At 64.3% G+C, this 57,080-nt stretch carries 49 protein-coding genes, 2 tRNA genes and 2 pseudogenes (1 of these 53 running past the window's edge); 30 read left to right on the forward strand and 23 right to left on the reverse strand.

Going from position 1 to position 57,080, the window contains the following annotated elements; genetic code table 11:
- Window positions 1-63 precede the first annotated feature (63 nt).
- Window positions 64-654, reverse strand: coding sequence for a small ribosomal subunit Rsm22 family protein (locus tag VSX60_RS06670; protein WP_327623372.1), 591 nt, complete (start codon window positions 652-654; stop codon window positions 64-66).
- 180 nt (window positions 655-834) lie between these two features.
- Between VSX60_RS06670 and VSX60_RS06675 the strand changes: the two genes are divergently transcribed.
- The gene (locus tag VSX60_RS06675) at window positions 835-2,280 is read left to right on the forward strand and encodes a homospermidine synthase (RefSeq protein ID WP_327623373.1); all 1,446 of its coding nucleotides are present in this window, start codon (window positions 835-837) and stop codon (window positions 2,278-2,280) included.
- A gap of 113 nt (window positions 2,281-2,393) precedes the next feature.
- On the forward strand, window positions 2,394-2,840 hold the full coding sequence (locus VSX60_RS06680; protein ID WP_327623374.1) for a nuclear transport factor 2 family protein: 447 nt from the start codon (window positions 2,394-2,396) through the stop codon (window positions 2,838-2,840).
- Window positions 2,841-2,862: 22 nt separating this feature from the next.
- On the opposite strand, the gene VSX60_RS06685 is transcribed toward VSX60_RS06680, so the two are convergent.
- The gene (locus VSX60_RS06685) at window positions 2,863-3,630 is read right to left on the reverse strand and encodes an STAS/SEC14 domain-containing protein (RefSeq protein WP_327623375.1); all 768 of its coding nucleotides are present in this window, start codon (window positions 3,628-3,630) and stop codon (window positions 2,863-2,865) included.
- A gap of 237 nt (window positions 3,631-3,867) precedes the next feature.
- Between VSX60_RS06685 and VSX60_RS06690 the strand changes: the two genes are divergently transcribed.
- The 4 genes from VSX60_RS06690 to VSX60_RS06705 all read left to right on the forward strand — a co-directional run bounded on the left by VSX60_RS06690 (window position 3,868) and on the right by VSX60_RS06705 (window position 7,084).
- Window positions 3,868-4,230, forward strand: coding sequence for a hypothetical protein (locus VSX60_RS06690; protein WP_327623376.1), 363 nt, complete (start codon window positions 3,868-3,870; stop codon window positions 4,228-4,230).
- A 204-nt stretch (window positions 4,231-4,434) separates the two neighbouring features.
- Complete coding sequence (hemH, locus tag VSX60_RS06695) at window positions 4,435-5,496, forward strand: ferrochelatase (RefSeq protein ID WP_327623377.1); 1,062 nt, start codon at window positions 4,435-4,437, stop codon at window positions 5,494-5,496.
- A 122-nt stretch (window positions 5,497-5,618) separates the two neighbouring features.
- Complete coding sequence (locus VSX60_RS06700; RefSeq protein WP_327623378.1) at window positions 5,619-6,623, forward strand: SPFH domain-containing protein; 1,005 nt, start codon at window positions 5,619-5,621, stop codon at window positions 6,621-6,623.
- Complete coding sequence (locus VSX60_RS06705; RefSeq protein ID WP_327623379.1) at window positions 6,620-7,084, forward strand: NfeD family protein; 465 nt, start codon at window positions 6,620-6,622, stop codon at window positions 7,082-7,084. The genes VSX60_RS06700 and VSX60_RS06705 overlap by 4 nt, the downstream gene beginning before the upstream one ends.
- A 24-nt stretch (window positions 7,085-7,108) precedes the next feature.
- On the opposite strand, the gene VSX60_RS06710 is transcribed toward VSX60_RS06705, so the two are convergent.
- Entirely contained in the window at window positions 7,109-8,104 is a 996-nt protein-coding gene (locus VSX60_RS06710) for a KpsF/GutQ family sugar-phosphate isomerase (RefSeq protein ID WP_327623460.1), read from the reverse strand.
- 469 nt (window positions 8,105-8,573) lie between these two features.
- On the opposite strand from VSX60_RS06710, the gene VSX60_RS06715 reads away from it, so the two are divergent.
- Entirely contained in the window at window positions 8,574-10,052 is a 1,479-nt protein-coding gene (locus VSX60_RS06715) for an outer membrane beta-barrel protein (RefSeq protein ID WP_327623380.1), read from the forward strand.
- A gap of 22 nt (window positions 10,053-10,074) precedes the next feature.
- Here the strand turns inward: VSX60_RS06715 and galU are convergent, their stop codons facing one another.
- Window positions 10,075-10,980, reverse strand: a complete 906-nt coding sequence (galU, locus tag VSX60_RS06720) for a UTP--glucose-1-phosphate uridylyltransferase GalU (protein WP_327623381.1) — start codon at window positions 10,978-10,980, stop codon at window positions 10,075-10,077.
- Window positions 10,981-11,215: 235 nt separating this feature from the next.
- Here galU and VSX60_RS06725 point away from each other — a divergent pair, with 235 nt between their 5' ends.
- Together VSX60_RS06725 and VSX60_RS06730 are read left to right on the forward strand one after the other, a co-directional pair.
- Window positions 11,216-12,436: a lytic murein transglycosylase gene (locus tag VSX60_RS06725; RefSeq protein WP_327623461.1), complete on the forward strand. Its 1,221-nt coding sequence runs from the start codon at window positions 11,216-11,218 to the stop codon at window positions 12,434-12,436.
- Between the two features lie 25 nt (window positions 12,437-12,461).
- A complete protein-coding gene (locus tag VSX60_RS06730) occupies window positions 12,462-13,901 on the forward strand; it encodes an SGNH/GDSL hydrolase family protein (protein WP_327623382.1) in 1,440 nt (479 codons plus the stop codon).
- A 74-nt stretch (window positions 13,902-13,975) separates the two neighbouring features.
- On the opposite strand, the gene VSX60_RS06735 is transcribed toward VSX60_RS06730, so the two are convergent.
- Window positions 13,976-15,430: a glutamate synthase subunit beta gene (locus tag VSX60_RS06735; RefSeq protein WP_327623383.1), complete on the reverse strand. Its 1,455-nt coding sequence runs from the start codon at window positions 15,428-15,430 to the stop codon at window positions 13,976-13,978.
- Between the two features lie 259 nt (window positions 15,431-15,689).
- Window positions 15,690-20,312 (reverse strand): annotated as a pseudogene (gltB, locus tag VSX60_RS06740) (glutamate synthase large subunit); the annotation flags it as partial.
- Between the two features lie 534 nt (window positions 20,313-20,846).
- Here gltB and VSX60_RS06745 point away from each other — a divergent pair.
- On the forward strand, window positions 20,847-22,211 hold the full coding sequence (locus tag VSX60_RS06745; RefSeq protein ID WP_327623384.1) for a sensor histidine kinase: 1,365 nt from the start codon (window positions 20,847-20,849) through the stop codon (window positions 22,209-22,211).
- Here VSX60_RS06745 and VSX60_RS06750 read toward each other — a convergent pair.
- Window positions 22,206-23,294 carry a lysylphosphatidylglycerol synthase transmembrane domain-containing protein gene (locus tag VSX60_RS06750; RefSeq protein WP_327623385.1) on the reverse strand — a complete coding sequence of 363 codons (1,089 nt, stop codon included), beginning with the start codon at window positions 23,292-23,294 and terminating at the stop codon, window positions 22,206-22,208. The genes VSX60_RS06745 and VSX60_RS06750 overlap by 6 nt on opposite strands.
- A 200-nt stretch (window positions 23,295-23,494) precedes the next feature.
- Here VSX60_RS06750 and VSX60_RS06755 point away from each other — a divergent pair, with 200 nt between their 5' ends.
- Window positions 23,495-24,544, forward strand: a complete 1,050-nt coding sequence (locus VSX60_RS06755; RefSeq protein ID WP_327623386.1) for a threonine aldolase family protein — start codon at window positions 23,495-23,497, stop codon at window positions 24,542-24,544.
- A gap of 368 nt (window positions 24,545-24,912) precedes the next feature.
- Window positions 24,913-25,137, forward strand: a complete 225-nt coding sequence (locus VSX60_RS06760; protein ID WP_327623387.1) for a ribosome modulation factor — start codon at window positions 24,913-24,915, stop codon at window positions 25,135-25,137.
- 60 nt (window positions 25,138-25,197) lie between these two features.
- On the opposite strand, the gene VSX60_RS06765 is transcribed toward VSX60_RS06760, so the two are convergent.
- Window positions 25,198-25,665 carry an Hsp20 family protein gene (locus VSX60_RS06765; protein ID WP_327623388.1) on the reverse strand — a complete coding sequence of 156 codons (468 nt, stop codon included), beginning with the start codon at window positions 25,663-25,665 and terminating at the stop codon, window positions 25,198-25,200.
- 589 nt (window positions 25,666-26,254) lie between these two features.
- Here VSX60_RS06765 and VSX60_RS06770 point away from each other — a divergent pair.
- Window positions 26,255-27,226 carry an alpha/beta hydrolase gene (locus VSX60_RS06770; protein WP_327623389.1) on the forward strand — a complete coding sequence of 324 codons (972 nt, stop codon included), beginning with the start codon at window positions 26,255-26,257 and terminating at the stop codon, window positions 27,224-27,226.
- Between the two features lie 19 nt (window positions 27,227-27,245).
- Here VSX60_RS06770 and hisN read toward each other — a convergent pair whose 3' ends face one another.
- Together hisN and VSX60_RS06780 are read right to left on the reverse strand one after the other, a co-directional pair.
- On the reverse strand, window positions 27,246-28,019 hold the full coding sequence (gene hisN, locus VSX60_RS06775) for a histidinol-phosphatase (protein WP_327623390.1): 774 nt from the start codon (window positions 28,017-28,019) through the stop codon (window positions 27,246-27,248).
- Window positions 28,020-28,290: 271 nt separating this feature from the next.
- A complete protein-coding gene (locus VSX60_RS06780) occupies window positions 28,291-29,190 on the reverse strand; it encodes an N-formylglutamate amidohydrolase (RefSeq protein WP_327623391.1) in 900 nt (299 codons plus the stop codon).
- A gap of 157 nt (window positions 29,191-29,347) precedes the next feature.
- On the opposite strand from VSX60_RS06780, the gene cpdR reads away from it, so the two are divergent.
- The 4 genes from cpdR to VSX60_RS06800 all read left to right on the forward strand — a co-directional run bounded on the left by cpdR (window position 29,348) and on the right by VSX60_RS06800 (window position 32,924).
- Window positions 29,348-29,713: a cell cycle two-component system response regulator CpdR gene (gene cpdR / locus VSX60_RS06785; RefSeq protein WP_327623392.1), complete on the forward strand. Its 366-nt coding sequence runs from the start codon at window positions 29,348-29,350 to the stop codon at window positions 29,711-29,713.
- A 107-nt stretch (window positions 29,714-29,820) separates the two neighbouring features.
- Window positions 29,821-29,895 (forward strand) — tRNA-Val (locus VSX60_RS06790).
- A 184-nt stretch (window positions 29,896-30,079) separates the two neighbouring features.
- Window positions 30,080-31,711, forward strand: coding sequence for a peptide chain release factor 3 (locus VSX60_RS06795; RefSeq protein ID WP_327623462.1), 1,632 nt, complete (start codon window positions 30,080-30,082; stop codon window positions 31,709-31,711).
- Between the two features lie 205 nt (window positions 31,712-31,916).
- A complete protein-coding gene (locus VSX60_RS06800; RefSeq protein ID WP_442873063.1) occupies window positions 31,917-32,924 on the forward strand; it encodes a methyltransferase in 1,008 nt (335 codons plus the stop codon).
- A gap of 274 nt (window positions 32,925-33,198) precedes the next feature.
- Here the strand turns inward: VSX60_RS06800 and VSX60_RS06805 are convergent, their stop codons facing one another.
- On the reverse strand, window positions 33,199-33,609 hold the full coding sequence (locus VSX60_RS06805; protein ID WP_327623393.1) for a tellurite resistance TerB family protein: 411 nt from the start codon (window positions 33,607-33,609) through the stop codon (window positions 33,199-33,201).
- 193 nt (window positions 33,610-33,802) lie between these two features.
- On the opposite strand from VSX60_RS06805, the gene VSX60_RS06810 reads away from it, so the two are divergent.
- The gene (locus VSX60_RS06810; RefSeq protein ID WP_442873064.1) at window positions 33,803-35,467 is read left to right on the forward strand and encodes a lysine--tRNA ligase; all 1,665 of its coding nucleotides are present in this window, start codon (window positions 33,803-33,805) and stop codon (window positions 35,465-35,467) included.
- Between the two features lie 48 nt (window positions 35,468-35,515).
- Here the strand turns inward: VSX60_RS06810 and mntR are convergent, their stop codons facing one another.
- Complete coding sequence (gene mntR, locus VSX60_RS06815) at window positions 35,516-35,986, reverse strand: manganese-binding transcriptional regulator MntR (RefSeq protein WP_442873062.1); 471 nt, start codon at window positions 35,984-35,986, stop codon at window positions 35,516-35,518.
- A gap of 175 nt (window positions 35,987-36,161) precedes the next feature.
- On the opposite strand from mntR, the gene VSX60_RS06820 reads away from it, so the two are divergent.
- The 3 genes from VSX60_RS06820 to VSX60_RS06830 all read left to right on the forward strand — a co-directional run bounded on the left by VSX60_RS06820 (window position 36,162) and on the right by VSX60_RS06830 (window position 38,809).
- Window positions 36,162-37,313, forward strand: a complete 1,152-nt coding sequence (locus VSX60_RS06820; protein ID WP_327623395.1) for a multicopper oxidase domain-containing protein — start codon at window positions 36,162-36,164, stop codon at window positions 37,311-37,313.
- 5 nt (window positions 37,314-37,318) lie between these two features.
- Window positions 37,319-38,473 (forward strand): ZIP family metal transporter, encoded by a 1,155-nt coding sequence (locus VSX60_RS06825; RefSeq protein WP_327623396.1) that lies wholly within the window; start codon window positions 37,319-37,321, stop codon window positions 38,471-38,473.
- 102 nt (window positions 38,474-38,575) lie between these two features.
- A complete protein-coding gene (locus VSX60_RS06830) occupies window positions 38,576-38,809 on the forward strand; it encodes an MJ0042-type zinc finger domain-containing protein (RefSeq protein ID WP_327623397.1) in 234 nt (77 codons plus the stop codon).
- Between the two features lie 24 nt (window positions 38,810-38,833).
- Here the strand turns inward: VSX60_RS06830 and VSX60_RS06835 are convergent.
- From VSX60_RS06835 to VSX60_RS06865, 7 genes and pseudogenes are all read right to left on the reverse strand, one after another.
- Window positions 38,834-38,908, reverse strand: a tRNA-Gly gene (locus VSX60_RS06835).
- A 139-nt stretch (window positions 38,909-39,047) separates the two neighbouring features.
- A complete protein-coding gene (locus VSX60_RS06840) occupies window positions 39,048-39,692 on the reverse strand; it encodes a 2-dehydro-3-deoxy-phosphogluconate aldolase (protein WP_327623398.1) in 645 nt (214 codons plus the stop codon).
- Window positions 39,693-39,863: 171 nt separating this feature from the next.
- Window positions 39,864-41,042: a cell wall hydrolase gene (locus VSX60_RS06845; RefSeq protein WP_327623399.1), complete on the reverse strand. Its 1,179-nt coding sequence runs from the start codon at window positions 41,040-41,042 to the stop codon at window positions 39,864-39,866.
- A gap of 120 nt (window positions 41,043-41,162) precedes the next feature.
- Window positions 41,163-42,590, reverse strand: a complete 1,428-nt coding sequence (gene der, locus VSX60_RS06850) for a ribosome biogenesis GTPase Der (protein ID WP_327623465.1) — start codon at window positions 42,588-42,590, stop codon at window positions 41,163-41,165.
- 60 nt (window positions 42,591-42,650) lie between these two features.
- Window positions 42,651-43,580 (reverse strand): tetratricopeptide repeat protein, encoded by a 930-nt coding sequence (locus VSX60_RS06855; protein ID WP_327623400.1) that lies wholly within the window; start codon window positions 43,578-43,580, stop codon window positions 42,651-42,653.
- A 117-nt stretch (window positions 43,581-43,697) separates the two neighbouring features.
- Complete coding sequence (locus VSX60_RS06860) at window positions 43,698-44,033, reverse strand: NnrU family protein (RefSeq protein ID WP_327623401.1); 336 nt, start codon at window positions 44,031-44,033, stop codon at window positions 43,698-43,700.
- 115 nt (window positions 44,034-44,148) lie between these two features.
- A pseudogene (locus VSX60_RS06865) lies at window positions 44,149-44,280 on the reverse strand (NnrU family protein); the annotation flags it as partial.
- A gap of 235 nt (window positions 44,281-44,515) precedes the next feature.
- Between VSX60_RS06865 and VSX60_RS06870 the strand changes: the two are divergent.
- A complete protein-coding gene (locus tag VSX60_RS06870) occupies window positions 44,516-44,932 on the forward strand; it encodes an MAPEG family protein (RefSeq protein WP_327623402.1) in 417 nt (138 codons plus the stop codon).
- Window positions 44,933-44,977: 45 nt separating this feature from the next.
- Here the strand turns inward: VSX60_RS06870 and VSX60_RS06875 are convergent, their stop codons facing one another.
- Window positions 44,978-45,979: a glycine betaine ABC transporter substrate-binding protein gene (locus VSX60_RS06875; RefSeq protein WP_327623403.1), complete on the reverse strand. Its 1,002-nt coding sequence runs from the start codon at window positions 45,977-45,979 to the stop codon at window positions 44,978-44,980.
- A gap of 233 nt (window positions 45,980-46,212) precedes the next feature.
- Here VSX60_RS06875 and VSX60_RS06880 point away from each other — a divergent pair, with 233 nt between their 5' ends.
- The 8 genes from VSX60_RS06880 to VSX60_RS06915 all read left to right on the forward strand — a co-directional run bounded on the left by VSX60_RS06880 (window position 46,213) and on the right by VSX60_RS06915 (window position 53,925).
- The gene (locus tag VSX60_RS06880) at window positions 46,213-46,563 is read left to right on the forward strand and encodes an I78 family peptidase inhibitor (protein ID WP_327623404.1); all 351 of its coding nucleotides are present in this window, start codon (window positions 46,213-46,215) and stop codon (window positions 46,561-46,563) included.
- A 152-nt stretch (window positions 46,564-46,715) separates the two neighbouring features.
- Window positions 46,716-47,534, forward strand: coding sequence for a FadR/GntR family transcriptional regulator (locus VSX60_RS06885; protein ID WP_327623405.1), 819 nt, complete (start codon window positions 46,716-46,718; stop codon window positions 47,532-47,534).
- 117 nt (window positions 47,535-47,651) lie between these two features.
- Window positions 47,652-48,956 (forward strand): ABC transporter substrate-binding protein, encoded by a 1,305-nt coding sequence (locus VSX60_RS06890; protein ID WP_327623406.1) that lies wholly within the window; start codon window positions 47,652-47,654, stop codon window positions 48,954-48,956.
- Window positions 48,957-49,034: 78 nt separating this feature from the next.
- Window positions 49,035-49,931 (forward strand): branched-chain amino acid ABC transporter permease, encoded by an 897-nt coding sequence (locus VSX60_RS06895; protein ID WP_327623407.1) that lies wholly within the window; start codon window positions 49,035-49,037, stop codon window positions 49,929-49,931.
- Window positions 49,928-50,923, forward strand: coding sequence for a branched-chain amino acid ABC transporter permease (locus VSX60_RS06900; RefSeq protein WP_327623408.1), 996 nt, complete (start codon window positions 49,928-49,930; stop codon window positions 50,921-50,923). Before VSX60_RS06895 ends, VSX60_RS06900 begins: the two co-directional genes overlap by 4 nt.
- Window positions 50,920-51,672 (forward strand): ABC transporter ATP-binding protein, encoded by a 753-nt coding sequence (locus VSX60_RS06905; RefSeq protein ID WP_327623409.1) that lies wholly within the window; start codon window positions 50,920-50,922, stop codon window positions 51,670-51,672. The genes VSX60_RS06900 and VSX60_RS06905 overlap by 4 nt, the downstream gene beginning before the upstream one ends.
- A 4-nt stretch (window positions 51,673-51,676) precedes the next feature.
- On the forward strand, window positions 51,677-52,327 hold the full coding sequence (locus VSX60_RS06910) for an ABC transporter ATP-binding protein (RefSeq protein WP_327623410.1): 651 nt from the start codon (window positions 51,677-51,679) through the stop codon (window positions 52,325-52,327).
- A complete protein-coding gene (locus VSX60_RS06915) occupies window positions 52,324-53,925 on the forward strand; it encodes a class I adenylate-forming enzyme family protein (protein WP_327623411.1) in 1,602 nt (533 codons plus the stop codon). The genes VSX60_RS06910 and VSX60_RS06915 overlap by 4 nt, the downstream gene beginning before the upstream one ends.
- A 15-nt stretch (window positions 53,926-53,940) precedes the next feature.
- Here the strand turns inward: VSX60_RS06915 and VSX60_RS06920 are convergent, their stop codons facing one another.
- From VSX60_RS06920 to mobB, 3 genes are all read right to left on the reverse strand, one after another.
- Window positions 53,941-55,515 (reverse strand): bifunctional aminoglycoside phosphotransferase/ATP-binding protein, encoded by a 1,575-nt coding sequence (locus VSX60_RS06920; protein WP_327623412.1) that lies wholly within the window; start codon window positions 55,513-55,515, stop codon window positions 53,941-53,943.
- A gap of 49 nt (window positions 55,516-55,564) precedes the next feature.
- On the reverse strand, window positions 55,565-56,416 hold the full coding sequence (locus tag VSX60_RS06925; RefSeq protein ID WP_327623413.1) for a universal stress protein: 852 nt from the start codon (window positions 56,414-56,416) through the stop codon (window positions 55,565-55,567).
- A gap of 247 nt (window positions 56,417-56,663) precedes the next feature.
- Window positions 56,664-57,080 carry the 3' portion of a molybdopterin-guanine dinucleotide biosynthesis protein B gene (mobB, locus tag VSX60_RS06930; RefSeq protein ID WP_327623414.1) on the reverse strand. The gene runs 90 nt beyond the window's last position, so the window shows 417 of its 507 coding nt (coding positions 91-507); the start codon falls outside the window, past its right edge; its stop codon occupies window positions 56,664-56,666.

Here is a 57,080-nt window from a genome sequence, read left to right on the forward strand (position 1 = left end):
CAAATCTGATGAAACAGCCTTTCCCATGAAGCACCTCCTGCTCACAGAGAATCAAACCGAACATCAAATGGGAACCCGTCGATTCAAATTATTCGCCGGATGCTCTAGGACATCGCGCGTGAACCGCCACAGCCGCGAGACGAGCGGCCCCCGAGCCTCGGGCGCCAATTCGTCCAGGACATAGGCGAGCGTCACCAGATCAGCCGGCGCGCACTCCGCCAGATTCGCTGTCGCATCGCCGCGCACCCAGCGCGTCGCCACCGCCAATCCCTCTTCCGCGAGCGCCTGGCCAACGGCGAGCGCAGGCGCGCTCGCCTCCACCAGCGTCGCCTCGCGCAAGCTTTCGAAGGCATCGCTGGCGGCCCAAAGCGCCGTGCCCGGCCCGGCACCGATATCGAGAAGCGTGTCTGGCGCGAAATCCGGACGCCGCAGCGTGATCTGCTCCAGGCTGGCCCGGATTGCGGCGAAGGTCGCCGGCATGCGGGCCGCCAGATAGGCGAGCACCGCCGGCTCGCCATCGAGGTGCTGACGCCCGTCGCGGATCTCGGCGCGGTAGCGTCCCGACAGCCGTTCGCCCGCGCTCCGCAGATCATCGAGCGCATGGCGGTCGAGCCGTGCGTCGAGCGCCTGTCTCAACGCGGCGGGAAGTTGCATCGTACGGCCTGCAATTGTGATCTCGATGGTCTCGCGGCCGTGTCGACAACGGCCGTTTCGCCCCTTCGATCATCCCGCTCGATCATCGCGCTCTCTCACCCCGCTCTTCCATTCGTCGTCGAACTGCTCTAGCGGCTTCGCGCAACGTTCCGGCGCAACAATCATCGAAAGGGATGCCGCATGGCCAAGAAGAACCACCCGGTCCACGCCAAGATCACCGGCCCGGTCGTGATGATCGGTTTCGGCTCGATCGGCAAGGGCACCCTGCCGCTGATCGAACGCCATTTCGACTACGACAAACAGCGAATGACGGTCATCGATCCGAACGACGCCGACAAGCATCTCCTCGACGAACGCGGCATCCGCTTCGTCAACGAGGCCGTAACCCGGAAAAACTATCGGGATCTGTTGACGCCGCTGCTCACCGAAGGCGACGGCCAGGGCTTCTGCGTCAATCTGTCGGTCGATACCGGGTCGCTCGACCTGATCAAGCTCTGCCGCGAACTCGGCGTGCTCTACATCGACACCGTGGTCGAGCCGTGGCTCGGCTTTTACTTCGACGAGTCTCTCTCCAACGCCGATCGCACCAACTACGCCCTGCGCGAGACCGTCCGTAAGGAAAAGCGCAAGAATCCGGGCGGGACAACCGCCGTTTCCTGCTGCGGGGCCAATCCGGGCATGGTCTCCTGGTTCGTCAAACAGGCCCTGGTCGACGTCGCCCGCGAGGTCGGCCTCGATTTCGAGGAGCCGACGCAGGATGACCGCGACGGCTGGGCCAAGCTGATGAAGAAGGCCGGCGTCAAGGGTATCCACATCGCCGAGCGCGACACCCAGCTCGCCAAGGCGCCGAAGCCGATGAACGTGTTCTGGAACACCTGGTCGGTCGAGGGTTTCCTGTCGGAAGGCATGCAGCCCGCGGAACTGGGCTGGGGCACCCATGAGAAGTGGATGCCGAAGAACGCCAACAAGCACAAGAAGGGCCACCAGTCGGCGATCTATCTGGAGCAGCCGGGCGCCAATACGCGCGTGCGGACGTGGTGCCCGACGCCGGGCGCGCAATACGGTTTCCTCGTCACCCACAACGAGTCCGTTTCGATCGCGGACTTCTTCACCCATCGCAACCGCGACGACGAAGTGACCTACCGGCCGACCTGCCACTACGCCTATCACCCCTGCAACGACGCGGTATTGTCGCTGCATGAGCTGTTCGGCGCGGCTGGCAAGATTCAGCCGGAGCATCATGTCCTCGACGAAAGCGAGTTGACCGACGGCATCGACGAACTCGGCGTCTTGCTCTACGGTCACGATAAGAACGCCTATTGGTATGGCTCGCAGCTCTCGCTGGAGGAAACCCGCAAGCTCGCGCCCTACCAGAATGCCACCGGCCTGCAGGTGACCTCGGCTGTCCTGGCGGGCATGGTCTGGGCGCTGGAAAATCCCGAAGCCGGCATCGTCGAGACCGACGAAATGGACTACAAGCGCTGCCTTGAGGTGCAGTCTCCCTATCTCGGTCCGGTCAAGGGATATTACACCGACTGGACGCCGTTGACGGATCGTCCGGGCCTCTTCCCCGAGGACCTTGACGAAAAAGACCCTTGGCAGTTCCGGAACATCCTCGTTCGCTGAGCATTTAACGTCCGGTTGCGCTAATGCGTATCGACCGGCGATGCGGCGTCGGGACGTATGACGCCTACAATTTGAGGGATCGGGCTTGGATCCGGTCCCTCCCGGAGCAAAGCATGGCTGATACCGACGCGAAGCGCGCGGTCGTCGAAGAGGTGATGGAAGCGGTGATGGCGGGAGCGGGCGGGACGATCGCCCGGCATTTCGCTCCCGGCGCCAAAGTGTCCCAGCGTAGCAACGCGGAACAGTCTGACATGCCCTGGTTCGGGCGGATGGAGGGCGAATTCGAGCTTCAGGGCGAGGAACAGGCGCGGGCGTTCTTCGACGAGATGTTCAAGCGCACCACCTATCTCTCCTACGAGTTGCGCGGTCTGGTGTGCGAGATGGACGAAGCGGCCAGCCGATGCGACTGGTCACGCCGGGATGATAAGACCGGGACGCTGATCACCGGGACGACCATGTATTGGTTCACCTTCACCAGCGACAACCGCATACGGTCGATCGAGACGATCGGTTCGATTCATTCCGTCATCCCGTCCCGCAAGGCCGAACCCGTCAGCTAAAGCGACGGCAAAGCACGTTACGCTACAAGATTGGCTCGGCCTCGACCCAGGCCCAGGCTTCCGCCTCCCGCTCCGCCGGAAACGTTCGCATGTCGACATCGAACAGCGGATTCATCGTCGAAATCATCTTGGACATCCATCCGGGCGCGCCGACGATGGCGTAGCGCTCCACCTTCCGCATGGCCCCGAGCTTCATGGGGATCAGACCGCTCTGCATGAGGATGGCCGGATCGAAGCCGCCCAGATGCTTGATGCGACCGAGCAGGCGGACTTTGTCGTGACGGTCGAACAAGGCGTTGATCTCAGCGAGTACGGTCGGGAACTCCGACTCCGAGATCACGCCGTCGACCTCGAAAGCGAGAACGTCGTCCCGCGATGTCGGCAGGAACCGCACCGCCGGGGTATCGGCTTGTGGCAGCGCGGGAAGCTCGGCGGCCCATTTCAGCGCTTCTTCAACCTGCTCCGGAGCAAAGCTCTTCATTTCGAAGTTCGGGAACAACGGGCTGAAGAAGCCGGTCACCGCTCGGGGCCATTCCTTGTCCGAGATCACGGCGCCGCGCCTGAATTGACGGATATGGGACAAAAATTCGAGATCGGCTTTCATTCCCTCGAGCAGAGCGTCGGCATCCATGTCCGAAAGGCCGGTGACGTCGACGCACAGGCTGATGTCGCCATGCCAGCCCAGCATCGTCTCGAGCAGTTCCTTGTAACGCTTGATATCCTCTCCGATGACCTTGCCACTCAGCCGAAATGCCAAAACATGGCTCGGGGCGGCCAGTTGCGCGAACATCGTAATCTCCTTTGCTGCGTGCGTGCGAACAGGGATGATGTCACCGGCGACGCTCCGGCCCTTTGATCGAAAGCAATTCATTTGAACAAAATGCGATAGACTTTTAATCGACGCGTGGACTAGGCTTTCACGACTAGGCTTTCACGACTGGTTTCGTGGTTTGCCCCCGTTGGGGTTCGGTTCGGCGCTTGATTCTCGGCCTGGAGGGTGCCGCGCCTAAATTTTGGGGTTCTTCTGATGCGTCGTCTCGCTGTTTCGCTCCTGCTCGCGACTTTTGCTCTCAGCGCCTGCCAGACCGAGCAGCGGGCCCAAGTGTTGCCGGCTCAGCCGCAGGGCATCGAGGGGCGCTGGGCTTCGATCGGCGGCCCGGTCGCCTATACGGCAACCTTCCAAAATGGCCGTTTCACCTCGGTCGAGCGGGCGACCAACGGTCTCCTGGCCTCCGGCAACTATACCGATCTCGGTCCCGGCCAAGTGAATCTGCTCTACACATCGACCACGCGCAACCAGCAGGTTTCGGCCAACTGCAATCAGGTCGACGCGAATCGCCTTTCCTGCGCGACGTCCAGCGGCAACCGCTTCGATCTCGCCCGCGCCTGAGGAATTTGTCGCAGGGGCAAACGGCCTCGACCCGCTTCACCCTCCGGCAAAATTTCCTATATCCCGGTCTCCACCGAGGGCCGTCCGCAGGCCGCAACCATACCGGGGCCGTTTACCGGGTGACACGGTCGCGGCTACGTGCGGTTGGCCAGGCGATGAGCCAAGCAAGATTTTGCTCCCGCGAGACTGTGCAAGGACGCGACGATGACTGCCCTGACCAAGACGATCGCCGAGCGGGCGATCGGCCCCCTCCCGGCGGGCCACCCGCAGGTCAAACAGCCGAAGGTCGGCGTTCTCCTGGTCAATCTCGGCACGCCCGACGGCACCGATTTCAAGCCGATGCGGCGTTATCTGAAGGAGTTCCTCTCCGACAAGCGGGTCATCGAGTGGCCGCGCGCCGCTTGGTATCCGATCCTCTACGGCATCGTGCTCAACACGCGGCCGAAGAAATCCGGCGCCGCCTATGCCCAGATCTGGAACAAGGAACGCAACGAATCGCCGCTGCGGACCTTCACGCGGGCCCAGGGCGAGAAGCTGGCGGTGCGCATGGCCGGCGACGCCTCGGTCGTCGTCGACTGGGCCATGCGCTACGGCCAGCCCTCGATCGCCGAGCGCACCGACGCCCTTCTGGACCAGGGCTGCGAGCGCATCCTGGTCTATCCGCTCTATCCGCAATACGCCGCCTCGACGACGGCAACGGTGAACGACAAATTCTTCCAGCACATGATGGGTAAGCGCTGGATGCCGGCCGTGCGCACGGTGCCAGCCTATCACGACGAGCCAGTCTATATCGACGCGCTCGCCCGCTCGATCGAAACCCATCTCGCCGGTCTCGATTTCGAGCCGGAACGCGTGATCACCTCCTATCACGGCATTCCGCAGAGCTATTTCCGCAAGGGCGATCCCTATCACTGCCACTGCCAGAAGACCTCGCGGCTACTGGAGGAGCGGCTCGGCTGGCAGCCCGGCCGGCTGATGACCACCTTCCAGTCCCGCTTCGGGCCGGAGGAATGGCTGCAGCCCTATACCGACAAGACCGTCGAGGCATTGGCCAAGGAGGGGATCAAGCGCATCGCGGTGCTCAATCCGGGCTTTGTCTCCGACTGCCTTGAGACCTTGGAGGAGATCGCCGGCGAGGCTGGCGAGATCTTCCACGAGGCCGGCGGCGAGAAGTTCAGCCACATCCCCTGCCTCAACGATTCCGAACCGGGCATGGACGTCATCGAGGCGATGGTGCGGCGGGAACTGAGGGGCTGGCTCGACTGAGCCCGATTGGCCGCATGGGCGGAAGATCGCTTGCGTCGCGCACCGCCTGACGCGATAGTCGCACACCGGTCGGTGATACGGGTCCGCGCCGAGCGACACCGTCCCGAGCGGATGGAGGTGACATGCTCTCGGGCTCTGGAATTTTCGTCCTCGTTCTTCTGTTCTTCGCGATCGTCGTCCTGTTTTCGACGGTCAAGACGGTGCCGCAGGGCTATAACTACACGGTCGAGAAATTCGGCCGTTACACCCGCACCCTGACGCCGGGCCTCAACATCATCCTGCCGTTCATCGAGCGCGTCGGGCGCAAGCTCAACATGATGGAGCAGGTGCTGGACGTGCCGACCCAGGAGGTTATCACCCGCGACAACGCCTCGGTCGCGGCGGACGGCGTCGCCTTCTATCAGGTGCTCGACGCGGCGGCCGCCGCCTACGAGGTCTCCGGGCTGGAAAACGCCATTCTCAATCTCGTCATGACCAATCTGCGCTCGGTCATGGGCTCGATGGATCTCGACGACCTTCTGTCGAACCGCGACGCGATTTCGGAAAAGATCCTGCGGGTTGTCGATCAGGCAGCCAGCAGTTGGGGGATCAAGATCACCCGCATCGAGATCAAGGACATCAACCCGCCGAAGAACCTCGTCGATTCCATGGCCCGGCAGATGATGGCCGAACGTGAGAAGCGCGCCGAAATCCTGGAAGCCGAAGGTTCGCGCAATGCCGCGATCCTGAGGGCCGAGGGCGAGAAACAGTCGCAGATTCTGCAGGCCGAAGGCAAGCGCGAGGCGGCATGGCGCGAAGCCGAGGCGCGTGAGCGGCTGGCCGAGGCCGAGGCGACCGCCACCCGCGTCGTCTCCGAGGCGATCGCCGCCGGCGACATCCAGGCGATCAACTATTTCGTCGCGCAGAAATACACCGAAGCCCTCGCCAAGATCGCCTCGGCGCCCAATCAGCGTGTCGTGCTGATGCCGCTGGAAGCCTCGTCTCTGATCGGCTCGATCGCCGGCATCGCGGAGGTCGCCCGCGCCACCTTCGGCGAGTCCGGCCAGGCCGCTTCGCGAACTACCCCGCGCGTACCCGCAAGCGGTAACCGGGCTCCAGATTCGCCGATGGGACGGAGCGAAGCGTGAGCGTCATCATCGAGGCACTGTCGGACTATGGCTGGTGGATTCTCGGCCTCGTTCTGCTCGCGCTCGAAGTCGTCCTGCCGGGTGTTTATCTGCTTTTCTTCGGCATCGCGGCGCTGATCGTCGGCATGAACACCCTGTTTCTCGGCACCGGCGGCTGGTTCGGCTGGGAACAGCAGGTTCTCGCCTTCGTCGTGCTGTCGGCCATCAGCGTCTATCTCGGGCGGCGCTGGTACGGCTCGAAAAGCGAGGCCGGCGGATCCGGTTTGCTCAACCGCCGAACCCGCCGTCTGATCGGCCGCGAGGCGGTATTGACCCAGGCGATCGTCAACGGTCGCGGCCGCGTCGCCATCGAGGATAGCTGGTGGAGCGTCGAGGGCCCGGATCTGCCCGAGGCCAGCCGCGTGCGCATTATCGGCGCGACGGGATCGGTTCTGACGGTGGAGCCTGTCCAGCCACTCTGACGGGCCGTTTGCCGTGCCCCGCAGTCAGGCGACGCCGATCCGCAACAAATCGTGCAGATGCACGATCCCGACCGGTCGCTTTTGGCGCACCACCATCAAAGCCGTGATGTTGAGGCTGTTGACGATGTCCAGCGCCTTGACGGTCAGGGTTTCCGGCTCGATCGTCTTGGGGTCGCGGGTCATCACCGCGTCGACCGTCTGCCTGAGAAGGTCGTCGCCCAGATGCCGGCGCAGATCTCCGTCGGTGACGATGCCGGTGAGGCACCCATCTGGATCGACCACGGCCACGCAACCGAAACCCATGCGCGACATCACGATGATCGCTTCCGACATCGGCGTGCCGGACGGAACCAGCGGCATCGCCTCGCCGACATGCATGATGTCGCCGACATGCATCAGGCTCGCACCCAGCTGACCACCGGGATGGAAGACCCGGAAGTCGCCCGGCGTGAAGCCGCGACGCTCAAGCAGCGCGACGGCAAGGGCGTCGCCGAGCGCCACTTGCAGCGTCGTCGAGGTAGTCGGAGCCAGGCCGTGCGGACAGGCTTCGGCGACCCGCGGCAATGTCAGCGCCTCGTCGGCCTCGCGTCCGAGCGTCGAATCGGAGCGGGACGTGACCGCGACGAGCGGAATACGGAAGCGCCGTGAATAGGCAACGATCCCCTTCAGCTCGGCGGTCTCCCCGGACCACGACATGGCGAGGATGGCATCGTCCCGACCGATCATGCCGAGATCGCCGTGATTGGCCTCGGCCGGATGGACGAAGAACGCCGGGGTACCGGTCGAGGCGAAGGTTGCCGCGATCTTGGCGCCGATATGCCCGCTCTTACCAACGCCGGTGACGATCAGCCGGCCCTTGATGCCTTGAATGATATCGAGAACGCGCTCGAACGGCGCCGCCATGCCGGTCTTCAACAGACCCGCCAGCGTCATCAGCCCCTCGGCTTCGGTCTCGATCGTGCGCACGGCGGACTGCGCGCCGAGGCGCGCGCCGACGTTGTCAGGCTCGGGTTTGGGAATCACGTTCGTCGCATGCTCCTGTCGGGCTCCGCCATCACGGCTCCATCACCGTCGATCGCAGACCGTTGGGGCCAGATGATGACATGTGCGGGCATTCCAAGTCCACGACGGGATGCGCCCCCCCCCCCCGGTAACGACTTCTTAACCATGAAAATTTACCAATCGGCAAGCTCGGGTTTTGCCGCGCGTGCTCGCAGAAGGTGCAGACGACGCCGCGATGGTTTGGACATTCCACCGATTCCGATTGACGCTGGCCACCGCCGCTCTTGGCCTTGCCTCGTCTTTCCCATCCGGGCTAGGCCCGGTGGCGGCTTTCGGGCAGACGCTTTCCATGCCGGAACTTCGGACCGATGGGGAACTGCTCGGATCGCGGGGTCTCGATGGCTTGCGAACCAATACCCGCACCCTCGGCAGCGCGTCCCAAGAATTGAATGCCCCGGCTCCAACATTGCGTCCGCGAGACCGTCCGTTGCTCGACGAGGCCTTGGAGCCTCCGGCCAGCGAGCCCCCGAGGTCGATCCGGGAGTTCAACCTGTTCGACGGACCTGCGACCAAGGCGGACGCACTCGACACTACGATCCTTCGCGCGCGCCCGGCCGAACCGGTCAAGCCCGTGGATTCGCGATCCGTCCGCGTTGACGACGCTGCGAAAGATCAAGCCGCGCAAGACGAACTGCGCCGGCAGAACCGCCGTCCGTCGACCCGCCTTCAACCAAGCAACCCGCCGCTCGCCGCGGGCGTCGCCGGCGAAGCTCTGGCCGCTGATTCCAGCCTGCGGACCAACCGGCCGGCCGAGGCCATCGGCCGCATTATCCGCCGCCACGAGGCCGATCCCTTTGCGCCCGTCGGCATCCGCGCCGGCAGCCTGATACTCTATCCCGAGCTGATCCAGACCCTTGGCGCCTCGACCAATCTCGACAAGATCGCAGGCGGAGAAGGCGGCGTTTTCAGCGAGACGACCATCTCGGCGCGGCTCCTGTCCGACTGGTCGCATGACGAGGCGGAGCTGAACTCGCGTCTCACCTTCCGCCGAAATTTCTCCGGCGAGACCCGCGACGACCCGGAGGCGGCGGTCGATGGTCGATTGCGGTTCGACCTCGACCGCGTCACGACCGCAACGCTGAGGGGCGCGGTGGCGTATCGCCGCGAGGATGTTAGCGAAATCGACACCACCCTGCGCAATTCCGACCGCCCCGAGGTCCTCAACGCCTCGGCCTCGGCGCAACTTCAGCGCGATTTCGGCCGGCTGCGCGTCACCGGCACCGGAACCGCCGCCCGCGAGGCCTATTTTGGCCTGCCCTCGGGTTCCCCCGACCAGAGCTACACGACGCTCACGGCGGGGTTGAGAACAGGCTACGAACTGTCGCCGGCGCTCACGCCCTTCATCGAGGGCAGCGTCGGTTGGCGTTTGTTCGACGATTCGAACAACGGGGGGCCGAACGATGTCGAGCGGGATTCGCTGCTTCCCTCGCTGCGCGCGGGTCTGGCGCTGAACCTCACCGAGAAGCTGACTGGTGAGATCGCCGCAGGTTACGCCTGGAACCTGCCGGACGATCCGGCCGTCGAGGCGACCGGCACGCCAACCCTCGACGCCAATCTCGTCTGGTCGCCGCGACGCGGGACGGACATCACGATCGCCGCCCGCACCGCTTTCGATCCTGACACCACAGGCCAGTCCACCACGACATCCTACGAAGGGTCCATCGGCCTGCGGCGCGTGCTGACGGCGCGGGCCGACCTCACTGCGGCCCTGAGCGCCGAATACAGCGATTCGACGCTTCCCCAGGCCGACGAGACCACCCTGACCGGCGAGACCGGCATCACCTACTGGCTCAACCGAACCCTCGCCTTCACCGGCCTCTACAACCATCAGGAAGTCTATGCGCAATCGCCTGGCGGCGACTACAGCGCCGATACGATTCGTCTCGGTGTGAAGCTGCAGCGCTAAGAGGCCAGACGAGCGACATCCACTATTTTGCCGCGACGGCCTCGCCGTTCGGCTCCACCGTATGAATCAGCCGTTCGATATTATCGATCACCTTTTCCCGGATATCCGGGCGCCACAGGGCGAAGGCGACGTTGGCCTCGACAAAACCTTCCTTCGACCCGCAGTCGAAGGTCCGGCCGGCAAACGGATACGCCGAGAATTCCTGGCGGCCCGCCAGTTTCAGCATTGCGTCGGTGAGCTGGATTTCGTTGCCGGCGCCTTTTTCCTGGGTCTTCAGGATGTCGAAGATTTCCGGCTGCAGAATGTAGCGGCCCGAAATGTAGTAATTCGACGGCGCGTCGGCGGGCTGGGGTTTTTCCACCATGCCGTCGACACGGAAACCGGCCCCGACCGCCTCGCCCTCGCCGACGATGCCGTATTTCTGCGTCTCGTTCGGATCGCATTGTTCGACCGAGATCACATTGCCGCCAGCGGTTTCGTAAAGCTCGACCATCGCGGCCAGACAGCCCTTTTCCGCCTGCATGATCATGTCCGGCAAAAGCAGTGCGAACGGCTCGTTGCCGACGAGCTCGCGGGCGCACCAGACTGCGTGCCCGAGGCCGAGCGGGGCCTGCTGGCGGGTGAAACTCGCCGTGCCTGGCTTCGGCTGCAAATCGTCAAGCAGCGCCAGCTCCACCGACTTGCCGCGTTCGGCCAGGGTGTTGGAAAGCTCGACCTGGATGTCGAAATAGTCCTCGATGACCCCCTTGTTGCGGCCGGTGACGAAGATCAGGTGCTCGATCCCGGCCTCCCACGCCTCATCGACGACGTACTGGATGACCGGCCGATCGACGACCGTCAGCATTTCCTTCGGAATGGATTTCGTCGCCGGCAGGAAGCGCGTGCCAAGACCAGCGACAGGAAAGACGGCTTTTCTGACTTTTTTCATGATGGCTTGGTCCTCGGATTCGTGGCGACATGTCGCGAATAGGCCGCTGGGTGGACGCCGTTATTTGAGCATCCCGCCGCCTTTTCGCCGTGAAATAGCGAAACAACTCGGCAAAACCAGTCGACCGCGGGTTCGCGACCCTGCGGAGTGGTGAACGAACTCTTAACGACCTCGCCGTAGTCTTCCAACCTCGCTCAGCCGAATGAAATGACCAAGGAGAAGACACATGCAACGAATGACCGGACCCCGCTTGAGATGGCTCGGATCGGCCCTCGTCGCGGTGGTCGTCTCGATCTTTCTCGCGGCCCCGGCCTTCGCCGATGCCGGTTTCCAGCGGTGGATCCAGAATTTCGAGAGCGTTGCCGCGAAGAATGGCGTCAGCCGCAACGTCTATCGCGCCGCGTTCGCGGGCGTCACGTCGCCCGATCCGGATGTTCTTGAGAAAGCGCGCTACCAGCCTGAGTTCAAGGACACGGTGTGGGACTACGTCGACAACCGCGTCAACGACGAGCAGGTTGCCAAGGGCCATGCGATGCGCGCCAAATATGACAGCTGGCTCGATCGCATCGAAAAGCGTTTCGGCGTCGATCGCGACATCCTTTTGGCGATCTGGTCGATGGAGACAAATTACGGTCAGATTCTCACCCGCGACGACGTAATGAAGAGCTTGCCGCGCTCGCTTGCCACGCTTGCCTATCTCGACAAGCGCCGCGGCAAATTCGCGCGTCAGCAGCTCATCGCGGCGTTGAAGATCGCCCAGGCCGGCCAAGTCGCTCCGGACAAGCTGATCAGCTCATGGGCTGGTGCCATGGGCCACACCCAGTTCATCCCAACCAGTTACCTCGCCTACGCCGCTGACATCGACGGCGACGGTCGCGCGAACATCTGGGAATCGGTCCCCGACGCGCTCGCCACGGCTGCCAATCTCTTGCGCAAGAATGGCTGGCAGCCTGGCAAGACCTGGGGTTACGAAGTGGTCGTTCCGGACCGCTATCAGGGCAAGCTCGAGCGCGACAACCGCAGCCTGGGTGAATGGCAAAGCCTTGGATTTCTGCGGCCGAACGGGAAGGGTTTCCCCAATCCCTCGGACAATGCCAATCTGGTTCGTCTGGCCGGCGACAACGGACCGGCGTTTTTGATGACGAAGAACTTCTTCGTCCTGAAAAGCTACAACAACGCCGACAAATATGCGCTCGCCGTGGGCATGCTCGGCGACCGGATCGGCGGATATGGTGGGCTCTATCGCGACTGGCCGCGTGGTTACACGCCGCTTTCCAGCCAGGAGCGCTACGAACTCCAAAAGCATCTTGCCTCCAGAGGCCTTTATGACGGCAAGATCGATGGTAAGATCGGTTCCGGATCGAAATCGGCGATCATGTCGTTACAAGGTAGGGCCGGCATGGCGCAGGATGGCAATGCGTCCAAGGCACTGTTGGAGTTCCTCCGACGCAACTGACCCCAGAGCGGGAAGTAGAGGCCCCATGATGGCACGGCAGGCGACGATGGCAGGATGGCGGCGGGCGCGCTTGGCCTTCGTCGCAAGCTTGGCCGGTCTCGCGGTCCTGATCACCGGGTTGGCACCCGCAAGCACCGCCTCGGCCCAAGAGCGCCCACGGACCGTCCTGGAGATGCTGTTCGGCGGTGGTACGCGCGCCGTGCCGGAACGCCGCGTCATTCGCAAGAAGGTGATCCGTAAGAAGAAACCCTCGGCGCGCAAACCGGCCACGGCCAGCAGAAAGGCCAAGGTTCAGCGGAAGGCGCGACCGAGTTCACCCAAAAAGCCGCAACGTGCGAGCCAGAAGGCGACGACGCCTGCCAGTATCTCGCAGGTCGCTGAGAGCGAGCAGACACCCAAGGACGCCAATGCCCAGAAGGTGCTGGTAGTCGGCGATTTCCTTGCCGATTCCCTCGCTGATGGCCTCAACGCGATCTATGATGACAACGAAATGGTCACGGTCGAATCCCGGATCAACGGCTCGTCCGGGCTGGTGCGTGACGACTTCTATGACTGGCCGAACAATCTGGGTCCGATCATCGACGAAGAAAAGCCGGCGGTGCTCGTCATGATGATCGGGTCCAACGACCGGCAGCCGATCGAAATGGGATCGGGAACGCTGTCGCCACGATCCGAGACTTGGACGACGGAGTACGAAAAGCGCATCGGTGAAATCGCCGAGATCGTGAAGAACCGCAATGTGCCTCTGATCTGGGCCGGAATGCCGTCGTTCAAATTTGAGCGGATGAGCGAGGACATGGTCTTTCTCAACGATCTCTACCGCAAGGGCGCGACGAAGGTTTCCGGCCAATTCGTCGATATCTGGGAAGGCTTCGTCGACGCGAATGGCAGCTTCGTCTATTCGGGTCCAGGGGTCAGCGGCCAACAGGTGCAGCTTCGCAATTCCGACGGCATCACTATGACCGACGCCGGCGACGACAAGATGGCCTTTTTCGTGGAGCGCGCCATCGCCCGCGTCTTGAAGAACTCGGCCTCTCCCTTGATCAGCCTGTCGGACGAACAGTTGCCGAACATGCAATTGCCGCCGCTCGGCAATGCCGCCAACGCGGTGAGCGCGGCGCCCATGTCCATCGATGACCCGGCGCTCGCTGGGGCCGAAACGCTTCTGGGCGGCGGAGCGACCAGCGGCTTCACGCTGGAGCCATCGCCGCGCGACCGCCTCATCGCCGGCAACGGAACCGGAGACGTGCAAGGCCGCGCCGACAATTTCGCCTGGAACGAAAAGACCCGCGCCGTGGTGCCGGAGGGGCCGCCGATTGCCTATCGCGGCTCGCTGGACCTGAACGCCGTTCGCGCCTCCGAAGGCATCAAGCCGCCGGAAGAAATGCCGTCGATCGTCGATGCGATCATCCAGGATTGGGCCGACGATAACCAGGCCGCCAAGGGCGACGCCCCGGCCAACTGACTGCGATCAACGAAGCGCGGCGCGGCGAGTGACGCGCGCGATAGATCACAGGGTATCGAGGCCATTTTTCGCCGTCACCGCGGCAGGGTTGTCTCGCCCATCAGGTCGAGATCGATCGCCCGCGCCGCCTGCCGGCCCTCCCGGATCGCCCAGACGACCAGGGACTGGCCCCGCCGCGTATCGCCAGCAGCGTAGAGCTTGTCCACCGACGTCAGATAGCGGTCGTCGTCGGCCGCGATCGAGACGTTGCCGCGCCGGTCGGTGCGGGTCGCCAGGGCATCGCCCGCGTCGCGCATGAAGCTGTCCATGAACGGACCGGCGAAGCCGATGGCGATGAAGGCGAGATCCGCCTTGATGACGAACTCGGTTCCGGGCAGCGGCTTGCGTTGCTCGTCGACTTCCGCGCACTCGACTCCGGTCAGAATGCCGTCCTCGCCGACAAATGCGAGCGTCGCGATCTGGAATTCTCGGATCGCGCCTTCCGCCTGGCTCGACGAAGTCCGCATCTTGGTTGCCCAATAGGGCCAGACTTCGAGCTTATTCTCGGTCTTCGGCGGCTGCGGGCGAATGTCGAGCTGCGTCACCTTGACCGCGCCCTGGCGGAAGGCCGTGCCGACGCAATCCGATGCCGTGTCGCCGCCGCCGACCACGACGACATGCTTGCCACCGGCCCAGATCTCCTCGCTGGGCCAGCCGACGCTGGCGATATTCTCATTGGCGACCCGGCGATTCTGCTGCACGAGATAGGGCATCGCATCGTAGATACCGGTCAGCCCCTCGTCGGGAATCCCGGCGTCGCGCGGGCGCTCGGCGCCGCCGCAGAACAACACCGCGTCGTATTCGGCGGTCAGTTCCTCGACCCGCTTGTCCTTGCCGACATTGACGCCGCAGAAGAAGGTGACCCCCTCGCCTTCCATCTGCGCGACGCGCCGGTCGATCCAGTGCTTCTCCATCTTGAAGTCCGGAATGCCGTAGCGCATCAGGCCGCCGGGACGCGATTCCCGCTCGAATACATGCACGTCATGGCCAGCGCGGCCAAGCTGCTGCGCAGCGGCAAGACCCGCCGGCCCGGAGCCGATGATCGCGACTCGCTTGCCTGTCTTGGTCTTGGCCGGTTGCGGCTTGATCAGCCCAAGCTTGTGCGCCTTGTCGGCCAGTGCCTGTTCGACCGTCTTAATCGCCACCGGCACGTCTTCGAGGTTCAGCGTACAGGCTTCCTCGCAAGGCGCCGGGCAGATACGGCCGGTGAACTCGGGAAAATTGTTGGTCGAATGCAGGTTGCGGATCGCCGTCTCCCAGTCGCCCTGGTAGACGAGATCGTTCCAGTCCGGGATCTGGTTGTGGATCGGACAGCCCGTCGGCCCGTGGCAATAGGGAATGCCGCAGTCCATGCAGCGCGCCGCCTGCTTGCCGACTTCCTCGTCCGACATCGGCAGTGTGAACTCGCGGAAATGGCGAATGCGATCGGATGCCGGCTGATACTTGTGCGTCTGCCGATCGATCTCGAGAAATCCGGTTACCTTGCCCATGCCGTCACTCCATTCTTCCAGCTCATCTCAAGCCGGGAGCACTTCCTGGAACGAAGCCCGAGGAGCGCGCTGTCGCCCCACTCCGGACCCGGTTCAATCTGAATACAGGCGCCGCCGAGCCGGAGCCACTTTGCCTGCGCTGATGCCGCATTTCCCGTGGAAAGTCGACCATCCGGGGGGCTGCCGACGGTGCCGTGCGGCTCTGGCACACGCGACAACACCGGTTCGTCGGCTGGATGGAAAGACGCTGAGAAAGTCGCTACTCCGCCGCCACGCCCATGCGCATGCGCTCCATCTCCTGCAGCGCCCGGCGGTACTCGACCGGCATCACCTTGACGAATTTCGGCCGGTGAACCTCCCAGTTCTCCAGCATTTCCGCCGCCCGGCCCGAGCCGGTGTAATGGAGATGATTGGAGATCAGCTGGAACAGCCGCTCGTCGTCATGGCCGGTCATGTCCGAGGAAACGTCGACACGGCCCTTATAGGCGAGATCGCCGCCATGGTGGTGCAGCTTCTCCAGGAGATCGTCCTCCTCGGGCACCGGCTCCAGATCGACCATCGCCATGTTGCAGCGCTCGGCGAAGTCACCGACCGCGTCGTAGACATAGGCAACGCCGCCCGACATGCCGGCCGCGAAGTTGCGGCCTGTCTCGCCCAGGATCACCACGAGGCCACCGGTCATGTATTCGCAGCCATGATCGCCGACACCCTCGACAACCGCGATCGCGCCGGAATTGCGAACCGCGAAGCGCTCGCCGGCGACGCCCCTGAAATAGCATTCGCCCGAGATCGCGCCATAGAGCACGGTATTGCCAACGATGATCGACTCCTCCGGCACGACGCGGGAGTTGGCGCGCGGCTTGACGACGATGCGGCCGCCCGAGAGCCCCTTGCCGACATAGTCGTTGCCGTCGCCGGTCAACTCGAAGGTTATACCGCGCGCGAGAAACGCGCCGAAGCTCTGTCCGGCGGTGCCGCTGAGCTTCACCGTGATCGTATCGTCGCGCAGCCCCTTCAGGCCGTAGCGCCTGGCGACTTCGCCCGACAGCATCGCCCCGGTCGAGCGATCGACATTGGTGATCGGCGTTTCGATCACCACAATCTGCCGCGCCGTCAGGGCCGGTTCGGCCTCGGCGATCAGTTTACGGTCGAGAATATCGATGATCGGGTGCTCCTGACGCTTGGTCCAGCGCAGTTCCTCGGCCGGCGCGTCCGGCTTGAAGAACACCTTGGAGAAGTCGAGCCCCTTGGCCTTCCAGTGGTCGATCATCTCCTTGCGGTCGAGCAATTGCGACTCACCGATCAGTTCGGACAGATGGCGCACGCCCATCTCCGCCATGATCATGCGAACCTCTTCCGCCACGTAGAAGAAGAAGTTGATCACATGCTCGGGCGTGCCCTTGAAGCGCTTGCGCAGGACCGGATCCTGCGTCGCGACGCCGACCGGGCAGGTGTTGAGGTGGCACTTGCGCATCATGATGCAGCCGGCAGCGATCAGCGGCGCCGTCGAGAAGCCGAACTCGTCGGCGCCGAGCAGCGCCCCGACGATGACGTCGCGACCGGTCCTGAGACCCCCGTCGACCTGCAGGCAGATGCGCGAGCGCAGGCCGTTCAACACCAGCGTCTGCTGGGTCTCGGCAAGGCCCATTTCCCAGGGGCTGCCGGCGTGCTTGATCGAGGTCAGCGGTGAGGCGCCAGTACCGCCGTCGTAGCCGGCGACGATGATATGGTCGGCGCGCGCCTTGGCGACGCCCGCCGCGACCGTGCCGACGCCGACCTCGGAAACCAGCTTCACCGAAATATCGGCCGCCGAATTGACGTTCTTCAGATCGTAGATCAGCTGCGCCAGATCCTCGATCGAATAGATGTCGTGGTGCGGGGGCGGCGAGATCAGGCCGACGCCGGGCGTCGAGTGCCGGGTCTTGGCGATGGTCGCGTCGACCTTGTGGCCGGGCAGCTGCCCGCCCTCGCCGGGCTTGGCCCCTTGCGCGACCTTGATCTGCAGCATGTCGGCGTTGACCAGATATTCCGTCGTCACGCCGAACCGGCCCGATGCGATCTGCTTGATCGCCGAGCGCTCCGGATTCGCCGAGCCATCGCGCAGCGGCGTGAACCGGTCGGATTCCTCGCCGCCCTCGCCGGTGTTCGACTTGCCGCCGATGCGGTTCATCGCCCGGGCCAGCGTGGTGTGTGCCTCGCGCGAGATCGAGCCGAAGCTCATCGCCCCGGTGCAGAAGCGCTTGACGATGTCCTTGGCCGGTTCCACCTCGTCCAGCGGCACCGGCGCACGCCCCGCCTCCTCGGCGGCCTTGATGCGGAAGAGGCCCCGGATGGTGGAGTTCTGGACAGCGGACTCGTTCACCATCTTGGCGTAGTCCTGGTACTTCTCCCAGGAATCGGTCCGCACCGCGTGCTGCAGCGTCGCCACCGCGTCCGGCGACCAGATGTGGCTCTCGCCGCGCATCCGGTAGACATACTCACCGCCGATCTCGAGCGAGCGGGCCAGCACCGGATCGTCGGAGAAGGCCCGGGCGTGACGCTCGGCGGTCTCGCGCGCCACCTCGTCGAGGCCGACGCCTTCGATGGTCGTCGCCGTACCGGTGAAATACCGCTCGACGAAGTCCGTCTGCAGGCCGACCGCATCGAAGATCTGGGCGCCGCAATAGGACTGGTAGGTCGAGATGCCCATCTTGGACATCACCTTCAAAAGCCCCTTGCCCACCGACTTGATGTAGCGAGTGACGACCTCGTTCGGATCGACCTCCGGCGGGAATTCCTGCCGCCGGTGCATTTCGAGCAGCGTGTCGAAGGCGAGATAGGGGTTGATCGCCTCGGCCCCGTAGCCGGCCAGGCACGCGAAATGATGGACCTCGCGCGGCTCACCGGATTCGATCACGAGCCCGGCCGCCGTACGCAAGCCCTTGCGGATCAGGTGGTGATGGACCGCCGCGCAGGCGAGCAGCGCCGGGATCGGAATCCGGTCCGGGCCGACCTGGCGGTCCGACAGGATGATGATGTTGTAACCGCCGACGACCGCCGCCTCGGCACGTTCGCACAGCCGATCAAGCGCCCCCGCCATGCCCGCCGCGCCGCTTTCTGCCGCATAGGTCATGTCGAGCGTCTTGGTGTCGAAGCGATCCTCGGTGTGGCCGATATTGCGGATTTTCTCGAGGTCGCCATTGGTCAGGATCGGCTGGCGAACCTCCAGCCGCTTGCGGCGCGAGGAGCCTTCCAGATCGAAGATGTTCGGCCGCGGCCCGATGAACGAGACCAGGCTCATCACCAATTCCTCGCGGATCGGGTCGATCGGCGGATTGGTGACCTGGGCGAAGTTCTGCTTGAAATAGGTGTAGAGCAGCTTCGAGCTGGACGACATCGCCGAGATCGGTGTGTCGGTGCCCATCGAGCCGATCGCTTCCTGGCCGGTGGTGGCCATCGGCGCCATCAGCGTTCGGGTCTCCTCGATCGTGTAGCCGAAGGCCTGCTCGCGATCGAGCAGCGAGACGTCGGAGCGCGACGCCCGCGGCGCCACCGGCTTCAAATCTTCCAGGATGATCTGGGTGTTCTTCAGCCAGTCACGATAGGGGTGCGCGCCAGCCATCTCGCGCTTGATCTCGTCGTCGGAGACGATCCGGCCCTTTTCCAGATCGATCAAAAGCATCCGGCCCGGCTGTAGCCGCCACTTGGTGATGATCCGCTCTTCAGGGATTTCCAGCGTTCCGGCTTCCGAGGCCATGATGACGAGATCGTCGTCGGTGACGACGTAACGCGCCGGGCGCAAGCCGTTGCGGTCGAGCGTCGCGCCGATCTGCCTTCCGTCGGTGAAGGCCACGGCCGCCGGACCGTCCCAAGGCTCCATCAGCGCCGCGTGATACTCGTAGAAGGCCTGCGTATCCTTCGCCATCTGCTTGTTGCCGGCCCAGGCTTCCGGGATCAGCATCATCATGGCGTGGGCGAGCGGATAGCCGCCCTCGGTCAGGAACTCGAGCGCGTTGTCGAAGCAGGCTGTATCCGACTGGCCCTCGTAGGAGATCGGCCAGAGCTTGGAGATATCGTTGCCGAACAGCTCCGAATCGACGGAAGCCTGACGCGCCGCCATCCAGTTGACGTTGCCGCGCAGAGTGTTGATCTCGCCATTATGGGCGACCATCCGATAGGGATGCGCGAGCTTCCAGGACGGGAACGTGTTGGTTGAGAACCGCTGGTGGACGAGGGCGAGCGCGCTGGTGAAGCGCGGGTCCGTCAGGTCGGCGTAATACGGGCCGAGCTGATAGGCCAGGAACATTCCCTTGTAGACGATCGTCCGCGAGGAGAGCGACACGACGTAAAAGCCGATGTCCTCGCCCTTGGCCTCCGAATAGACGCGGTTCGAGACGACCTTGCGCAGGATGAAGAGCCGACGCTCGAAATCGTCGGCAGTCACCGATGGGCTCCGCGCGATAAAGATTTGCCGATGCACGGGCTCCGTCGCGACGATCTCGGGCGCCTGGGAAAGCTGATCGTTCGACACCGGCACGTCGCGCCAGCCGAGCACCGTCTGGCCTTCCTCGCGCGCCACGTCCTCGAACACCGTCTCGATGTGCCGCCGCTGTTCGGCGTCCCTCGGCATGAAGACATGACCAACGCCGTATTCACCGGGCTCCGGCAGATCGACGCTCTGAGCCGCCATCTCCTCCTTGAAGAAATCATGCGGAATCTGGACGAGCATTCCCGCTCCGTCGCCCATCAGCGGGTCTGCCCCGACCGCACCGCGGTGGGTCAGATTCCGGAGGATCTGCAAGCCCTTCTCGATGATCGAGTGGGACTTTTCGTTCTTCATATGGGCGATGAAACCGACGCCGCAGGCATCGTGTTCGTTGCGCGGATCGTAGAGCCCCATCCGTCCTGGCGCCGTGCGCGGTTTGATCGCTGCGGCGACGTCGGTGGTCGAGACCGCTGTCTCGAAGGTTTCGGCGTTGGACAGATTCGTCATCGCGTCGTCTCCCGTCGTCGCGGCGCCGGCGTTCAGCCGCGCCCGTGTCTTCGTCCGGCCATTTGCGGCCGCACTTTTGGGCCCGGTTCGGCGTGGCCCTCGGGGTATGTCCCCGCGTCCGGCCGCCGCCCGAGCATTCAATTTCAGCCGGCTTGTCGCACGACCTCTGGCGTCAGGATAGAACCCGGCCGCGTCTTTCAGGCGCGAAGCGCGCGCCCGCGCGGCCCATTTGCATCATATTATGACAGCAATGCTGTCCTATCGGCGGCAATATGGCAGAACGGTCGCGGATGGGCAAGAGCCTGTCCATGTTCCGGATCAACGGTCAGCAAACCGAGGGACTTTCATCCTTTAGCCTGCTAGCGTTCAATGACTGCGGGTTAGGCCAAGGCAGGACAAGCGCAGATGCGGTAAATAGGAAAGCAGGATTTGCGGGATCTCAATATGGAAGCCATTTCCGCCATCGACATCGTCGATACGATCACCAACGGCCTGCTGGTCCTGGACACCTCCCTGACAATCGCGTCCGCCAATCGGAACTTCTATTCGACATTCCATACGACGCCCGAGCGGACTATCGGACAGCGGCTCTTCGATCTGGGAAACGGGCAGTGGGACATTCCCGAACTACGGCACCTTCTGGAGCGGCTGATCCCCGAGAACCAAGTCGTCGAAGGCTACGAGATCGCGCATGAATTTCCCGATATTGGCCTGAAGAGCATGCGGCTGAACGCCCGCAAGGTCTATCGACCCGGTAACGATGTCGAGTTCTTTCTGCTGGTCATCGAGGATGTCACCGAGCTGCGCGCGCAGCAACGGGAGGCGGAGCGGAATTTCCAGCTGGCCCAGAACATCGTCGACACGATCCGCGATCCGCTGGTGATCTTGGAGTCCGACATGACGGTCGTGACGGCAAGTCGCGCGTTCCTGCGACTGTTCGATGCCTCGGCGGATCGGGTCGTCGGGCGTTCGCTGCGACATCTGGGGCAAGGGCAATGGGATGTGACCGCTTTGACGCGGTTGCTTGATCGCGTGGTGCCGGACGACAAACCCGTCGACGGCTTCCTGCTTGAGGACGAATTTCCCGGCCTTGGCAGACGAATTTTCAAGATCGACGCACGGAAGATCTTTCGCCCCGGCAACCATGTCACGCGACTGCTGGTGATCTTCGAGGATGCGACCGACGCGACACTTCTCGACCGCCACCGCGACATGCTCGCCGGCGAGCTAGCCCATCGCATCAAGAACAACCTTCAAGTCATCTCGTCTTTCGTGGCCTTCGAGCTACGGCGAGCAGCCGAGCCCTGCCGGGAAGGCTATCGCGCGATGCAGACCCGCATCAGTGCTGTGGCCGAACTCTATGACGTGATCGCCCATTCGAGCGCCTTCGGCCCGGTATCGATGCCGGACTACCTGGGCGGTATCGCCACGAGTATTCGAACGAGCCTGCTCGCCGAGGGTTCTGAAATTCAAATCCGGATCGATGCCGAGCCGCTCTCCATCCAGTCCGATCATGCCGTGCCGCTGGGCCTGATCGTCAACGAGCTGTCGACCAATGCGATCAAACACGCCTTTCCAGCCGGGAAAGGCGAGTTGACGATGGAGTTCCGGCTGCGGGACGGCGAAGCGGTCATGACCGTTCACGATAACGGTGTCGGCATAACCCCAGCGGGTGAAAGTTCCGGGCTCGGCTCGCGCTTTGTCGAAGCGTTCGTCAAGCAGATCGGCGGCACCATGGCTGTGGGCTCCGGCTCGAACGGAACGACTGTGACCGTGCGCCTGCCAAAGTCCATCCTGGCCGATTCATAGAACCGGCCGAAGCTTATCGTTGTCGACAACGGGAGCGCATGAGACGATCTCCTCGACCTTCGACTCAGCCTCTCGCGCCTGCCGAATATCGATTCCGCTCCGCCACAGAAACCACAGGCCGATCACGACCATCAACGCGATGGTGAGAACGTGGTTGAACAGGATCATCGCCAGCGCCTGCTCGTCGGGTACCCCGAGCAGCTTCAACGCGAAGCCGGAGCCGATGACGAAACCGCCGGGGACGCGGACGAACCGGGCCAGCACCAGAGCAAAACCCGCGAAAATCATCAGGAAAAGATAGTCGAGCGGAGCCAGCACGATACCGACCGCCAGACCGGCCCAGAGGAAATGCGTTGCCGCGATGAACTTCATCACCACGCTGGCCAACACCGCCCCGATCTGGCGGTTGCGATCACGCGGCCAGACGATGCCGTCGCGAATCGCCTGCCTCAGCCCGTCAAGCCGCCCCCGCCCCCTCGCGGCCAGCCAGTCGACGCAGCGGCTGACCCGGGCGTTCTCTCGCCCCAGCGGCGAGCGCCCGATGAAAAGCAGGTACAACAGCCCGGAAAACAACAGGAGGTTCAAGCCGCCCGCGACCGCCAGCCCCGTCCTCACATCGCCGTCGACATCCGGAATTCGGACGGCCAGCGCCACGAAAGCGGCGAGCAACGCGAAGACGATTCCGTCCAGAAACCGCTCGATCGCCGATGTCATGAGCACGCTGGCCATCCGCAGCCCCTCCAGCCGCGCGATCAGCCATGAGCGCACAAGCGGGCTGATGCCGAGCGGAACGACAATCGCGACCCCGTAGCCCGCCATGATCGCCCCGAACAGCCTGACGCTCGAGATCGGCTTCAGATCGAACAGGATCTGGCGCCATTTCCAGCCGCGGGTCAGTTGCTCGAGCAGGATCGTTGCCACCAGCATGACCAGCCAGCCCATGTGGGCGGTCGCGATCGCCGACAGAAATCGGCCGACGTCGAGGCCCCGGTAAAGCCAGAACAGGGTTGCCAGCGCGACGGCGGCCCCGATTGCCGGAAGCACCCACCGGAAAAATATGCCCGGGCCATTGTCGGTCGTCATGGATTTCGCGATCGCCATTCGGTGCTGCTAGCATTCCGATGTGAACTTCGACACGACAAATTCGACTTCGCGGATATCGGACACGCGAAGGTGAGCGGATGTCATCGCCACCGGCAAGCCAGGGGAAGCGGTCGCCGCCCTCTCCAGCTTCGTCATGACCCTGCCTTGCCCTCGGCGACGCGGCGCGATACGGCACCGCCATGATTTTCGCTTCCGACAACTGGTCCGGCGCCCATCCGGCGATCAACGCGGCTCTTTCCACCCATGGCGACGGCATGGCCGCCGCCTATGGCGCCAGTGACCTCGACAAGACCGTCGAGCGCCGCTTCGACGAGATTTTCGAACGCGAGGTGGCGGTGTTTTTCGTCGGCACCGGCACGGCCGCCAACTCATTGGCATTCGCCGCCGTGAACCGGCCGGGCGGCGTCGTGCTCTGCCACCGCGAGGCCCATGTCATCGAGGACGAGTGCGGCGCGCCGGAATTCTTCACCCATGGCGCCCGCCTGGCACCGATCGACGGGGCCGACGGCAAGATCGATCCGCTCAACCTCCAGCGCGAGATTGCCCGCTTCAAGCCGGATTTCGTCCATGCGGGTCAGCCGATGGCCGTGACGATCAGCCAGCCGGGCGAAGCAGGCACACTCTATTCGGGCGACGAGATCGAGACGATCGCCCGCATCGCCCATGCCCGCGGCCTGACGCTGCACATGGACGGCGCGCGCTTTGCCAACGGCCTCGTCGCCACCGGTCTGACGCCGGCCGAGATGACCTGGAAGCGCGGCGTCGACATCCTGTCCTTCGGCGCCACCAAGAACGGCTGCTGGTGCGCCGAAGCCGTCGTCTTCTTCGATCCGGACAAGGCTCGCCAGTTTCCTTACATCCGCAAGCGCGGCGCCCAGCTATTTTCCAAGACGCGCTTCGTCGCCGCCCAGTTCATGGCCTATCTCGAGGACGATTTGTGGCTCGACCTTGCGGGCCACGCCAATCGCATGGCCGATCGCCTGCGCGCCGGAATCGACGCGAGCCCGCACGCGCGACAGGCGTGGGAGACCCATACCAACGAGAGCTTCGCCATTCTCGATTCCGGTCTCGCCGAGACTTTGCGCGGCAAAGGCGCCGTGTTCTACGACTGGAATCCGCCACATGGGGTGCACGACCTCGTCGGCGATGACGAGACCCTGGTTCGCCTGGTGACCAGCTGGTCGACCGCGGAAGCTGAGATCGACCGCTTCTGCGATCTGATCGCCTAGTGGTCCGATTTCGACATTTGCATCCCGCTTGGAGCACCCTGGCAAGCAAATGTCGAAATCAAAGGACCACTAGCAACTTTATGACTCTCGTGGATTTTTCAAATTTGACATTTGATTTCGAGTCCGCCGCACGTGGGTATCAAATGTCAAATTTAATCCACTAGATCACCGGACGCGGAAAACCCGTTCCATTTTTGCTCAACGCGCGCTCGCGTCGGCGGGTTGACGGACCGGTGCGAGAGGGTCAGATTCGNATCACCGGACGCGGAAAACCCGTTCCATTTTTGCTCAACGCGCGCTCGCGTCGGCGGGTTGACGGACCGGTGCGAGAGGGTCAGATTCGGTCACCTGCAACGAAGGAGATCGTCATGTCCACAGACGCTACCGAGCAAGGCAGGCTCGCCTTCCGCAACAACTTTCCGATGTCGTCCTGCCAGTATCCCGTCGGCTCGTCCTTGCGGGCAGCCTGGATGAATGGCTGGACCGAGGCGCGCAACGCTGCGCCAGAGAGTTCGGTCGGCCATCCCAGCATGATGAAGGACGCGCGGACCGCCGTGAATCTCGGCCGGATCGACGCACCACACGAATCCTGAGTTCCCGACAAGAAAACGGCGCCCTTTCGAGCGCCGTTTTCATTTACCAGGAAAGCAGGGTCAGGCGGCATTCGCCTCGAGCTGCTTGGCGTTGCCGTTATCGGCCGTCGCGATCTCGATCTTGCGCGGCTTCATCGCCTCCGGAATGACCCGGACGAGATCGATGTGGAGCAGGCCATTCTTTAGGCTCGCGCCCTTCACCTCGACATATTCGGCGAGCTGGAACCGGCGCTCGAAGGCGCGGCCCGCGATGCCGCGATAAAGGGTCTCGTTTCCGGACCCTTCCTCGGTCTCCGCCTTTTCGCCCTTCACCGTCAGCACGTTCTCGCGCGCTTCGATCGACAGCTCCTCGTCGCCGAAGCCGGCGACGGCGATGGTCACGCGATAGGCGTTCTCGCCAGTGCGTTCGATATTGTAGGGCGGATAGGTCGGGCTGTTGTCCGCGACACTCTGGCTGTCGAGCAGCGAGAAAAGCCGGTCGAAACCGACGGTGGAGCGGTACAGCGGAGCAAAGTCTACGTGACGCATGGTGTTCTCCATTCAGAAGCAACGATGTTTGCGTTTGGCGCGAAGCGTGCATCCCAAATCTGGCGATGCTGCCCGGCCAGCGGCCCCATATCGGCGACCGCACAAATAAAATGGTGAGCCGGATTTTGCGGTTCAAGGGTTTGTGGAGGGCTCGGATTGCGCCGTTCGGCAGAGCCGAAGGGCTTGCATCACGAAATATAACCCTTTGATTCGTCGCAATTTTTCTCCTGAACTGAAAATGAACGTTGCCTTCCGCAACCGTTCAGGTGGCTCTGGGCATAGTGGCGCTCATGGTTCGGTCGATCAGCCCAGCCGGTTCCCTGGATGATGGGGCACCCGGCTGCCCGGTCATCGAGCCGGACAGATTTCCGCCGGACTCCGGTGGAACCGAAACGGTCGCAGCGTCCCGTCCCTTCCGCTGTGGCCGCTCCAGCCGGGAGCCTCGAAGGGGGCTCCCGGTTTTTTCATGCTCTCTCGCCGTTCGGTTAAATTTTGACCGGCTCCGCCTGCGACTCTACAAGCCGAATCGTCCATGCTGTTCGGGATGCGCCCGTGGCGGCGCGAAACGTTATTTGTAGGCCGAGTGGCGATGAACGAAGCCTTCGATCCAAGCGAACTGGTCAGCAGCGCTGGCAATCCCGCCCCGCCGGGGATCAGCGCGTCGAGTTTTCGCACTCCGGACGGCAAACGCCTGCGCTATGCCATTGCGCCCAGTCAGCTGCCACGCACCCGCGGCACGATCATCCTGCTGCAGGGGCGCAACGAGGCGATCGAGAAATATTTCGAGACCATCGGCGACCTGACCGGTCGCGGCTACATGGTCGTGACCTTCGACTGGCGCGGCCAGGGCGGCTCTCAACGCCTGATTCGCAACACCCGGCTCGGCTACGTCCGCAAATTCCGCAATTACGTCAACGACCTGGAAAGCTTCGTCCAGGACGTGGTGCTTCCCGATTGCCGCGGCCCCTACGCGATCCTCGCCCATTCCATGGGCGGACTGATCGCGCTGCAGGCCTCGCCGCGGCTGATGAACGTCATCGAACGGATGGTCCTCAGCGCGCCGCTGATATCCTTCCCGCCCGGCCGGATCGGCCTGCGTGGACTGAACCGCGTGGCGCGGCTGGCACAACTGGTCGGGCTGGGCCGCGTGCCCACGCATCCCTTCCAGAATCGCAACCACTCACCGAGCCCGACGACCAGCGTGCTGACCAGCGACCCGCGCCGCCTCGAACGCAATCAGGCCCTCGCCCAGGCCGCCCCCCAGCTGTTTCTGGGCAGTCCTACGATCGCCTGGCTCGCCGCGGTCTCCGGGGCAATGGTGCGACTAACCGATTCCGACTGGATCGCCCGGCTCGCCATCCCGACCCTGATCATCGGCGCCGGCGACGACCGGGTGGTGGCAACCCCCGCGGCCGAGCGGCTGGCCTGGCGCATGCGTTCCGGCTCCAGCCTGACGATTCCCTTCGCCCGTCATGAATTGCTGCAGGAGGCCGACCGGTTCCGCGAGCCCTTCCTCGAAGCGTTCGATGCTTTCGTGGGCGGCGCTCTGCCGCTGGATTGATCGGGACCGGCGAACGCCGTCAGCCGTTGAGAATCGCCAGCGCCGCCGCATGCAATTCAGGTGTCGCGGCGGCGACGATATCGCCGCCCGCTTCCGGCCGGCCACCATCGAAGGTTGTCACCACGCCGCCCGCCTGCTCGATGATCGGCACAAGCGCCACGATGTCGTAGGGCTTCAGATCCGACTCGACCACGAGATCGGCGTGACCGGCCGCGAGCATACAATAGGCGTAGCAGTCGACGCCAAAGCGGGTCAGCTGCGCCCCGGCTTCCAGTTTCTCGAAGCGGCGGAGTCCCTCACCCGAAAACATCCGCGGCGAGGTGGTGAACAGAGTCGCCTCGTCAAGCCTGCGCGTCGGCCGCACGCCGAGCCGGCTTCGCTGGCCCCGATGCTCGCACCAGGCGGCTTCACCGTCGGCGAAATAGCGCTCTCCGGTAAACGGTTGCGACATTAGCCCCATCCGCGCCCGGCCCGCCTGACAATAGCCGATCAGCGTGCCCCAGACCGGAACGCCGGATATGAAGGCTCTGGTGCCGTCGATGGGGTCGATCACCCATAGATGCTCGCTGTTTCCTTGGGCGCCGAACTCCTCACCGAGCACCGCATGGTCCGGGTAGCGCGCGCCAATGGCCGCAACGATCGCCCGCTCGGCGGCCCGATCGGCCTCCGTCACCGGATCGAAAGCCGCGGCCAGCTTGTTGTCGACGCTGCCACCGGCGCGAAACCGGGGCAGCGTCTCGGCGTCGGCGACATCGGCGAGATGGAAGAGCGACGCGATCTCGGGCAGTTCCATGGCACGGACTCGCTGCTGGACGGTGAACGGCTGGAAGGATCCCAACTCGCTAGGACTCACACGCCTCGATATGCGGCAATTTTACGCATCGCCTCGAAATGTGTCAAAATGGGATTGACAGATTTCGCACTGCAACATAAATCCTGCCGTGCGGCTTTGATTTGCCGCCGCCCTGATGGGCGTTTCCTCCCTAGACTCTTGACCGCACTGTTTCAACGCAGTGCGGTTTTTTTGTCCGCGCATCGCCACGCGATCGGAGATCGCGAGCGCGCTATTCGGCGGCCGCGGGCCAAGCGTAGTCCGACGCGACCTCTGCGGCGAACCCGGCCACAAACGTTGTGAGTCGCTGACGCAGGGCATCGAACCCCGCATGGGGACGGAATTGGCGTTCGTCGGCGTAAAGGCCGCGATTGATCTCGATCTGCAAGGCATGAAAGCCCACCGGCGGGCGGCCGTAGCGTTCGGTGATGAAGCCGCCGGCATAGGGCTTGTTGCGCGCAACGTCGTATCCGAGCGCGACGATGCGGCTGGTCGCGATGGAGACCAGCCGGCCGGCCGCACTGGTCCCGAATCGGTCGCCGATCACGATATCGGGCCGGCGCCCCCCCGGCAGCGCGCGCACGCTCGACGGCATCGAGTGACAGTCGATCAGGATCGCCAGGCCGAAGCGCTCCCGCGTCCGCTGCAGGGCCTCTTCGATTGCTTGGTGAAACGGCTTGTAGAGCTCCTCGATCCGCCGCAACCCCTCTGCCAGCGGCAGGACGTCACGGTAAATCTCCTCGTTCTCGGCGACGATACGCGGAATCGTGCCGAGGCCCCCCGCCACGCGAATCGAGCCGGCATTGACGAAGGCGGGCAGCGTCTCGGCGAACATCTTGGGATCGAGTTCGTAGGGTTCGCGGTTGACGTCGAGATAAGCCCGGGGAAAACGGGCCGCCAGAAGCGGAGCCCCGAGCTCGGGCACGAAGTCGAACAGCCGATCAACGTAAAGATCCTCCGACCGCCGAATCGATTCGCCCGACAGGCGCGTCGCCGCCATGAAATCCGACGGATAGTCCCGCCCGCTATGGGGCGAGCAGAAGACGAAGGGGATGGTCGGCTCGTCGGGTTCGAGGATTTCGAAGGCCGGGATCGTTCCGGCTGCGGTCTCGATTGTCGGGGTTTTCGCCAAACTGAGCCTTTCCAGCCGGGTGACGCATCATATTTTTTCGTACAGGTTGGCCAGACGTTCATTCCTTTTAGAAAATCTTGGGCCATTCTGCTATGGAATTGTCCCTAGAACGAACCAGCCGCCGGGATCGTTGCCCGACCGTATCCGGATAACATGAATGCCAAAGATACTACTCGCCGAAGACGACAACGATATGCGCCGTTTCCTCGCCAAGGCGTTGGAAAAAGCCGGCTACGAGGTCGTCAGCTACGACAATGGCGGCAGCGCCTACGAACGGTTGCGCGAGGAGCCGTTTTCGCTGCTCCTGACCGACATCGTCATGCCGGAGATGGACGGGATCGAACTCGCCCGCCGGGCGACTGAACTCGACCCGGACCTCAAGGTGATGTTCATCACCGGATTCGCGGCCGTCGCCCTCAACCCGGATTCGAAAGCGCCCAAGGACGCCAAGATCCTGTCGAAGCCGTTCCACCTGCGCGAGCTCGTCGACGAAGTCAGCAAGATGCTGGAAGACGCGGCCTAGCAGAGTTGTCGGGGGGTCTCTGGGCCCGGCTCGAAAACAGTCTTTCGGCCGGCCGTGATCCTATTGACGCGGGCTCAAATCTCGTGTTCTAAGCCGCCTCGTCGGATGGGCGTGTAGCTCAGCGGGAGAGCACTTCGTTGACATCGAAGGGGTCACAGGTTCAATCCCTGTCACGCCCACCATCCGCCTTCAACTCTTTGCCTGAGCGATAGACAGGCCGGATCGTCCGGCAATGTGCGGGCTTATGCTTCGCAGGGACCGAGAGCTTGACGCTCCGCCGCCGCCAGGGCCTGTCCGGGACATCGGCACCGACCACGGCAGATGCGGCCGCCGACCGACAACACGGAATACGCCAATATGCCCGCCATGGATGACCAAGCCGACGCAGATCGCTCCACCGCGCCGGTGGACCCCGAGCGCGCCGGGCAGGCCGAAACTGGCCACCGCGCCCGGCGAACCTTCGCCATCATCTCCCATCCGGACGCCGGCAAGACCACGCTGACCGAAAAGCTGCTTCTGGCCGGCGGCGCCATCGAAATGGCCGGTGCCGTCCGCTCGAAGGGCGACGGGCGGCGGGCCAAATCCGACTGGATGGACATCGAGAAGAGCCGTGGCATCTCGGTGACCTCCTCGGTGATGACCTTCGAAAAGAACGGCATCACCTTCAACCTCCTGGACACGCCCGGCCACAGCGACTTTTCCGAGGACACCTACCGGACCCTGACCGCGGTCGACAGCGCCATCATGGTGATCGACGCCGCCAAGGGCATCGAGACCCAGACCCGCAAGCTGTTCGAGATCTGCCGGCTGCGCGACATCCCGATCATCACCTTCGTCAACAAGATCGACCGCGAAGGCCGCGATCCGTTCGAGCTGCTCGACGAGATCGAGGAGATGCTGGCGCTATCCGTCGCGCCGGTGGTCTGGCCGGTCGGCCAGGGTGGCCAGTTCAAGGGATGCTACGATCTCGCCTCGAACGACTTCCTCGCCGCCGGCGGCGCGCGTGACGTGACGCACACCGAGGGGCTCGACGATCCCGCCTTGGCAGCCCTGATTCCGGCCGACATCCACGCGCCGTTCCGTGACGCCGCCTCGCTGGCCAGCGAAGGTTATGCCGATTTCGACCCGGTCGCCTATCGCCAGGGCCATCTGACGCCGGTGATCTTCGGCAGCGCGCTGCAGAACTTCGCCGTCGACCGGCTGCTCGACCTCATCGCCGCACACGCGCCCTCGCCGCGTCCGCAACCCTCCGACAAGGGGCCTGTCGATCCGGACGGCGACTGCGTCTCCGGCTTCGTCTTCAAGGTCCAGGCCAATATGGACCCCAAGCACCGCGACCGTGTCGCCTTCGTGCGGTTCTGCTCGGGTCATTTCAAGCGCGGCATGAAGCTCGACCATGTGCGCTCCGGCAAGGCGCTGGCCGTGTCGAACCCGATCTATTTCTTCGCCCAGGAGCGCGCACGCACGGAGGAAGCCTTTGCCGGCGACGTCATCGGCATCCCCAACCACGGGACGCTGCGCGTCGGCGACACGCTGAGCGAGGGCGAGAGCTTCCGCTTCACCGGTCTGCCAGCCTTCGCGCCGGAAGTGCTGCGTCGTGTGCGCCTCGAGGATTCGATGAAGCTCAAGCAACTCCGCCGGGCGCTCGACGATCTCGCCGAGGAGGGCCTCGTCCAGGTGTTCCGGCCGTCGATCGGCTCGACCTGGATCGTCGGCGTTGTCGGCCCGCTTCAGCTCGACGTCCTCGCCTCGCGCATCGCGGCCGAATACAAGGCGGACGTCACCTTCGAGCCGGTGTCCTCCAGCGTCGCCCGCTGGATTCGCTCCGACAGCGAAAGCGCGCTTGCCGCCTTCATCAAGGAGAACATCACCCATGTCGCCCGCGACCGTGACGAGCGGCCGGTCTTCCTATGCCGCGACGACTGGGACCTGCGCTTCACCATGGAGCGCAACAAGGACATTATCTTCGACGCCACCCGCGAGATCGTCGGTCAGTAAGTCCACCAGGGTCGGCGTGAACGGCTGCTCGTAACCTGCGGAGATGCCGGGACCCGTCTACCCCGCAGGACGATCGCCGCGCACATCACAACGACAAAACCGGACGCACCTGCCTCTGCCTACGCAACGGAAAGCCTCCAACCAGTCACGACGATTCCTTTGTGATAGTATTCTTCCGCACCTAACTCTGGGGAGGATGGCATCCATGACTTTCGCGCCTGACAACATCATGAAGCTTGGAATGGGGTTCTGGGGATCCAAGGCCCTTTTGAGTGCGGTCGAACTGGGCGTGTTCAGCGTTCTGGCAAAAGCTCCGGCTGATCTGCCGACCTTGCAAAGGAAGCTCGGTCTCCATCAGCGTGCATCTCGCGATTTCCTCGATGCTCTGGTCGCGCTCGGTGTGCTCGACCGGGAGAACGGGGTTTATCGTAATGCCCCTGACGCCGACCTTTTTCTCGACAAGGCCAAGCCGTCCTATGTCGGCGGCATGCTGGAAATGGCAAACGCCCGACTGTTCGGATTCTGGGATTCCCTGACCGAAGCCTTGCGGACCGGCGAGATGCAGAACGAAGGAAAGCGCGGCGATGCCGACCTGTTCGATTCGCTCTACGCCGAACCCAAGCGGCTGGAATCCTTCCTGCAAGCCATGAGCGGGCTCAGCGCCGGAGCAGCCCAGGTTCTTGCTGAGCGGTTTCCTTGGAGCGACTACAGCAACATGATGGACGTCGGCACCGCGCAGGGCATGGTTCCTGTCACGCTGGCGCGGACGCATAGCCATCTCACGGGGGTCGGCTTCGACCTCCCGCCGGTGCGACCGATCTTCGAAGCGTTCGCGGCGCAGAACAGACTGTCGGAACGCGTAAAGTTCCACGCCGGGGATTTCTTTCAGGACGAGTTCCCGGCCACCGACGTGATCGTCATGGGACATATTCTGCACGACTGGGATTTCGCCACGAAGAAATCACTCATCGAAAAAGCCTTCAGCGCAGTTCCGAAGGGCGGCGCGCTGATCGTCTACGACACCGTCATCGACGACGATCGCCGCGAGAACGCATTCGGCCTTCTGATGAGCCTGAACATGCTGATCGAGACCCGTGGCGGCTTCGACTATACCGGCGCCGACTGTCAGGAATGGATGCGCCAGGTGGGGTTCTCGGCAACCCGCGTCGAGCCGTTGGCCGGCCCGGATTCCATGGTAATCGGCATCAAGTAAGTCCGCCACAACAAAGCCGTCTCTGCCGCAAGTGCCGGTACCGGACCATCGGAGCAGGACCGTCACGCTCAATTTCCGGTGCAAGGAGGCGTTATCTATTGCGTCAACGTCGATGCCTTTTACGACAGCGGCGGCGCCGGGATCGGCGACTGCCCGAGAAGGCCGGTGCCGGCACGCTCCGTCCATTGCTGGCGAGCGAGACTCTACAATTTCGGTGATGTTATCCGCATACCGCTCGGCGCCTACGGGTTGTAGCCCGCCCGATGATCGCGCGCTACAGCCGCCGGTAGCGCACCCGCGCCGAATGCTCGATCGCTCCGCTCACCAGCCGATCGAGTTCGAGCCCGTCGCGCAGCATTTCCAGGAACCGCAACTCCGCCTGCGTCGCGTGAACGTCGGAGGCCGCCACCTCGATGGCCAGCGCATAGGCGGTCTCGTACATTTTGGCCGGCAGCACCTGCTTCACATTGGCGATGATCGTATCGAGGCCGTCCTCGCGCTCCAGGATGTCGCTGCAATGGCGCTCCATCTCGGCGAGGCTCGCCATGTCGAAGCCTTCGAACACCGGAAGCGTGTGCAACAGGGCCTCCAGCTCGCGCATTTCATTCTCGCTGATCGCGCCGTCGGCTGCGGCCATCGAAACCATGAGATGGACGAGGGCTTCCTGCGGTTCGAGGTCGGCCATGATGCGCTGCTCCTTCAGACTTGCGATTGCTCGAAGCTAGCCGTCGACCGGCACCGCAACAAGGCGTAAGCGGGTTTTGTTGACGGCCCCCCCGCTTCTTTCTAGACCGGGCGCGACCTTCCCTGCCCGCAATGCCTTCTGTTACCAAGAGGAGCCGAGCGCAGCGGAAAAGCCAACCATGCAAGGACGCACCATGCAGACCCCGGAGACGGACACGGTCGCCGAACGACCGTTGCGCGAGGAAGCCCTGGCCTCCAACGCCTGGCCCTTCGAGGAGGCGCGCAAGCTCCTCAAGCGCTTCGAGACCAGCGGCATGCCGGCGACGGTGCTGTTCGAAACCGGCTATGGTCCGTCCGGCCTTCCGCATATCGGAACCTTCGGCGAGGTCGCCCGCACGTCGATGGTGCGCCACGCCTTTCGCGTCCTGACCGACGACGCGGTTCCGACGCGCCTCCTGTGCTTCTCCGACGACATGGACGGCCTGCGCAAGGTGCCGGACAACGTGCCGAACCGGGAGATGATGCTGACCCATCTCGGCAAGCCGCTGTCGCGGGTGCCGGACCCGTTTTCCAATGAGCACCCCTCGTTCGGGGCGGCGAACAACGCCCGTCTGATGGCATTTCTCGACCGCTTCGGCTTCGACTACGAATTTGCCTCGGCGACCGATTATTATGCCTCAGGGCGCTTCGACGCGACGCTGATGAAGATGCTCGGCGCCTATGACGAGGTGATGGAGATCATCCTGCCGACGCTCGGCCCCGACCGTCGCGCGACCTATTCGCCCTTCCTGCCGGTCCATCCGAAGACCGGCATCGTCCTCCAGGTGCCGATGGTCGATCGCAACGCCGACGCCGGCACCATCACCTATCTCGATCCCGACAGCGGCGAGCGGATCGAGACGCCGGTAACCGGCGGCGCGGTCAAGTGCCAGTGGAAGGCGGACTGGGCGCTGCGCTGGGCGGCGCTCGGCGTCGACTATGAAATGGCTGGCAAGGATCTGATCGATTCCGTCACCCTGGCGTCGAAGATCTGCCGGGCGCTCGGCGCGACACCACCGGAAGGCTTCAACTACGAGCTGTTTCTCGACGAGAAAAGCCAGAAGATCTCCAAGTCGAAGGGCAACGGCCTGACCATCGACGAGTGGCTCGCCTATGCCTCCCCGGAGAGCCTCGCCTTCTACATGTTCCAGAAGCCAAGGGCGGCCAAGCGGCTGTTCTTCGACGTCATCCCGAAAGCAGTCGACGACTATTACCAGTTCGTCGCGGCCTATCAGCGCCAGGAACCGCGTCAGCGGCTGCAGAACCCGGTTTGGCATGTCCATGACGGCCACCCTCCGGAAAAGGCCGTCGCGGTACCCTTCGCGATGCTGCTCAATCTGGTCTCGGCCTCCAACGCCTCGAACACGGCAACGCTTTGGGGCTTCATCACCCGCTACGCGCCGGGCGTCACCCCCGAGACCGATCCGGACCTGGATCGGCTCGTCGCCTATGCGCTGCGCTATTTCGAGGATTTCGTCAGACCTTCGAAGACGTTTCGCGCGCCCGACGAGGTCGAGCGCGAGGCGCTGGAGGCACTCGACGCGAAGCTTGCGGCCTTGCCGAAAAACGCTGACGGCGAGGCGATCCAGAACGCGCTGCTCGATGTCGCGCGGCCGATCGAGCGCTATCAGGACCACAAGAAGACCGGCCCGCAGGGCGGCCCCGGTGTCTCGGTCGAATGGTTCCAGGCGCTATACCAGATCCTGATCGGGCAGGAACGCGGACCGCGTTTCGGTTCGTTCGCGGCCCTGTATGGCCTCGACGAGACCCGGAAGCTGATCCGCGACGCGCTGAACGGGCGGCTGATCGCGGAGGGCTGACGCTCCACGAAGGCGCAGCGCGGCTCCCGACGGTCTCATTATCCGGCCTTAAGCCGAGTCGGCCGCCTTGGCGCGCACGACCCGCTCGAACGCCGCCAGCGTCTCCTCGCTGACGTGATGCTCGATGCCCTCGGCATCGCGCTGGGCGGTCTCATTGCTAATGCCGATCGCGCGAAGGAAGCTGACGACGAGTTCGTGCCGTCGCCTTGAGCGGACCGCCATTTTTCGGCCGGCCTCGGTCAGAAACACCGCCCGGTAGGGCTGGCTCGAAACCAGTCCGTCCCGCTGCAATCGCGCAATGGTCTTGACGACGGTGGTGTTGGCAACGCCCAGCCGCCGGGCGATATCGACCGCGCGGGCCTCCCCGGTGCTGTCGATCAGGTCGGCGATCAACTCGACGTAATCTTCCGCCACCTCCTGCTGATGGACTTCTCGCACCCGCTGGAAATTGGCCGCCTGCTGATCCGCATCGGGCAAGGCGGGAATGGCGCTCGTTTGAACCTTCGTCATTACCGTCATGCATAGCCAATCGGGTTGGCATCGCCAACCGCGAAATCGGACACCTTTGTTGGTTGACAAAACTCCCGCTTCAAAGTCATTTGTAGCCAAGGCTATATTTTATAGCATCATGCAATTATGACGAATGCCGAGATTCCTTCAACGGCCAAGGAATCGACACGGGAGCAGCTACGCAATGCCATCTTGGTTCGAATATCCCACCACACGCCGCTTTCTGCTGGGGGCAGGAGCGCTTCTCGGTGGATCGTCGGCGGTTCGCCTGGCGTTGGGCCAGGCGTCGACATCGCCTGCCGCCCCGCAGGCCGCGGCTGACAGCGAGCAACATGCTGGCCACCAGACATCGGAGGACGCACACAACACCCATGACGGCATGACCACGGTCGGCGAGGTGGATTACGAGCGCAATGGCTTCGACCCGCATGACATCCTGACCGACTGGGACACCGGGACCGCGTCGCGTTTGCCGGACGGCCATACGCTCCGAGAATTCGATATCATCGCCGAAGACAAGGAGATCGAGATCGCGCCGGGGATCTTCTTCCCCGCCTGGACCTATAATGGCCGCGTGCCCGGCCCGACCTTGCGGGTCGGCGAAGGCGATCGCGTTCGCGTCCGCTTCCGCAATTTCGGCTCGCATCCGCACACGATCCATTTCCATGGCATCCATGCGGCACGGATGGACGGCGTTCCCGGTGCGGGAAACGTGCTGCCGGGCGGCGAGTTCACCTACGAGTTCGACGCCTTTCCCTTCGGCTGTCACCTCTATCACTGCCATTCGGTCCCGCTGAAACGGCACATCCACAAGGGGCTTTACGGCGCCTTCATCATCGATCCGGACCCGGCCCGTCACCTCGAGCTAGCCGATGTCGCCCGTTCGCGCGTTCTCGGCTCCCCCGAAAACGCGCTCTGGCAGGAGTTCGTTCTGGTGATGAACGGCTTCGACACGAACTTCGACGACGAGAACGAGATCTACGCGGTCAATTCGATCGCGCACGCTTATTCCAAGCGCCCCATCGTCGTCGACCGGGCGCGGCCGATCCGGCTCTATCTGATCAACATCACCGAGTTCGACCCGATCAACTCGCTGCACCTGCACGCGAATTTCTTCGACTATTTCGATCACGGAACGACGCTAACACCGACGCTGAAGACCGTCGACACGATCATGCAATGCCAGGGCCAGCGCGGCATCGCCGAGATCAGTTTCAAGGACCACGAGCCGGGTCTCTACATGTTTCACGCCCACCAGTCGGAATTCGCCGAGCTTGGCTGGATGAGCCTCTTCGATGTGCAAGACGGCACAACGAAGCCGGCACGGGAAGGTTGATCGCGATGACCCGAACCATTCTTCGTATTGCCCTGCCCCTCGTGTTGATCCTCGCGGTCGCGGCGGCTTTTCTGGCCAGCGATCCCTTTCGCTATTTGAACGGAGGGACACCGCCCACCGAAGAGCTGACGGTCGAGCGGACCGTCCTCGACAGCGATGGCATCGCGCTACACGTCCGCGCTGGCGGGTCCGAACCGATGACCATCGCCCAATTACAGGTCGACGGCGCCTATTGGACCTTCACCCAGGAGCCCGCCGGGGCATTGGAGCGTATGAGCGACGCGTGGCTCCGCATTCCCTACGCCTGGGTGCAAGGTGAAACTCACCATGTGACCCTGCTGACGTCGACCGGCGTCACCTTCGATCACACCATCGATGTCGCGATCGCCACCCCCGTCGCCACGGCGGGCATGCTGGGTGCCTTCGGCCTCATCGGATTGTTCGTCGGAGTGGTTCCCGTCGCGCTGGGCATGCTGTTCTACCCCGCGCTTCGCTCCGGCGGCAGGCGGACGTTTCAGTTCGCCTTGGCGCTGACGATCGGACTGCTGGCGTTTCTGCTGATCGATACACTGGAGGAAGCGCTGGAACTGGCGGGCGAAGCCGCGCCGGGCTTCCACGCGGGCGTTCTGGTCTGGCTGGTCGCCGCGCTGACATTCGCGGTGCTGATGATCGTCGGCAGGCGGAAGGGCGGCACACTGGAGGGCGTTCGCCTCGCCACCGCGATCGCGCTGGGGATCGGTTTGCACAATTTCGGCGAGGGATTGGCGATCGGCTCCGCCTTCGCGACGGGCGCGGCGGCGCTCGGTTCGTTCCTGGTGCTCGGCTTCACCCTGCATAATCTGACCGAGGGCATCGGCATCGTTGCGCCAATGACGAAAAAACGGCCGAGCCTGTGGGTCTTCGTCGCCCTGGCGGCGTTGGCTGGCTTACCTGCCGTCGCCGGAATATGGATCGGCAGCTACGCCTTCTCCCCGCATTGGGCGGCCCTGGCCTTCGCCGTGGGAGCTGGCGCGATCCTTCAAGTCATCGTCGAGGTCGGCGCCCTTTTGATCCGGCAGGCGCGCGCCGAGGGGCAGCCTTGGCTGTCGGCCACCGCGCTGTCCGGCATCGGCGTCGGCGCGGTGGCGATGTACGCAACTGCGCTACTCGTCCAGGTTTGACGGTGCCGCTCTCACCCTTGGTGATCGGGCAGAGGCCGCTAGATGGTTCGGCACGGATGGCAGGCCGAGGCGACATCGAGGGCCATAGCAAAGGTGAACGAAATGAAGAACGCGATGACGATGCGCTGCGACAAGTGCGGAGCCGAGAATCGGATCAATCTCGACGAGAGCACGCCCGATCATGAAAAGATCGCGTGCAGCGCGTGCGGCCATGCTCTCGCGACGGTGGGGCAGCTCCATGCGAAGATCGCCCAGGAGGCGCTTGGGCTCGGTGCGGATGATCTGTCCGACGACCACGTCCCGCTCGGCGGTCCGCCCTTCGGCGAGACGACCTAGCAGCACCTGCGAGAGTCCGGAGGCTGGAGCGGGCGATGGGGATCGAACCCACGACATCAAGCTTGGGAAGCTTGCGTTCTACCGCTGAACTACGCCCGCGCTCCGGCCGGGACCATGACCGGGAGCCGTTGCCGCGTCAAGATGCTTGTGCGCCGTGACCGGCTTCGCCCCGACAAGGGTCTGAACCGTGCCGCGAAGAGCGTGCCCCCGGATCGGGCACGGCGCGAGGCACCGCGGCTCAGCCGCCGCCGCGAAGCGCCACGGCTTCCCGCGCGAGACGGGTGATTTCCGCCCAGTCGCCGGCCGCAACCGCGGCCTTCGGCGCCACCCACGAGCCCCCGACGCAGATGACGTTCGGCAGCGCGAGATAGTCGCGTACGTTGCTCATGGAGACGCCGCCGGTCGGGCAGAAACGCAAGGCGGGAAAGACCGGAGCGATCGAGCGGAGGAAGGCGGCGCCGCCGATCTGTTCGGCCGGGAAGAATTTCAGCACCTCGTAGCCCTCTTCCAGCATCGCCATCAATTCGCTGGCCGTTGCCGATCCCGGCAACAACGGAACGTCCGAAGATCTCGCGGCGTCGAGAAGTTCCACCGTCGCGCCGGGCGATACGATAAACTTCGCGCCGGCCTTCGCCGCGCGGTCGAATTGCTTCGGCTCGAGAATGGTGCCAGCGCCGCAGGCCGTCTCCGGCACTTCGCTGCTGATCGCCCGAATCGCGTCGAGGGCGGCCGGCGTACGCAGCGTGACCTCGATAGCCTTCAGGCCGCCGGCGGCCAAGGCGCGCGCCAGTTCGACGCCTTCCGCGGCGCTGTCCACCGCAACGACGGGGATGACCGGCTGGGCGGCCAGGATATGGAGCAGGTGCTTGGTTTTCTGAGCCATGTGTCCGACCGTTGTAAATGAGGAGCTTTGGGCTCTAGCGCATTTTTCGGCGGCGGCAAAATGACCGGGTCGCGCGATCCGACCGATACAGCCGAATGCGGAAATATTTCACGCGGGAATGAGCGCTCGAAATTCGGCCAAAGCCGGGGGATTCGCGATGGCGCGTGCTACTTACCAGCCGCCGTTGAAGGTACGGTAGAAGATGTGCTTGCCGATCTTATCGACCTTTTCCATGGCGCGCGCCCAGCGCGGCCGAACGTAATTGGCGTGATAATGGGTCGCCGAGCCGACCGCGTTGATCCAGAGTTCGCCCTTGGTCACCTGTTCGGCGACGCGCGACACGCGCGCCCAAGCGCCGCTGTCGGCGATGCGATCACGCGCGCCATCGCAGGCGAAGGAGAACTGGCAGCGATTGCGCCAGCTCTTGTTCTGGTAGACGACGCCGCAGATCGTGTTCGGGAATGCCGGGTTGCGAACGCGGTTCAGGATAACCTGCCCCACTGCCGCCTGCCCCAGCGTCGACTCGCCTCGCGCCTCGAAATACAGGCCATTGGCAAGACACTTCTGCTCCTTCTCGGAATAGGCGGTCGCCGGCAGGGGCGTCGCGGCCCAGGCATGATCATTCTCGCCGATCGGCGGAATGAACGCCTGCGGCGTATCCTTCAGGATTTTCTCGAACAGCGAGGAAGCGCGGCCCGACTGCGGTCCCGAAGGTGCATAGCCGAGCGCGGCGGTCGCGGCGTCCGAAGGCTTCAGGGAAGCCAGCATTAACATGTCGTTGGTCGCCCTCTCCTTGCCCGGCTTGATCGTCGGCGGACCCTTGAGCTGGAAATTCATGGCGACGGTCATCGCGTCCTTGGTGGACTGCGTCACCTTGGAGAAGGCGCTCCGAATGCGCTCTTGGCCGCCGGTGACCCGCGATCCGAGCAGCGACTGCCGCTCCAGGATCGAGCCGGCGGAGAAGCCGCGCGGCGGCAGTTGGGCGGCAGGCATGAGAGAAATGACCCGGCGCCCCTTCTCTGCTCGCGCCACCCGGTTCTCGTCGGGCGTGTCGAGCGCCTGCTGAACCGTGTCGATGGTGAAGAGGTCGCCATTGCCGGCCTTTACGCCGCTACCGGCCGGCAGGCGGCTGTTCTTGCCGGAATCGGCGAATGCGATCTTGGCGGTTTCCACCGAGCCCGCCGGCGATGGAACAAAATACGACTGCCAGCGGTTTGCTTCTCTGGAACCGCCGAGCAGGCTTGTCATATCCTGATAGGCGAGTTGACCGGTAAACGCGGTGAGAGTCGCGAAGCTGCCGGCCGCGACGACGATAGCGCGTGCGGCGCGTTTCGACGAACGGCGTTGCATGCGTCCCCCTGCTACCAAATCAACAGCCGTCATTACGTCCCCAAAACCGTCTTCATTCGATGGACTTCCACCGAATTTCCCCCATTAACCTTGTTTCTTGGTTAACAGATGATGGTCATTTCATGACCGCCGCTTCGCTTTTGCGGCGTAAGGATTGTCCGGTTTGCGCAATCCGAGACGGATCGGCACGCCGAGAAGCCCGAAACTGTCCCGTAACCCATTGATAAGATAGCGCGTATACGACGCCCCGAGCGCCTCCGGCCGAGTTGTGGACAACATGAAGGTCGGCGGGCGCGATTTGACCTGGGTCATGTATTTGATCGTCACCCGCCGGCCCGCCACCGCCGGAGGGGGATGATGTCCGACCATCCGATCGAGCCACTGATTCAATTTCGCGGTGGAGACGCGGCGGTTCCAGATTTCATGTGCCTCGGCGATCCCGTGCATCAGCCGGTCGATTCCTTCGCCGGTTTCGCCCGACACCGTCACGGCCTGTATGCCGCGCGCCTGGGGCAAGAGACGACCGGTCTTCTCGCGCAAATCGGCGAGCACGGCCTGCCGATCCTCCACGAGGTCCCATTTGTTGAAGGCGATGACCGGCGCCCGGCCTTCGCGCACGACGAGGTCGACGATCGAAAGGTCCTGACGCTCGAAGGGAATGGTGACGTCGAGCACCACGACCACGACTTCGGCAAATTTGATCGCGCGGAGCGCATCGGCGACGGAGAGCTTTTCGAGTTTTTCCTGGATTCGCGCCTTGCGCCGAAGGCCAGCCGTATCGAACAGCTTGATCTTGCGCCCGCGCCATTCCCACTCGACCGAGATGGAATCGCGCGTGATGCCGGCCTCGGGGCCGGTCAGCATGCGATCCTCGCCGATGAAGCGGTTGATCAGCGTCGACTTGCCGGCATTCGGCCGTCCGACGATGGCGATTCGCAGCGGCTTGGTCGCATCGTAGGCCGGCTCTTCCGTTTCATCCGTAAAGGCCGCCTCGCTCTGCGCGTCTCCACTATCGTCGCTGTCCTCGTCCTCGTCCGCATAGTCAAGGACCGCGTCGCCCAGGGCCTCGACGATGGCGTCGCGAAGCTCCGCCATTCCGACGCCGTGCTCGGCCGAAATGCCGATCGGCTCGCCGAGCCCGAGCGAATAGGCGTCGATAAGGCCCGACTCGGCGCCCTTCGCCTCGGCCTTGTTGGCGACCAGCACGACCTTTGCGGCGGTCCGCCGCATCAGATCGGCGAAGGCGAGATCTTGGGGATTGAGACCGGTTTTGGCGTCGATCATGAACAGCGACAGGTCCGCCGACGCGATCGCCGCTTCCGTCTGGGCGCGCATGCGCCCCTCCAGTGTCTCCGCCCCGGCTTCCTCCAGACCCGCCGTGTCGACGATCTCGAACTCGAGATCCATCAGCGACGCGTCACCCGAGCGCCTGTCGCGGGTGACGCCCGGCCGGGCGTCGACGAGCGCCAGCCGCTTGCCGACGAGGCGGTTGAACAGAGTTGACTTGCCGACATTCGGCCGGCCGATGATGGCGATGGTGACCATGATGGTCTCCGCACTCCTCCGGAGCGATGGGGCGCCCGGCGGTTCGCCGGATGCCAATTGGGATCAGTTCGCGCCGGCTGCTGGCGCCGGCTCGCTCACCGCCTGCGAGGGCGTCGAGGACGGCGCGGCCTGCGAATTCGTCTCGTCCACCGGCGCGGCGGCGCTCGCCGGTTCGGGCGCATCGTCGGACGTCGTGTCGGCGGACGCCGGCTGGCTTGTGCCGCCGCCTATCACATCGGAATCGGTGGCCGGTTGTGTTGCCGGCGCTGCGTCAGCAGCCTCTCCGCCCGGAGCCGCAGTGTCCGCGGGCTCGACCGGTGCTGCGGCGGCCGCCATCGGGTCGCTGGCGGCGATCACTTCGAGCATCATGCGCGCTCGCCCGGAAATGCCGCTCGGCGCCCCCGCATCGTCGAGGAGTTGCTGGAAGAGCTGGCGTGCGGTTTCCCGATCCCCCGCCTTCCATGCCGCTAAGGCGATCGCCTCGCGCGCCGGAAAGCGCAGCGCTTCACTGTCGCCGGTCAGGCGTTCGACGCGGCCGCGGACGTCGTCGAGCGTGCCGCTGTCGACAAGAATGTAGGCCGCCCGGACGGCGGCCATATCGCGGATCGGCTGCGGCACGCCGGAATCGTTCGCAACGCCGTCGAAGGCGGCGACGGCTTCATCGGGTTTGTCCTGTTCATGCAGGACGCCGCCGATGCTCATCCGGGCAAGGTCGGGATAGGCTCCGTAGCCGTCCGCCGCGATCGCTTCGAGGGCCACCACGGCTTCGTCCCGTTTGCCATCCCGGGCCAGATCCAGCGCGGCGAGATATGAGTCTCCGGAGGCATTGGCCTGCGCGGTCCGGTAACGATCCCAGCCGACGACACCGGCCGTAATGGCGACAGCGAGGACGACGGCGGCGAAGATCCACGTACCGAACTTCGTCCAGACGGCCTTGACCTTGTCCTGGCGAAGCTCGTCGCTGACCTCCCGGAAGAAACTGTCGTCGCTCATTCACCCACTCTTCGAAAAATCATCGCGGCACACCATCCGTCGCAGCTGACGCACACAACGGACATGGCGTCTTCTAACGATTTTTCGCGTCTGTGAAAGGGCAAGCTCTTGCCGATCCTATCCAAGCAGCGGCACGCCGATGAGCCAGTCATGCAGTCCGAACAAAAAGGCGGCGGACAGGACGAGGCCAATGACCACCGCGATCATGTCGCCGCGAAGGCTTTTGACGGCGGCCGCTTGCACGACGTCCGTCGCGGTCCGCCGAAGCGCGCTGGCGTAGTCGACGAGCGCCCAAGCCAGGAAGCCGCCGAACAGCACGAGGTCGGCGTCGGTGCCGTTGACGAGAAGATGGGCCAAGGCCCAGACCGCGACGCCGAGCACCATCGGATGACGAACCACGGCCTTGATGTGACCGGCCGGGGAGTAAGCACTGGCAACAAGGATGAACGCCACCGGCACCAGAAGGAATGCCAGATGGCGAAGGCCGGACGGCGGTGACCAGAAGCACGCTGGCGTCCGCCCTCGCCTGCCCATAGCCGAAGATGATCAGCAGCAGCCCGATCAAGGACAGGGCCGAATAGGTAAGCTTGAACTGGCTCTCGCCCAGGCGAGCGATCAGCCGGCCCCGCCCATCGTCAGCGAAGATTTGCAGCGAGTGAACCCCGAGGAAAACGATCAGTCCCAGCAGCAGTGGCATCATAGCTTCGTCCCTTCGGTTCGCACGCGCATGACATCTGCCGATGTCGCGGATGCCGACGAAGCGAAGACTAGCTGAAAGATGCGGTGAACGCGCCTCCCTTCATGCCGGCACAGGTCTGCCGCAGGGCAATAGATGGAGACAACCTGGGGTTACAACCCGGATCGACATCCCAGCGACACCGCCTTAAACCCTACGGATCAGGCCGCGAACGCGCCGCCGGTACGGGATGAACACCATGTTGGAAGCGACCACCGATGCGATCGGGGCTCTCGCGATCTACGCGGGCCTCAACACGCTGATTCTCGTCTGGCTGGCGTTCCAGACCGGGCGCGTGCGCCAGAGCGAGAAGGTGTTAATGGGCGACGGCGGCAATCCGCGCATGATCCGGATCATGCGCGGCCACGCGAACGCCATGGAATTCATCCCGGTAACGCTGATCACGCTGCTTGCCGTGGCCCTTCTCGGCGGGCCGGCCTGGGCGATCCACGGGTTCGGCCTGCTTCTGACCGCCGGCCGTTTCCTGCACGCGTTGCATTTTACCGCCGCGGATGCGCCCGGCTGGCAGCGCTCCGCGGGTACGGCGCTGTCGCTGCTGGCGATGGTTGGCGCCGCGTTTTGGGCCATTGTCGCCGGGCTTTCCACGATCATCTGACGAATGTCGCTACGGCAGCCCGGCGTATCGATAAAGCCCGAGAAGTTAGAGCGCTTCCTTGACCTTCTCGGCGACCTCGGGAGAGACCCACTTGGTCCAGACCTCCTCCTCGGTGTCGAGGAAGTAGAACGCGGTGTCCTCTCCCGTCGCCTGGTTCTCGTCCTTCCAGGCCAGCAGCTTGTTGACGGTTTCATTGCCCCAGGCGCGCTGCTCGAGATAGGCGGCGGCTTCCGGCGAATCCTCGGCAAGCTTCGGCGTCATCAGCGTGTAGACCTCGGCTTCCGTCCAGGCGTTCAGCTTGGGGTCCTCGCAATCCGCCTGGGTCGTGCAGTTCAACCACTCGGCGTCGTCGTAAGGAACGTCCCACTCAAGCTTCTTCATCGGATACCGCGCGATGATCGCGGTGGGGGACCAATAATAGCCCAGCCAGCCCTGCCTGGCCTCGAAGGCGTTGGCGATGGAGCCGTCGAGACCGGCGGCCGATCCGGTCGGCACGAGTTCAAACCCCTTTTCCTCGGCATCATAGGCCTTGAAGAAGTTGTGGAGAACGATCTGGCAGCCCCAGCCCGCCGGACAATCATAGAACGCGCCCTTGTCCGACGATTGCGGCGACGGGAACAGCTCGGGACGCTTCAACGCATCCGAGACCGTGACGATGTCCGGATTCGCGTCGGCGAGATATTGCGGAATCCAGAATCCCTCTTCCGACCCATCCTTGAGCACCTTGGCGCCATAGGCAATCCGGCCTTCCTTCAGCGCCGTCTCGATCTGCTCCTTGAACTGCTTGACGTAGATCTCCGGGGCGACGTCCGGCTCGCCCTTTTCGGTCATCGACGTGAAGGTCGGCATCGTGTCGCCGGGCACGAGTTGCGCGTCGCAGCCGAAACCGTTCTCGAGGATGAACTGGTCGATCGCGGCCATCACCTCGGCCGAGGCCCAGTTCATCGAGGCGATCTGGATGGTGCCGCAACCTTCTTGAGCCTGACCGGCGGAGGGTATCGCGACGAGTCCGGCAAGGGCGGCGGTGACGGCGAGAACGGATTTCATGGCAATGGCTCCAAGGCACGGCGTCGGGGGGCAGGAATTGGTGTTGGGGCTATGACATAGGCGCCGCTCCCGCCGGGAAAAGGACCGCCGATTCTCACGGATTCGTGGCTGGCTTTCGTCTTTTGCGGACGGTGCGCTAATCTGCGCCCGGACAACGAGGATGCACCTCAATCCCGGCGGTGATTCCGCTAGGGTCGAATGCCTGCATCACGGCGGATCATGAAGGAAGCGGCATGCAACGAACCCTTTCACTGGCAATCCTTTCGGGTGTGGCGATCATCACGGCCGGCTGCACCGCGAGCAACCGCGCCGAGCCCGTACCGCCGCCGCAAAGCTTGCCCATGCCGGTCGGTGGGCCGAGCATGCCTGCGCCTGAGCTGGAAGCCTGCAACGCCAACGCAGCCCGCGGCGTCCTCGGCCGAATCGCCAATGTCGAAGCCACCGAGGCCGCAAAGGCGGCCTCCGGCGTCGAGGACGTGCGCGTGCTTTATCCCAACCAGCCGATTACCCAGGAATTTGTCGAGACCCGGCTGAACCTCGAAACCGACGCGGAGAACCGGATCGTCAAGGTTCGCTGCGGATAAGGCCGACGGAGCGTCGCGAACCACATTCCTCGGTTGACGCTTCCCTGATCCTCCGCTTAGTCTGATTGTCGGACAATGAGAAACGTCGACGGCCGGAAGAGCCGCGGCACTCATGGGAGGAGGCCCGGCCTTTGCCGGGACGTGTGTTGCCAATGGCGGATCGAACGCCGGGGGCGGTATCGAGTGTTGCCGCGCCCCAGCAGACCCAGGACACCGCGACGCATTTTGCGGCGATCGAGTCCGCGCCGGCCTATCGGCTGGTGTTCGAGACGATCGAGCGGGAGATTCTCGACGGCCGTCTCGCGCTCGGCGATCGGCTGCCGACCGAGACCGAACTGGCGGCGCGCCTCGGCGTCCATCGCTCTACCACGCGGGAAGGCTTGCGGCTGCTCGAAGAGAGCGGCCTGGTGCAGCGCCGCACCGGCCGGCGCCTTTATGCCTCGGCACCACGCGCCGAGGATCTAAGCACCCGCGCCAGCCGCGCTCTGGCGCTGCAGCGCGTCAGTTTCGACGAACTCTGGCAGTTGCTGCTGGCGCTGGAGCCGGCGGCGGCGGCGCAGGCGGCGCTCGCGATCCAACCCGAGCAGATCGAAGCGCTGGAGGACAACCTCGCCCGCACCCGCGTGGCCGTGGCCGAGGGAAGCATCCTGACCACGCTGGATCTCGAATTCCATGCGCTGATCGCCGAAGCAACCGGCAATGCCACCTGGCAATTGGCGCGTGAACCCGCGGCGATGCTGCTGTTTCCGGCAAATGAACGGATGCTGCCACGCCTGAGCCAGGCCGGCGCGCGGCTGATCGAGGCGCACGAACACATCATTGCAGCCTTTAAGAAACGCGACGCGACCCTGGCGGCGGATTGGATGCGCCGGCACATCAACGACTTCCGGCGTGGCTACGTCCTTGCGGGCTGCGATCCGGACGAGCCGGTGCATCTGTCCGCGACGCAAAAGGGAGGCGCCCGCCGTTAACGACAGAGCTGGCCGACCGGTATGGGAGACCGGCGGCCCTGAACACCCACCGCAAACCGATAAACAAGGTCCGCCGCGGTCTGCGCGAAACGGACCTCCAAAGAGGAGGAAACGTCAATGAAACAGAAATCTTCACACGCCGGCATCGCCGCCGCGCTGATGGCCACCACGGCCGCCTTCGCCTTGACCGGCGCAGCCGCGGCGCAGGAAACGTTCAAGATCGGCGTGGTCACCTTCCTGTCCGGCCAGGCCGCCCAGAGCTTCGGCGTCCCCGCTTGGGACGGCGGCAAGATGCTGATCGAGAAACTGAACGCCGGCGAGGCCCCCGCCCCTTACGACACCAAGGGCTTCGGCGGCTTGACGATCGAGCCGGTGGTGATCGACGAAGCCGGCGGCGCCACTGTGCAGGTGCAGGAATACCGCAACCTGGTGCAACGCGAGAACGTCGACGTCGTGGTTGGCTATGTCGGCTCCGGCGACTGTCTGGCCGTCGCGCCGGTGGCCGAGGAACTCAAGCAGTTCACGATCCTCTATGATTGCGGCACACCCCGGGTCTTCGAGGAAAATGACTACGAATACGTCTTCCGCACCGCGGCTCACGCAACCCAGGACAACGTCGGGCTGGCCCGCTACCTGAAAGCACTGGATATCAAGGTCGAGACGTTCTCCGGCATCAACCAGGACTACGCCTGGGGTCAGGACAGCTGGGGCGACTTCAAGGCCGCCATGGGACAGATCTATCCCGACGCGACCGTGACCGCCGAGCTTTTCCCCGCCTTCGGCGCCGGCCAGTACGGCACCGAGATTTCGGCCCTGCTGCAGGGCAAGGCCGACGTTGTGCACTCCTCGCTCTGGGGCGGCGACTTGCAGGCGCTGATCCTGCAGTCACTGCCGCGCGGCCTGTTCCAGCGCAGCCAGGTAGCATTTTCCGCCGGCGATCACTCGCTGCCGCCTCTCGGTAAAAACATGCCCGAGGGGGCGATCGTCGGCGCCCGTGGTGCCTACGGTTTCATGGCGCCTGAATCCGAGCTGAATACGTGGTGGAAGGACAACTACGAGTCCACCTACGACGTCATGCCGGTGCAGGCGCCCTATCGCATGGCGCAGGCGATCCTCGGCCTGAAGACCGCCGTCGAAAAGGCCATGGCCGAAAACGGCGGCAAGAAGCCCAGCAGCGACGAACTCGCCGCGGCCATGAAGGGGCTGAGCTGGGAAAGCCCCGGCGGCCTGATCGAGATGGTCAACGGCAACGGCCACCAGGCGATCCAGCCGATTGGCTTCGGCCGTTCGAAGAAGGATGAGAACGGCGAGATCATCCTCGACGACATCATTCGGTTCGACGCGCGCTGCGTGAACCCGCCGGCCGACATGAAGGGTCTCGAATGGATCAACGCCGGCTTCCCCGGCGCCACATGCAAATGATGATCTGACACGGCAAAACGACCGGGCCGCCGAGCGGCCCGGTTTACCGCAATCCTGCGACGGGTGGACCACGCCGCGATGGACATCGTTCTCACCATCATTCTCGACGGACTGATCTACGCTTCCTGGCTGTTCATCGTCGCGCTCGGGCTGACGCTCGTTTTCGGCGTGTTGCGCATCCTCAACTTCGCCCATGGCGGCCTTTACGCCCTCGGCGCCTATGCCGCGGCGGTCGCCGTGCCCTTGTTCGCCGGCTGGGGCCTGCCCGAATGGTTCAGCCTGGTTGCGATGTTCATCGCCGCGCTGGCCGTCGCCATCGTCGTCGCCCCACTCATCGAGCGCGGGCTGCTACGGTTTTTCTACGGCCGCGACGAGGTTCTCGTCCTGCTGGTCACCTACGCGGTGTTCCTGATGCTGGAGGACATCACCAAGATGGTCTTCGGGGTCGACCCCTATTACGTCTTCGAGCCGCGCAATCTGTTCGGCAATGTCGAGGTCGGCAGCCTGTTCTATGTCGGCTACGACATCGCGCTGATCGGGCTGGCAATCGTCTGCGGCGTCGGCGTCTGGCTTGGCCTCACCCGCACCCGGATCGGCAAGATCACCGTCGCGGTGATCAACGAGCCGGAGGTGAGCGCGGCGATGGGTGTCAACGTCACCCGCATCTATCTTCTCGCTTTCGGCCTCGGCGTTTTTCTCGCCGCCCTCGGCGGGGCCTTCACCAGCCCGCTCATTTCGGTGCAGCCGGGCATCAGTGTCAGCGTGATCATCGTCAGCTTCGCGGTCGTCATCATCGGCGGCCTCGGCTCGATTCCCGGTGCCGCGATCGGGGCGCTGATCGTCGGACTGGCGCGATCCTTCGCGGTCTATGAAATACCGGAGGCGGAGATTTTCATCATCTATCTGGTCATGGTCGTCGTGCTGATCTTCCGGCCCGAAGGCCTGTTCACCCCGGTTCAGGCGCGCAAGATATGAGCGCGCCTCTACGAACCCTCGCCATCGCCGTCCTCGGCGCCATCGTCTTCATCGCGCTGGGCTGGATGCTGCCGCTCTGGCTGCTCTTCACCATGACCAAGGCGATCGCCTTCGGACTGATCGCGCTCGGCATCGTCGCCCTGATGCGCGGCGGTCTCGTCTCCTTCGGCCAAGGGCTCTATTACTGCGTCGGCGCCTATGTGTCGGGCATGCTGGCCAGCCGGCTCGGGATCACCGACGTCTTCGTCCTGCTGATCGTCGGCGGGCTTTCCGGCGGCCTCGTCGCCGCCCTCGTCTCGCCGCTGATCGCGCGCTATCGCGGCATCTTCTTCGCCATGCTGACCATGGCCCTGTCGATGGTGCTGTACGGCGTTCTCGCCAAGGTCACGGCGATCGGCGGTTCGGACGGCTTCAACGTGCCGCAGCCCACTTTTCTCGGCTATCTGCCGGGCACCGGGTCCGCCGATTTCGCGCTCTACGCCGTGGCAGTGGGCGTCGCCGCCATCTCCGCCGCGGTCTGCCGAATCTATTTCGACAGCGGCCCGGGGCTCATCTCGCTGGCCGCGCGGGAGAATGAACTGAGAGTCGAATATCTCGGCGCCTCGGTCTTCGCCCTCACCGCCCGCAATTTCATCCTCGCGGGCGTTCTCGCCGGCCTCGGCGGCGTGCTCAACGGCGTCGCGCTGGGGCATATCGACCCGTTCTTCGCCTACTGGACGACGTCGGGAGAAGTCGTATTCATTGCCGTCCTCGGTGGCTATGCCAGCGTCGTCGCGGTGTTCGGCGCGGCGCTGGTCACCGAACTCGTGCGGTCCTTCGCCAACCAATATTTCCCCGACAGCTGGCAGCTGGCGCTCGGCCTGTTCCTGCTGCTGGTCATCCTGTTCCTGCCGCGCGGCTTCGGATCGCTGTGGGCCGGCGCTACGGGCGGGCGGGCCGCATCGAAATGGCGGGCGCGGAACACCACGCCGGACGAGGAGCCAGCCGAATGAGCGAAGCCGTTCTCGAGGCGCGCGGCCTCATGAAATCCTTCGGCGCGCTAGTCGCGGCAAACGACATCAATATCTCCGTCACCCCGACGGCGCGGCTTTCGCTCATCGGCGCGAACGGAGCGGGCAAGACGACCTTCGTGAACATGGTCACCGGCTATCTCAAGCCCGATTCCGGGCAGGTGCTGCTCGACGGCCAGGACGTGACCGGCCTCGCGCCACGGCACATCACCCGGCGCGGCATGTGCCGCTCCTTCCAGATCCCGCAGCTTTGCGAAACCATGACGCCGGTCGACAACATTCTGGTCGCCATGGACATCGCCAAAAAGGACCGCCCGTCCTTCTTCCGTCCGGCCCATACGGAGGAGTCGCTCGACCGGGCGCATGAAATGCTGGGCCGCTTCGGCCTGTCCGACTACGCCGATCAACCGGTCGACGAATTGCCCGGCGGCGTGCGCAAGTTGATCGACATCGCCATGGCGCTGGCGAGCCGCCCCAGGGTACTCTTGCTCGACGAGCCGACCTCCGGCGTCAGTTCCGAAGAAAAGTTTCCCCTGATGGACCGGGTAATGAAAGCCCTGTCGGGCGAGGACGCCGCGGTGATCTTCGTCGAGCACGACATGGATATCGTGACCCGCTACGCCGACCGGGTGCTCGCCTTCTACGCCGGCGAGATCATCGCCGACGACGCACCCGACGAGGTGCTCTCGGACCCGGCGGTGCAGAAATATGTCACCGGAACGGCGAGGTAGACCGATGCTCAGCCTGAAGGACGCCCACGTAAAGATCGGCTCGGTCGAGGCCGTGCGCGGCTTTTCGCTCGAGGTCGGCGCCGGCGAGATGGTCGGCCTTGCCGGCCGCAACGGCGCCGGCAAGACGACGGTGATGCGCACCATCATGGGCATCACCAAGTTGACGCGGGGACGTCTGCATTTCGACGGCACCGACATCACCGGCCTGGAAGTGCATAAAAGGGCCGGCCTGGGCATCGGCTACATGCCGGAGACGCGTGGACTGATCCCCGATTTGACGGTCGAGGAAAACATCCTTCTGCCCACTTGGGTGACGTCCGTCGATGGCGCCGCGCGCCTCAAGGTGGTCTACGAGATCATGCCGGAACTGGTGACCATGTCGGACCGCAAGGCGCTATTGTTGTCCGGCGGACAGCAGAAGATGGTGGCGCTGGGCCGAGCGCTGACGGTCGGCACGCGCCTCCTTTTGCTCGACGAACCGTTCGAGGGCGTGGCGCCGGCGCTGGCGCAGCGGCTATCGGACGTGATCTCGGCGTTGAAGAGCGACGCGCTCTCGATCGTCATGAGCATGTCGGAACTCACCCATTCGCACACCGTGCTCGACCACGTCTGGGGCATCGAGCGCGGCGCCAATGTGGTGGCCGAGGCTGCATGACAGCCTCCCGGCGCTTCTGGAAAGACGCGCCCGCCACGCGCACCGAGGCGCATTTTGGCGATCGCGTCGTCACCTGTTTCGTGGATCGTCCGGCCAACGCCGACGCCATGCTTCGCGCTGCCGCCGCCGCCAACCCGCAAGACGATGCCGTCGTGGACGGGACCCTCCGGATTTCTCACGCCCAGCTCGACACGATGAGCGACGGCGTGGCCGGCGGGCTGGCCTCGCGCGGCATCGCCAAGGGCGACCGGGTCGGCCTCCTGGTCCGCAACCGCTGGCAATTTGTCGCGGCGCTGACCGGCATCGTGCGCGCCGGCGCCATCGCGGTCCCCTTGAGCGTCAGGGCGAGCGCGCGGGAAATAGCTTTCATTCTCGACAATTGCGGCGCCGGCCTGACCATCTGCGACGCAGAAAAGGCCGGGATATTGCCCGATACGATGGCGAGCGCGGCGATCGACGGGCCGGCGGGCACCAGCTTCGAGGATCTGCTTGCCGCGGCGCCGGTGACGACACCGCCGGATCTTCGCGAAGAGGATATCGCCGTCATCCTCTACACTTCCGGCACCACCGGAACGCCCAAAGGCGCGATGCTGACCCATCTCAACATCGTCCACTCATGCCTGCATTATGCTCATTGCTTTGCCCTGACGGCCGCCGACCGCTCGGTGGTGGCAGTTCCCGCGAGCCACGTCACCGGGCTCATCGCGAGCGTCTATGCACCGCTCGCCGCCGGGGCAGCGGTGGTCATGATGGAAAAATTCGACGCCGACGCCTTTCTCGCCCTCGCCACCGACGAACGGATGACAGTGACGATCCTCGTCCCGGCGATGTACAATCTGTGTCTGCTGCGCGCCGACTTCGCCCGGCACGACCTCGGCGCCTGGCGCATCGGCGCCTTCGGCGGCGCCCCAATGCCGGTCGCCACGATCGAACGCATCGCCAAGCTCTTGCCGAACCTCGACCTGATCCAGGCCTATGGATCGACCGAAACCACGTCGCCGGCCACGATCATGCCGCCCGGCGGCCAGGCCGCCGCTCCCGCCAGCGTCGGCGCGCCCGCGCCCTGCGCCGAGATCCGCGTCATGGACGCGGCGGGACACGAGGTCGCGACACGGGAATCCGGCGAGGTCTGGATCGGCGGGCCGATGGTCGTGCCGGGCTATTGGAACTTGCCGGAAAAGACCGCCGAGAGTTTTCACGCGGGGTTCTGGAAATCCGGCGATGTCGGGCGTTTCGATGGAAACGGGCTGCTTTATATCCACGACCGGCTCAAGGACATGATCAATCGCGGCGGCTACAAGGTCTACAGCGCCGAGGTCGAGAACGTCCTGTCGTTCCATCCCGGCGTCGCCGAAGCCGCGGTCGTTCCCCGGCCCGATCCGGTGCTCGGCGAAAAGGTCCACGCCTTTGTCCACCGGTCAGATCCGGACCTCAACGAGGCGGCCCTCAAAACCTTCTGCGGCGAGCGCCTGTCCGACTACAAGGTGCCGGATTTCTTCACCTTCACCAGTGAGCCCCTGCCACGCAACGTCAACGGCAAGCTGATGAAACAGGCTCTTCGCACCAGGGCGGCGGCGGCCGATGGGGACGGCGACTGATCGCGAGCGTGCGATTCAGTCGTCGCGCCGATCTCTGGCCACGCGGTGGATCGGACCGTCCGAAGCCCCCTCGACGACGCGGCGCGCCGCCGCGGCCACCGCACTGATCTCGGCCTCGCTCGACTGATGCGTCCAATCGGCCGGCGCACGCGACCGGCTCACCGGATCCCGCACAACCTCCGGCGTGGCATCGGAGGGGTCGCCGCGACGGGCGGCGACCCGCTCGACCAGCCGCTCGGGCCGGGCTTCGAGCCACAGCCCAAGGAAGGGGAGCGACCCGCCCTCACCAATGCCGGCGATCCGCTCCCGGTCGGGCGGGCGGTCGAACACCGCGTCGGCGACGACGCCGTGCCCAAGGGGCAGGATCGCGCCGGCTTGTTCGGCCAGCCGCGCGTAAACGGTTTCGGAAACCTGCGGCCGGTAGCACTCGGCCGGCAGCGGGGTTTCGGCGGCAACGCCGAACAGGTGCTTGCGGATTCGGTCGCTGGCAAGGATGCGCGCGCCCGGCGGCGGCCCGATCCGCGGCGCGATCGCCGCCGCGACGGTGGATTTTCCGGAGCCCGACAGTCCCCCGACCGCCACCAGGCGACCGGCGCGGGGCCGCAGGAGATCGAGCGCGAGATCGAAATAATCATGCGCCTCGGCTCTCAGTGTCGACCCGTCGGGCCCGGCATCGGCGGCCCGCGTCGCGGTGACATGGGCGCGAACCGCGGCACGCAGCGCCATTAAGAACGCCAGCAGCGGCAGACCGTCCGTCTCGTCGCTCTCGTCCAGATAGCGGTTGAGGACGAGGTTCGCGCGTTCCTCCAGCCCCCGATGCCAGAGATCCATCAGCAGGAAGGCCAGGTCATAGAGGATGTCGGTGGTGGCCATGGCCTCGTCGAATTCGAGGCAATCGAACAGCGTCGGCTCGCCCTCGAAGACGCAGATATTGCGCAAGTGCAGATCGCCATGACAGCGGCGGACCTTGCCCGCCGCGCCGCGCGCGTCGAAGAGCGGCATCAGGCGAGCGAAACCCTCGCGGAACCGGCGATTGAAATCGGCGACCGCCTCTTCGGGAAACACCTCGGTGGTCGCCAGCGCGCGCTCGTTGATATCGAGGACCAGGGCCACCTGAGCCGAGCCGCTGACGCTGCGATCGGGCGCGATGCCGGCATGGAATGCCGCGATCCGGTGAGCGAGCCGCGCCATCAGAGGCGCCGTCAGCGTGCCCTCCATCGCCATGCGATCCAGCAGGCAATCCTCGTCGAAACGGCGCATCTCGACAAAGGCGTCGACGAGCTGCCCTTCGCCGTCGATGGCGAGACTGCCGTCCGGCTCGCGCGTCACCCGGCGCACGGCGCGGTAGAGCTTTGGTGCGGTGCGCCGGTTGAGCACGAGTTCCCGCTCGCAGGTCGCGAGCCGGCGCTCGGGCGTCGAGAAATCGACATAGGGCAGATGCACCGGCCGTTTCAGCTTGATCGCCCGCTCACCCGAGAGAAGGACAGTGGAAATATGCGTGACGATCGTTTTGACCGTCGACGCATCGCCGTCGTCGAAGGCCTCAGACGTCAGGAAGGTGATCGTTTCGTCCTGGCTATGGGCGGGCATCGTGCGTCACCGGTGATCGTTCTGCCGAGCGGCCATTGGGCGGGAGGCGTCAGTGCGCCATGAGCAACGCAATCGTGCTGCGTTCCAGGAGTTCGCGGGTGACGCCACCGAACAGCATTTGGCGAAGCCGCGTACGCCCGTATGCGCCGACGACGATCAATTCCGCGCCGAGGCTCGAGGCCTCGTTCAAAAGAACAGCGGCCGGATCGTCCGACTGCGGCAGGTGCCGTATCTCGACGGCGACGCCGTGCCGCGCGAGATGCCGGGCCATATCGGCCACCGACTCCCGATGCCGTTCCTCGTCCGAGGACGTCTCCGCGACCGAAACCAGATACACCCCCTTCGCCCGTTGGAGAAACGGGAGGGCCGCCTTGATGGCATGGGAACACTCGGTCGCATCCTTCCAGGCGATGAGAATGGTCTCCGGTTCCCTGGCATTCACCGCATTCGGCGGAACGACATAGGCGGGAGCTCCGGCATCGAAGATCACGGCCTCGAATATCTCCGGCCACTGCCCGCCGTCGCCATGCGGGCGTCCGACGACCACAAGATCGACAGAGCGCGCCGGCGGTCCGATCCATGCCCCGAGTTCCTGGTAGGCATAGTCGATCCGTCTGATCTCGCTGGGCGCGCGCAACCCTGCCAGACGCTCCCGCGCGCGTATTTCCGCGGCATCGCCCTGTTCCACGCCACGCTTCCGGAGCTCGGCGTTGAGCCATGAACGGCCGGGCCCGGGCGGGATGGGAGCCGCCTGCAGATAATTCATCAGGAGAGCGATGAGGGGAGCGTCGAACATCGTCGCGATCATGTCGGCATGGCTCGTCTTCGCCGCATCGCCGTCCGAACCGTCGACATGGACGGCAATGTCCCGGATCGCCTGGGAAGGCATGGCAAGGTTCATGGATGACGACCTTTCGATTCTGCGGACACGCGACCGGCATCATCTTTGTCGGCGAATCCCGTTGTCGCCCTTGATCCCGGTCAATCGTGCTCACGCTATCAGGAATCGAACGGACAACGGTCACCCTTCCGCCCAGCACCCTATAGACGCTGCTGCCGTTCCTCGCCGAGCGGTCAACCGTGCCGGATGCCGGAACACGCGCGCTCGTCACGGTGGCACGCAGGGGTGGCCACCAAATCATGGCCCGTCAGGCCAAGCCTTGTTGGCTGACGATGAACGTCGCGATCGCGGCGACATCATCCAGATCGAAAACCGGAACGACGGCCTCGTCCACCGGGTGATCGGCGGCGATGGCGGCAATCGCCGGAATGGTGCCGAGCATCGGCGTGCGCTCCTTCGACGCCGTCCGGCGGCATTCGATCTTGGGATGCGGCGCGGCCTTGAACCCTTCCACGAGCACGATGTCGCACGGTTCGAGCCGGGCGATAATCGCGTCGAGCGTCGGTTCGCTCTCGCCGCGCAATTCGTGCATCAATGCCCAGCGCATGGATGAAACGATCGCCACCTCGCTCGCGCCGGCCGCACGATGGCGAAAGGAATCGGTGCCCGGCGTATCGATCTCGAAGGCATGATGCGCATGCTTGACCGTCGAGACGCGATATCC

The sequence above is a fragment of the Aurantimonas sp. A3-2-R12 genome (assembly GCF_036016755.1).
In the GTDB taxonomy this organism is placed as follows: domain Bacteria; phylum Pseudomonadota; class Alphaproteobacteria; order Rhizobiales; family Rhizobiaceae; genus Aurantimonas; species Aurantimonas coralicida_A.

Excerpts from the sequence above, each read along its gene's own strand:
- VSX60_RS06700 (WP_327623378.1), top strand. The coding sequence starts at position 5,619 with ATGCTCTCGGGCTCTGGAATTTTCGTCCTCGTTCTTCTGTTCTTCGCG.
- hisN (WP_327623390.1), bottom strand. The coding sequence starts at position 28,019 with ATGGAACTGCCCGAGATCGCGTCGCTCTTCCATCTCGCCGATGTCGCC.
- VSX60_RS06755 (WP_327623386.1), top strand. The coding sequence starts at position 23,495 with ATGATTTTCGCTTCCGACAACTGGTCCGGCGCCCATCCGGCGATCAAC.
- VSX60_RS06925 (WP_327623413.1), bottom strand. The coding sequence starts at position 56,416 with ATGAACCTTGCCATGCCTTCCCAGGCGATCCGGGACATTGCCGTCCAT.
- VSX60_RS06725 (WP_327623461.1), top strand. The coding sequence starts at position 11,216 with ATGACCGGACCCCGCTTGAGATGGCTCGGATCGGCCCTCGTCGCGGTG.
- VSX60_RS06685 (WP_327623375.1), bottom strand. The coding sequence starts at position 3,630 with ATGTTCGCGCAACTGGCCGCCCCGAGCCATGTTTTGGCATTTCGGCTG.
- VSX60_RS06735 (WP_327623383.1), bottom strand. The coding sequence starts at position 15,430 with ATGGGCAAGGTAACCGGATTTCTCGAGATCGATCGGCAGACGCACAAG.
- VSX60_RS06810 (WP_442873064.1), top strand. The coding sequence starts at position 33,803 with ATGCAGACCCCGGAGACGGACACGGTCGCCGAACGACCGTTGCGCGAG.
- VSX60_RS06895 (WP_327623407.1), top strand. The coding sequence starts at position 49,035 with ATGGACATCGTTCTCACCATCATTCTCGACGGACTGATCTACGCTTCC.
- VSX60_RS06690 (WP_327623376.1), top strand. The coding sequence starts at position 3,868 with ATGCGTCGTCTCGCTGTTTCGCTCCTGCTCGCGACTTTTGCTCTCAGC.
- VSX60_RS06730 (WP_327623382.1), top strand. The coding sequence starts at position 12,462 with ATGATGGCACGGCAGGCGACGATGGCAGGATGGCGGCGGGCGCGCTTG.
- VSX60_RS06855 (WP_327623400.1), bottom strand. The coding sequence starts at position 43,580 with ATGAGCGACGACAGTTTCTTCCGGGAGGTCAGCGACGAGCTTCGCCAG.
- VSX60_RS06910 (WP_327623410.1), top strand. The coding sequence starts at position 51,677 with ATGCTCAGCCTGAAGGACGCCCACGTAAAGATCGGCTCGGTCGAGGCC.
- VSX60_RS06830 (WP_327623397.1), top strand. The coding sequence starts at position 38,576 with ATGAAGAACGCGATGACGATGCGCTGCGACAAGTGCGGAGCCGAGAAT.
- VSX60_RS06890 (WP_327623406.1), top strand. The coding sequence starts at position 47,652 with ATGAAACAGAAATCTTCACACGCCGGCATCGCCGCCGCGCTGATGGCC.
- VSX60_RS06825 (WP_327623396.1), top strand. The coding sequence starts at position 37,319 with ATGACCCGAACCATTCTTCGTATTGCCCTGCCCCTCGTGTTGATCCTC.
- VSX60_RS06905 (WP_327623409.1), top strand. The coding sequence starts at position 50,920 with ATGAGCGAAGCCGTTCTCGAGGCGCGCGGCCTCATGAAATCCTTCGGC.
- VSX60_RS06875 (WP_327623403.1), bottom strand. The coding sequence starts at position 45,979 with ATGAAATCCGTTCTCGCCGTCACCGCCGCCCTTGCCGGACTCGTCGCG.
- galU (WP_327623381.1), bottom strand. The coding sequence starts at position 10,980 with ATGAAAAAAGTCAGAAAAGCCGTCTTTCCTGTCGCTGGTCTTGGCACG.
- VSX60_RS06795 (WP_327623462.1), top strand. The coding sequence starts at position 30,080 with ATGGATGACCAAGCCGACGCAGATCGCTCCACCGCGCCGGTGGACCCC.
- VSX60_RS06885 (WP_327623405.1), top strand. The coding sequence starts at position 46,716 with ATGGCGGATCGAACGCCGGGGGCGGTATCGAGTGTTGCCGCGCCCCAG.
- VSX60_RS06840 (WP_327623398.1), bottom strand. The coding sequence starts at position 39,692 with ATGGCTCAGAAAACCAAGCACCTGCTCCATATCCTGGCCGCCCAGCCG.
- VSX60_RS06920 (WP_327623412.1), bottom strand. The coding sequence starts at position 55,515 with ATGCCCGCCCATAGCCAGGACGAAACGATCACCTTCCTGACGTCTGAG.
- VSX60_RS06870 (WP_327623402.1), top strand. The coding sequence starts at position 44,516 with ATGTTGGAAGCGACCACCGATGCGATCGGGGCTCTCGCGATCTACGCG.
- VSX60_RS06750 (WP_327623385.1), bottom strand. The coding sequence starts at position 23,294 with ATGACGACCGACAATGGCCCGGGCATATTTTTCCGGTGGGTGCTTCCG.
- VSX60_RS06760 (WP_327623387.1), top strand. The coding sequence starts at position 24,913 with ATGTCCACAGACGCTACCGAGCAAGGCAGGCTCGCCTTCCGCAACAAC.
- VSX60_RS06805 (WP_327623393.1), bottom strand. The coding sequence starts at position 33,609 with ATGGCCGACCTCGAACCGCAGGAAGCCCTCGTCCATCTCATGGTTTCG.
- VSX60_RS06675 (WP_327623373.1), top strand. The coding sequence starts at position 835 with ATGGCCAAGAAGAACCACCCGGTCCACGCCAAGATCACCGGCCCGGTC.
- mntR (WP_442873062.1), bottom strand. The coding sequence starts at position 35,986 with ATGACGGTAATGACGAAGGTTCAAACGAGCGCCATTCCCGCCTTGCCC.
- hemH (WP_327623377.1), top strand. The coding sequence starts at position 4,435 with ATGACTGCCCTGACCAAGACGATCGCCGAGCGGGCGATCGGCCCCCTC.
- VSX60_RS06800 (WP_442873063.1), top strand. The coding sequence starts at position 31,917 with ATGACTTTCGCGCCTGACAACATCATGAAGCTTGGAATGGGGTTCTGG.
- VSX60_RS06745 (WP_327623384.1), top strand. The coding sequence starts at position 20,847 with ATGGAAGCCATTTCCGCCATCGACATCGTCGATACGATCACCAACGGC.
- VSX60_RS06915 (WP_327623411.1), top strand. The coding sequence starts at position 52,324 with ATGACAGCCTCCCGGCGCTTCTGGAAAGACGCGCCCGCCACGCGCACC.
- VSX60_RS06765 (WP_327623388.1), bottom strand. The coding sequence starts at position 25,665 with ATGCGTCACGTAGACTTTGCTCCGCTGTACCGCTCCACCGTCGGTTTC.
- VSX60_RS06900 (WP_327623408.1), top strand. The coding sequence starts at position 49,928 with ATGAGCGCGCCTCTACGAACCCTCGCCATCGCCGTCCTCGGCGCCATC.
- VSX60_RS06770 (WP_327623389.1), top strand. The coding sequence starts at position 26,255 with ATGAACGAAGCCTTCGATCCAAGCGAACTGGTCAGCAGCGCTGGCAAT.
- VSX60_RS06820 (WP_327623395.1), top strand. The coding sequence starts at position 36,162 with ATGCCATCTTGGTTCGAATATCCCACCACACGCCGCTTTCTGCTGGGG.
- VSX60_RS06845 (WP_327623399.1), bottom strand. The coding sequence starts at position 41,042 with ATGCAACGCCGTTCGTCGAAACGCGCCGCACGCGCTATCGTCGTCGCG.
- VSX60_RS06680 (WP_327623374.1), top strand. The coding sequence starts at position 2,394 with ATGGCTGATACCGACGCGAAGCGCGCGGTCGTCGAAGAGGTGATGGAA.
- VSX60_RS06880 (WP_327623404.1), top strand. The coding sequence starts at position 46,213 with ATGCAACGAACCCTTTCACTGGCAATCCTTTCGGGTGTGGCGATCATC.
- cpdR (WP_327623392.1), top strand. The coding sequence starts at position 29,348 with ATGCCAAAGATACTACTCGCCGAAGACGACAACGATATGCGCCGTTTC.
- VSX60_RS06670 (WP_327623372.1), bottom strand. The coding sequence starts at position 654 with ATGCAACTTCCCGCCGCGTTGAGACAGGCGCTCGACGCACGGCTCGAC.